The sequence below is a fragment of the Victivallis lenta genome (assembly GCF_009695545.1).
GTDB classification, from domain to species: domain Bacteria; phylum Verrucomicrobiota; class Lentisphaeria; order Victivallales; family Victivallaceae; genus Victivallis; species Victivallis lenta.
In genome coordinates this window covers 1-55,969 of record NZ_VUNS01000016.1, presented here as the reverse complement: position 1 = coordinate 55,969, position 55,969 = coordinate 1, and the positions used below count along the sequence as shown (strand labels likewise).

Below are 55,969 nucleotides of genomic sequence, written 5' to 3'. Positions count from 1 at the left end.
TCGACCATGCCGCCGTTCGGATTGAGCTTGCTCTTCTTGATCGTCTTCTTGCCGATCGCGCGATCCTTGTTGGACGTAAACGAGAGAACAACACGGTCCTTCGCGGTGAGAATCGCGGCAATCGTCGCTTCCTCGCCCTTGAAGTTGCCGGAGTTCACCACAACTTTGTCGCCCTTCTTGACGTGATATTTTTTCATTAAAGCACCTCCGGCGCGAGCGAGATGATCTTCATGAAATCCTTTTCCCGCAATTCACGCGCCACCGGCCCGAAAATACGGGTTCCGACGGGGTTTTTGTCCTTGTCGATGAGCACGGCGGCGTTCTTGTCGAACTTCAGGTACGAACCGTCCGGACGGCGAATCTTCGCCGCAGTGCGGACGACGACCGCCTTCACCACCTGCCCCTTCTTCACCGAACCGTCCGGAAGCGCCTCCTGCACCGCGCCGGTAATGATATCGCCGACTCCGGCGATCGTCCGGGCCTGGCCCAGAACCGACATGGTCAGAATCGACTTCGCGCCGGAATTGTCGGCGACCTCCAGAACTGACTGCATCTGAATCATTGCATGATCTCCTGAAGGTTATTCCTGTTCCGGACGGCTGATGACAGCCGCCAGGCGCCAGCACTTGTTCTTGCTCATCGGGCGGGTCTCGACGATACGCACGGTATCGCCCTTCTTCGCCTCGTTCTTCTCGTCATGGGCCGTGAATTTCTTGCTGACCTTCACGATCTTCTGATACAGCGGATGCGGCGTGCGGCGGTCAACCTTCACGACGATGGTCTTATCCTGAACATCGCTGACGACCACGCCGACGCGCTCTTTCCGGTTGCCCCGGACTTCAACTACAGCTTCACTCATTTTATCCCTCACTGGACTTTCGCCGCACGGGCGGTCTGTTCGGTGTAAATGCGCGCGATGTCGCGGCGGATCTGCCGGACACGGGCGGTCTTCTCCAACTGACCGGTACGGGACTGGATCTTGAGGTTCAACTTCTCCCGCTGCAGGTCGGCGATCTTGCTCACCAGCTCCGCATCCGAAAGCTCACGGATTTCTTTGGTTTTCATCTGTCTGACCTCATTAATCTTCCCGAGCCAGGAACTTGCAGCGCAAGCAGAGCTTGTTCGCCGCACGGCTCATCGCTTCCTTCGCCACGGACTCGCTGCAGCCGGACACTTCGAAAAGCACCCGGCCCGGAAGCACCGGAGCGACCCAGCCTTCGACCGCGCCTTTTCCCTTGCCCATACGGACTTCCAGCGGCTTCTTCGTGAAGGAGCGGAACGGGAACAGACGGATCCACACTTTGCCGCGGCGCTTCAAATGACGGTTGATCGCAACACGCGCGGCTTCAATCTGATTATTGGTAACGTACCCGCGGGTCAGCGCCTGCAGCGCGAAATCGCCGAAGTCCAACTTGTTGTTGGTCGTGGCGAGTCCGGCGTTACTTCCGCGCTGAACCTTTCTGTACTTTACTCTTTTTGGCATTAACGGCATAATCTTGCTCCTCAATCGAGTCTTTGTGACAAATCCAAACCTTGACGCCGATCTTTCCGGCCGTGGTATTCGCTTCGGTGAAACCGTAGTCGATGTTGGCCTTCAGCGTGTGCAGCGGGACACGGCCCTCTTTGTACTGCTCTTCACGCGCCAACTCGGCACCGCCCAGACGGCCGGCGCAGTTGATCTTGATTCCATCGACGCCCATCTCCATCGCAGTCTGGATGGAGCGCTTCATCGCGCGGCGGAAACCGATCCGACGTTCCAGCTGCTGCGCGATGCTTTCGGCGACCAGCTGCGCGTTCGTTTCCGCGCGGCGGATTTCGACGATCTCGGTGAAGACTTCCTTGCCCGCAACGAGCTTGGAGATCTCCGCACGGAGCGCGTCGAGCTCGGCGCCCTTCTTGCCGATCAGAAGCCCCGGACGCGCCGAGGAGATAATGACCCGCACCCGGTTCGCGAACCGCTCGATCTGGATTCTCGCAATCGCCGCGGCGGCGAACTTCTCCTTGATGAACTTGCGGATCGCAAGGTCCTCATGGAGCCACTCGCCAAACAGATTCTTGCCGCCGAACGCCTTGCTCGGAAACCAACGGGATTCCCAATTTTTGGTGAGGGCTGTTCTCAATCCGATAGGATTAACTTTTTGTCCCACGATTCAATCCCCTATACTCTAGTTATCCGTCAAAATAATTTCCAGATGGCTGGTCCGCTTGCGGATCCGGCCCGCCGAGCCGCGCGCCTTCGCACGGAAACGCTTGATGATCGGACCGGGGGAGACCAGCGCCGCCTTGACGGTCAGCTCCTTCCGGTTCACATCCAGGTTGTTCTCAGCATTGGCCACGGCGGAGCGCAGGGTGTCGCCGAGCAGACCGGCCGCTTTGCGCGGGCTCAGTTCGACGATCGCGAGCGCCTCAACTGCGGACTTTCCCTGGATCAGGCGGGACACGTGCCGCGCCTTTTCCGGACTGATCCGCACATTCCTTGTCAAAGCTCTTACTTCCATAATCTGGTTCTCGAGTTTTCCGGAACGGACGGCTTGCGCCGCTTCGTCCCTTATTGTCATTAGTTTTCTGCGAGCGGCCGGAACTCACCTTCCCGATTCGTCCGGCCCTCTCTCTTCTCCCGCCGCAGCCTCCATGCCCGGAGACAGGTTTTCGATACTGCCCCGCACAAGAACAGCCGCCGCGACGGATGGTCGTACACTGACCAGTTTCAACTGCTCCTGCCGGTCTTTGCCGACATGGTAGATCATTCCGGCGAATGCGCCTTTGATCGACCCTACGGACAGTATCGCGACGCGCAGCTCCCGGTCCACAGCGAGGATTCGACACGTTCGCAGCGCCTCGACCCCTTTCGCCGGATCAGCGGAAATCTCCGCCATCGCAATCAACCGGCGCGACTTCCGCACGAGATCATCCAGCTGAAGCTGGACTTCCGCCTGCCGAACCTTCCCGATCGGCAGTTCCCGCAGCAGAAGCTGCACCTGGTTGCAGAAAGCAACGGTGTCGAGGGCGAGCCCGACTCCGTTTTCCGAAAGCTTCCCGATCGCCTGCAGCATCTGCTCTTCCCGCTCACCGTCTTTTCGCACTGTCCCCTCTGCCCGGACACCGGCGAGCCACAGCTGCTGCTGGCGAAACCTTTCGCTTTCTGTCTGAAATTTTGTTTTCTGTTCAATCAGCTCGGCCTCGAGCCGGCCGGCCGTCCGTTTCGACGTCTCCAGCTCCAGCTCCAGCCTCTTAATCCTCTCCGCGTCCCGCAGCGCCTGTTCACGCAGCCGGTTCAGCTCCCCCAGCCGTTCAGCATCGTTCGACCGGATCGTAACCACCGCGCCGGCAGCGCCGCCGCCGGAGACCGTCCCGTCCGCGCAGGCATTCTCAGCACTACACACCACGAGAATGCTTAAAATAAACCCGAAAGTGCATTTTCGCAAGCGTAAATCGTTAAAAAAGCGATATTTTCTCATTTTTTTCACTTTTTACCACCTCTTTTTGTGCGATAATGGCCGTTTATCATGCCGAATCTCCGATTTTTGCGCCGTTTTTTCCGGTAGGATTCACGGTAAACGGCATCCAACGCAGTTTCCGCATCGTTTTCGGGGCTCTCTTCCGCCACCGCCGCAGCCGTTCTCTCCGGCACGGCAGAGCGGGCAGGCGGCGGTTCTTCCGGCGGCGGATTCCGCGGACTGCACCGGGCGGCGACGAGCAGCGCCGCCTCGAACAGCAGCCAGGTCGGCACACCGAGCAGAAGCTGGCTTACGACGTCCGGCGGCGTCAGGAGGGCTGCAAGAATAAAAATGACGGTGACCGCCAGCGGCCGGCTTCTTTTGAGCGTGCCGACTTCAACCACGCCGCACCGGACCAGCAGAACCATGACGACCGGCAGCTGAAACATGACGCCGAAACTCAGGGCGAGCAGTCCGACCAGATTCACGAAGCTGCCGATTCCGATCACGGGAGCCAGCGACTCCGAAGCGTAGGCCGCGGAGAATTTCATCATCAGAGGCACCACAAGGAACAATCCGACCGCAGCGCCGGCGAGAAACAGCAAGGTCGCCGCAGCGACCGCCCTTCCGGCCGCGCGGCGCTCGTGCTCGTACAGCGCAGGCGCCACAAAGCGGGCCGCCTGCCGGAGGATCACCGGCATCGCCGCGACGACCGCCAGAAACAGTCCGAGCTTGAGCTGCACGATCAGCGGCTCCATCGGGGTGAAATAGTTGAGCTTGAAATCCGGCGGACAGGTGAACCTGACGAGAAAGCCGAGCACCTCCGGCGCCGCGAAGAAGCCCGGAACCAGGAGCACGCCGACCGCCGCGACGCTCCGCCAGAGCACCTGCCGGAGCGCCTCGAGATGGGTCAGGAAGCCTGCATCGGAAGCGTTCATTTTTCTTTCTGACCGGAGTCCGGCAACTGCCGCTCCGAAACGGTCCGTCCGTCCTGTTTCTCCGGCTCGGCGATGCTCTCTTTCACTTCATCCACGACCGAATCGCGCGCGTTCTTGAACTCGCGTGAAGCCCTGCCGAGCGCACGTGCAACTTCCGGAATCCGTTTCGAGCCGAAAAAGAGCAGCACCACGCAGAAAATCACAATCAGTTCCGTCCAGCCCATGCTCATGTCCAGTCTCCTTTACCGTATATAGCTTCTGAAACACTTCCACAAATCGAACTCGAACTTCCCTTCCGGGCGAATTTCCGGATCGAACGATTCGAGCAGCCGGGCGATCCCGGCAACCTCCATTTCATATTCGTGCGGAATCACGGCCGGATTTTCCGGTGCCGGTTCCACGGCGAGCCGGAACAACGCCTCGGCCAGGGTATCGACGGCAATCAGCTTCACGCTGCCCGCGCCCGGATGCACCTCAAGCGGACGCCCCTCGGCCCGCAGCTTGCAGAAGGTCGAGACCACAGAATTGTAAAAGGGGCGGCCGCCGGGCCCGAACGCATTCGGCATCAGAACCCCGACCGACTCGATGCCGAGCTCCGCGGCGAGCGCGTCGAACCGCGCCCGCCCTTCCCGCTTCGATGCATGATACGGACTCTCCTTCGCCTCATGCGTGGTGGAGCCGAAGAGCACGCGCCGGATTCCGGGCGTTTTCCGAACAGCCGCCGCGACCTGCTCCGTCAGGGCCAGGTTGGTCCGGAACAACGCCTCCGGATCGGTGCTCCGGCTCTCTCCCGCCAGGTGGACGACCGCTTCGCAGCCGGCCAGCTTTTCCGGCAGGAGACCGCGGCTGAAATCGTCGCGGACGATCCGCACCGCACCAAATCCGGCTTCACGGTCGATCCGCAGCGCCAGCGCACCGCCGATGAAACCGCCTGCGCCGGTGACTGCTATGCGGCGCATCATTTTTTCCCCGGCTCCTTCTTCTCCCGCACCGGGATGAACTCGATGAAATCGACTTCCGCCCGGCTGTTCGAGCCGGAATACTGGCTGTTGGCGCCGACGCTGATGATGAAATACGAATCCGGCATCTTGCCGTACGCCTTGCGGTAATCCTCAACCACGTTGCGCTCTTCGACCACCCACTCGCCCGCGGGGGTCGTCCCGTTGCGGACCGTCCGGTGGCTGACGGTCATCATGCCGGCGGCATATTTCCGAAGTCCGCTGGACTCAAGCGGCGTATCGACTTCCCAGCGGTAACCGACGCAGCGCTGTTTCAGCAGCGTGCCGTCGCCGAAGTAAAGGACGACCGCCTGGTCGTCCGGCTCGGTCTCCCCGGGCTTGATCACGATCGGCTTCAGGACTCGCCAGCGCCAGCGCATGACCGGGGTTTTCTCAAGGTCCACCTTCGATGGAGCCGCCAGCATGACGCCGGTCGACTTGTTCGCCTCCACCACCATGACCTTGCCCTGCGACGCGGTCGGCTCGGAGCCGATATAAAATTTGGTCCGCGGCACCAGAAAACGGCTGCCGTCGAACTTCCAATCCCTCTTCAGGGTGACCGGATCGTCAAAGTCGTTGCGCCACGACGCATCCGGCGACGGCTTCTGCTCTTCCGCAACAGCTTTGATTCCGGCGCCGGCGGCCGGAGCCGTCTCCGCCGCGGGCAGCACTGCCGCGGCTGCGGCCAGCACGAACCCGAAAACAACGCGTTTCATCTCTCTTTCCTCCTTGAAAAGCCGCGCGGCAGACGTTCCGTCTACTGCTGCCGGCGCTCCTCTTCCAGATAGTTCCGGTAACGTTCCATGATCTTCGTCACATAACGCTTCGTGCTCGCAATCCGAATCCGGTCGATCACGTCGCCGTCGAACTTCGCCGGCTTCCATTTATCCGCCCGGCTCTCCCCGGCGTTATAACGGGCCAGCGCCAGCTCGGCGCCCTGCCGGTACTTCGCGTACCGCCGCATTCCGCGGGCCAGGTACCAGCAGCCGATCTTCAGGTTCGTCTCCGGATTCAGAAGTTCCGTGACGTCCGGCGCCGGTTTCCCGTTGACCCGGGCCCATTCGGCCGCGGCCCCGGAGGGCAGCACCTGCATAAGCCCCACCTCTCCGGCCCGGCCCCGCGCAAACGGATCGAAGCGGCTCTCCTGAAAAATCACCGAGCGGACCAGAAGCGGGTCGAGCCCGTTCCGCCGCGCCGCCGCCGCGATCTCCGGCGCAAACCGCGTATCGTCGACGACGCAATCCCGCAGCTCCTCGCGGAACCAGAACGCCGCCAGCACCAAAGCCAGCAGCACGATACCGGTCCAGCGGAGAAGCAGAATCGTTCCGCGCCGCTTCAAGCGCATCACTTCCCGCCCGGCCCGACTGCCGGCCCGACACCCGGCGGAACCGGGTCCGGCGGAGCGATCCGCTTTTTCGCCTGGGACTCCAGAAAACCGCCGAGACGGTCCGCCAGAGATTTCGGGACATTCAATTCGAGAATCACCCGGTCATTGTCCGGAATGATTTTCACCTGCTGCAGAAATTCACGCCCGAGCGCCGGATCGTCCGCAAAAAGCAGCCCCGCGCCAAGCTGCAGGTAAGTGGGCAGGAGCATCGCAATCTGCTGGGCGCTCGCGGCGTTCGCGCAGAGCGCACTGCCGTCCAGCCGCCACCCTGAGCCGTCGCCGGCGACATTCAGTTCGAGATAAGCGGTCCGCATCCCTTTGAGAAACATCAAGGACAGATCGTTCTTTTTCTTCTTTCCTCCCGTCAGCGCCTCGACACGGAGGAAGCTCCAGGCCAGCGGTCTCCCTTTCGGCGCCGTGACCAGCGCGCGCCGCGCCTCCGCCGGGGCGGCGAGGCCGGTGAAAAACGGGGCGATATACTCCCGTTCCGTGGCAAGCACGACCTGCGGCTCAAGATAGGTCAGCGCGATCGTGATCCGGCTGGAGACGATCGAATCGGCGGAGAGCAGACAGTAAAGCTTCCGCCCCCCCTCGCCGGAGATCAAGAAACGGTCCCCGAACTTCCGCAGACGGCTTGCGAGGGCCTGCTCCGAAAGCCGCGTTTCGGCCAGCATGCCGCGCAGGCGCCTGCCGCCGCCGACAAAAAGCAGCTCCGAACAGTCCTCGAGCCGGATGTTGTAATCCCGCTCGAAATCCTCCAGAAACGTCTTCGCGTCGGAATTCGTGCTGAGCTCCTTGAAAAACGACAGCTTCCGCAGCGCATCCGCATCGACGGAAACCGCATATTCGGTTCCGGCCGGAATGTATTTCAGCAGCGCGTCTCCCGCCGCCGCGGTTACTGCCGCAAATGCGAGAAGAAGCAATCCGAACCGGAATCGAACTGTATGCATCGGTCACCCCTGCGGCGTTTCTCCGGCGGCCTTTTCCTGCCGCTTCGGAAGTTTGACTTCGATATGGAGCTCGCGGAGCTGCTTGACCGACACTTCGGCCGGAGCATTCATCATGAGGTCCTGCGCCTGCTGGTTGAACGGGAACGCAATGACCTCGCGGATGTTCGGCGAACCGGTCAGCAGCATGACCATGCGGTCCACGCCCGGGGCGATGCCGCCGTGCGGGGGCGCCCCGAGCTTGAAGGCGTTGATCATGCCGCCGAATTTCTCATCGACCACGCTGCGGTCGTAGCCGGCGATCTCGAACGCCTTGTACATGATGTCCGGACGGTGGTTCCGGATCGCGCCGGACGACAGCTCGATGCCGTTGCAGACGATGTCGTACTGGTAGGCGAGGATATCGAGCGGATTCCTGTTCAACAGCGCATCCATGCCGCCCTGCGGCATCGAGAACGGGTTGTGCGAGAAGATGATCTGCCCGGTCTCCTCGTCCTCCTCGAACATCGGGAAGTCGACGATCCAGCAGAATTTGAACACATTCGGATCGATGAGCCCGAGCTGCCGCCCGAGCTCCGGGATGACCGCCCCGCCGATCTTCTGCACCGTCTTCTTCGTATCGGCCAGGAAGAAAAGCGCGTCGCCGGACTCGACCTTGCCGGCCTGCTTCAGCGCCGCAACGATCTCCGGCGTCAGGAACTTCACGATCGGGCTCTTCTCGCCCTCCTCGGTCCAGATGATGTAGGCCATGCCCTTTGCGCCGTTCTCCTGCGCGAACTTGATGAGATCGTCGAAGAACTTGCGCGGCTTGCCGGCCACCTTCGGGGCCTTGATCGCGCGGACCACGCCGCCCTTTTCGACGGTTCCGGCGAACGCCTGGAAGCCGCAGCCGCGGAAGTGTTCGGTCACGTCGATCATCTCGAGCGGGTTGCGCAGATCCGGCTTGTCCGAACCGAACCGGTCCATCGCCTCGCGGTACGGCAGACGCACGAACGGCGGCTTCGAGAACTCGTTCGCGCTGAACTTGCCGAACACATCGTCAAGCAGCCCCTCGATTACGGCGAAGATGTCGTCCTGCTCGACAAAGCTCATTTCGACGTCGAGCTGGTAGAACTCCCCGGGGCTGCGGTCGGCACGGGCGTCCTCGTCGCGGAAACACGGCGCGATCTGGAAGTAACGGTCGAACCCGGCCACCATCAGCAGCTGCTTGAACTGCTGCGGCGCCTGCGGCAGCGCGTAGAACTTGCCGGGATGCAGCCGCGACGGCACCAGATAGTCGCGCGCGCCCTCCGGACTGCTCGCGGTCAGGATCGGAGTCTGGAACTCGTTGAAGCCGTGCTCGGTCATATAGCGGCGAATCTCGGCGATGACCTGACTGCGCAGGATGATGTTTTTATGCAGGTCGTCGCGGCGGAGGTCGAGGAAACGGTATTTGAGCCGCATCGCCTCCGGCGCCTGGTCGTCCTTGGCGACCTGGAACGGAATCACGTCGGCTTCGCCGAGAATCTCCATATCGGTCGCCCGGACCTCGATTTCACCGGTGGCCAGTTTCGGATTGACCGTCTCGGCCGAGCGGGCGACGACCCTGCCGTCGAAACGGACGACGGTTTCGACCCGCCAGCGGTCCAGAGCCTGATAGAACGCGCACTCCGGATCGATGACGACCTGCGTGATGCCGTAGTGGTCGCGCAGGTCGATGAAAATGACGCCGCCATGGTCGCGGACGCTGTGAATCCACCCCGAGATCCGGACCTCTTTGCCGACCTCAGTCTTGCGAAGCTCCCCGCAGGTGTGGGTGCGATAGATGCTCATCTCTTTTCAGTTCCTTGAATCGTTTGAATTTTGGTGTATACTCTCTGATGAAGACTAATATAGCACGGTTTTATCAATTTAAAAGCGGGGTTTCCGATCATGCGCCGGAATCGTGTCGTAAAAATCATCTCGACTCTCATCATGCTGTTTTTCCTGGCAAACGCGGTTTACGCCCTGCTGCTATGGGGCCGTTCGACCGGTGTTGCCGGAGCGATTTTCAATCTGCTGACGGTCGTCTCCTGCGGCGCGATCGCCTGCTGCATGTTCGCGTGGCTCTATCTGCCCGGCCTCATCGACAGCCTGTTCCTCATGCGCCCGACACGGAGCAGGCCCGCTCCGCTGCTCTCTCCGGTCGAGGTGCTGATCAGGCAGACGCGCTACGGCGAGGCGCTGGAGCGTCTCAACCTGCTGATCGAGGCCGGCCCGGAATTTCCCACCGCGTGGATCATGCGTTTCGACCTGCTGCGCGGCCCGCTCGGGCAGCAGGAGGAGGCCCTGAAAAGCGTGGAAAAGTATTTCATCCGCCCGAAACGGCTCCGCTCCGAAGGGAATGCGAAGCTCGCGCTGCGTTATGCGGAGCTGGCCGGAGAGCTCGGCAGGCAGGATGAAGCAATCCGGCTCCTCACCGCTGAACTGCACCGGCTCGGCACCGGATACTCGAAGACCGAGCGCCGGTACCTCGGCAGCATGCTCGCCCACCTGCGCGACGAAAGCAGAACAGGGCGGCCGGAAACGCGCGGAGGAGCCGATGTGGCTTGACCGCCTGAAACAATATCTCGGACTCGGCTGCCTGGTTTTCCTCGCCGTCATGACATTCCGCTCCTTCGGGATGACGGCGGCCGCCATGCAGCGCAACGACCGGCTCGGGGCCGTCCTCGCCCTGCTGGCCGCGCTGCTCTGGGCCGCCGCGGCCGGCGTGACGTTCGTTCTGCTCTATCTGCGCGGCATCGCGGAGGATATGATCGATACGCTGCTGGCCCCGCGCCGGTTCCGGGAACGGCCCGCGCCCCTGATCACGCCGGTCGAAGTCATGATTCGTGAAGAACGGTTCGAGGCCGCGCGGGAACGGCTCGAAGCCATGCTCGAAGCAGACCCGGACGTGCCTCTTCTGTGGCTCATGCGTTTCGATCTGCTGCGCGGCCCGCTCCACTCTCCGGAGGAAGCGATGCGGACGGCGGAACGCTATTTCGTCCGCCCCGACCGGCTCCGTTCCGACGACAATGCGAAGCTCGCGCTGCGCTACGCGGAGCTGGCCCGCGAACTCGGGCGGCAGAACGAAGCGATCCGGTTTCTCACGGCCGAGCTGCGCCGCCGCGGCACCCGCTGCTCCCGGGCAGAACGCGCCCTGCTGGCCAACATGCTCGAGGCGCTGAAAAAAAACGATTTACGCCGCATGCATCTTGAGTGAAGTTCAATGGAGAAGCCCCGCCTCCGGCGCGCGCGGGCGGCTTCCCGCCCGGGGAGCTTCAAGATCGCGGAGGGCAAACCGCCCGTTATGGCGGCACAGCACGGATTTTCCAATCCCGCCGAACTGCTGCCATTGATCCGTCAGGTCTCCTGCCGGAGCAGGGCCTCGGCCACTTTCAGGCCGTCAACCGCGGCGGACATGATGCCGCCGGCGCAGCCGACTCCCTCGCCGCACGGATACAGTCCGGACAGATTCGACATCAAAGAGTCCGGTTCCCGGTGGAAGCGCAGCGGACTCGACACGCAGGTCTCAAGCCCCACGAATTTGCCGTAACGGATAAACCCCGGATTTCCCCGGTCGAAGTGCCGCAGCGCGGCCCGCAGCGCCGTCGCCAGCTCCGGCGGGATCAGCCGGTCGAGCCGCCCCGGCACGATGCCGGTCGCACAGCCGGTCCGGGCCAGGGAAAGCCCGTTCCGCCCGGACAGAAAGGCGGCGGCATCCTGCGCAGGAAACGCGTAATCGCCCCCGCCCGATTCAAAGATGCGGCGCTCGAATCCGGCCAGGAATTCGTACGCCTCCGCCGAACTGCCGAATTTCTCCGCCGGCAGCGTGGCAATCAGGCAGCCGTTCGCAAATTCGCCGTTCCGCGCATAATCGCTCATGCCGTTCGACACGGAGTGGCCGCGCCACGCCGTCGCATTCAGGATCTCCCCGCCCGGACACATGCAGAACGAGCTGACGCCCGGCACTCCGTTCCCGGGACGGGAAACCAGATGGTATTCGGCCGCGCCGAGCGCCGCCGGGCGGCTGTCGAGATGATACATCGCACGGTCGATGAAGCTCTGCGGATGCTCGATGCGGCAGCCGATCTGGAACGGTTTCAGGAGCGCGCCCGCTCCCTGCCGGGCCATGCGCTGCACGAGTTCCCGCCCCCCGAGACCCGGCGCCATGATTACCGCCGGAGCTTCGATCCGGTCACCGGCGGCGGTTTCGACGCCGATGCAGCGGCCGTTTTTCAGCAGGAGGCCGGTGACCTCGGTCCCGAACCGGAATTCGCCGCCGAGCCCGATGATGCGCTTCCGCAGGTTCGCGGCAACGGCGCGCAGCTTGTCCGAACCGATGTGCGGACGCTTCAGATAGCGGATTTCCGGCGGCGCACCCGCCCGGGCCAGCGTATCCAGCACGAAAGCGGCGCGGATGTCGCGGGTGCCGGTATAGAGCTTGCCGTCCGAAAATGTACCGGCCCCGCCTTCCCCGAGCAGCAGGTTGCTCGATTCGTCGAGTTCGCGGCTTTCGAGAAAGCGCCGGTAGTCGGCATAACGCTCCTCGACCCGGCGCCCGCGGTCGAGGATCAGCGGCTTCGCCCCGGCCAGCGCCAGCGCCAGCGCGGCGAAAATACCGGCGGGGCCGGTGCCGACCACGACCGGATGCAGAAGCGCCGTCCGTTCCGGCAGGTCGAGGCGGAGCGGCAGATGGAACTCAGCCGGAGAATCCTGTTCGTCCACATCGAGCTCAAGGTTGTAGAGCAGCACCGGAACACCGCGCCGGGCGTCGATGCTCTTGCCTGTGATGCGGAAATCCCGCAGCTGCACGACAGGAATGCCTTCCGCCCGCGCAGCCATGCCGCCGATCCGGTCGTCAATGTCGGCCGGAGCCTTCGTCGAATCGACCCGGAAACCCGTGATTTTCCGGATCACTTGTTCATTTCCTGATCCCGCTGCTCCTTCTGCTCCTTCACATTCTGGAGCATGCCGGGCTTCTCCTCCGCCGGGGGAGGCGGGGGCAGCGGTTCGCCGTTCTTCATCGCCTCGTACTGCGCGCGCTTCGCCTTCAGCTCCACAGCCGCCGCGTCGGCGGAGGCGAGCAGCTCCCCGAGCCGTTCCCGGCAGGCCGTATTGCGGCCGGACTGCCCCGAGAAGAAATTGACGCCGCGGGTCACCGCCATGACGCCCCGGACCGAAGCGGCCTCGACCGATTCGGTCCTGAGCCCGAACGGCAGCTCCGTCTTGAGCGGAGTAAGGCAGGCGGCGATGCCGAGAAAGCTGACCACGGCGACACCGGTCAGGAAGCCGAACAGCGCACCGCCCGCGCGGTCGACCGCCGGCGGAAACGCATAGTGGTTATTCTGCGGATTCAGGGAGTTGAACACGATCAGCAGCACAACCCAGACCACAATCGCCACCGCATAGATCGCGACCACCGGCTGCATCGACTCCGCGCCGGAGGGCAGGAAGCCGAAAATCGGCGATACGAGCTTTTCGCTCCACATGCCGAGATAAACAGCGAAGGTGAAACAGATGAATTTCGTGAACATGCGGTAAAACATCCGCTGAAAGCCGATGAGCGCGCAAATGACCGGGATTCCCCAGAAAATCAGCAGTTCCATTTCTATTCTCCCTTTCTCGCAATCGTCTTCACCACCCGCGCGGCCTCATCCCGTGTAATCGTGCCGTCGTTGACGAGGATATCGAGTTCTTCCATCAGCCCGGTGCCGTCGCCGCCCTTGCCGATGGCCTGACGGACCATGTCGATGGTCACGCCTTTGGTTTCGAGCGCGCTGTCGAGCGCGCTGCGGTCAGGCAGGTCGAACACGGCCGCATAACCGCCCCCCGTCTTCCGGGCCAGCGCCTGGCTCAGAAGGCACAGCGGCATGCCGCCGAGCATGCGCGGCGTGATCTCCCATTTCTCGAACCGGGCGAACGCCTCCAGCGGCGTCGCGCAGTCGAGCACGGCGACGGATAACTTGCCGTTCCGGGCGAAATTCACGGTGAGCCGCGCACTCTCCGCATCGTTCAGATTCCCGACCGCCAGCGTATCGGCGCCGTCGTTGATCGCATTGCCGAGCAGTTTCAGCAGCGTATTGCCGCGATGCGGATCGACTTCGTTCTGCATGACATTGTCGAGCTTGAATTCGACCGGGCTTTCAAAAGAGGCGATCCGGCGCTCCGCCAGCTCCGGCGACTGCAGGATTGAATACATCGTCGTCGTGAGGCCGCTGCCGGGACGGCCGAGCAGCAGAACCAGCCCGCTGCCGCCGCCGAGCAGCTCACGCAGCTCGGCCAGGCCGCCGGCCGGAATGCCGAGCCCCTCCAGCGGCGGAACCGCTTCGATCGTTCCGAGCCGGACCACGATCTGCTCGCCGCCGCCGGAGCGCGAACTCTGGGCCGGGCAGTTGAGCGGCGCCTTGCCGGTCTGCAGGAAGAAGCCGCCGGACTGGCTGCTGCGCCGCTCGCTCGTCGACATTCCGGCCGCGTGCTTGAAGGCGGAGACCAGACTGCCGCCCTGCAACGCACCGAGAGAGGAGATGTTCTCCTCCGCGCCGTCGATCCGGAACCGGACATGATATTCCCCTTCCAGGTCGGGCTGCACGATGACCCGGGTGGCTTTGCGTTCGACCGCCTCCTGCATAAGTTGATAGACCGTCTCCATCGCCTCGACGGCGGGCGGGCGGTTGTCGAGCGGCGTCACCGGATTCCCGGCGCGGTCGGTCAGCAGCGCGACCGGAGCGCCGCGCTTCCCCTTGCCGCGCACGACGACCGGAACGGACGCCCCCTCCTCGCCGCTCTCCTCCTTCCTGAAAGCGGATGACGCCCAGACGCCGAGCAGGACGAACGGCCCGAAGAAGACGGCGGCCAGATTCAGCCACTTCCTTCCCCGGGCATTCTCGCCGATCTTCCCGCTGATAGAATCGAGGGCGTAAACGCCGGAAAAAATCCAGCCCAGCAGAATCAACACCGCAAACAGATTGTAAAGCACGACGCATTCCTTTCCGGCGCGTTTCGTCTTTCCGGCCGCGCCTGGCCTGTTTTCTAGAAAAATACCGCGTTGCGCTCTTTTTTTCAACCGCGCGGGACCAAATTTCCCGTGAATAACCCGTAATCTGCCGCCGCGGACCCGGTATTTCCGTAAAAAAACGGCAAAAACAGCAAAAAAATCGCATTTTTTTCGTTTCGGAGTGAGCAATTTTTCAAAAGCGGGTTAAATTACAGTGATTATGTACAGGAAACGTACAAACTCAAACAAATGAGAGAGAATCATGGGCAACCTGAAAAAGAAACGGCGTAAGAAGATCGCCAAGCACAAGCGGAAGAAGCAGCTGAAACTGCTGCGGCACAAGAAGAAATAATCTCTTCGGTATGCCAGCTGCGCCCGATTCCGGTTGTCTTCGTCCTGCGATCGACTGGAGTTGGGCGTGTGTTTTTTCCGGGAACAGAGTTTTTCACTCCCCGTCCGGGGGTCAATCCGAAAGCATAGACACGCCATGAAAATTTCAGCCAAGCTTACGCTTCTTTGCGCCCTGGTCGGGAGCATCTCCCTTTCAGGCGCCGAAATCACCGCAGACAACCTCGCGGAAACGCCGGCCGCGCCGGCCGCGGCACCGAAGTTTTCCGCCGCCGCCGAAGCACGGGTCCGCGCGCTCGAGAATTTCATGACGGCGACCAAGAGCCGCAACCGTGACGAGCGGTTCTCGCTCTTCCTCGAAGTGCTGCGCGACGATCCGGCGGCAATCCCGCCGCGCAACTACATCCGCGGCATGGTCGACACCCGGGCCGACGCCCGCAAAATCGCCCGGCCCCTGCTCGAAATCTCGCGCGCCAATCCGAACGTGCCCGGGCTGGCGGCGCTGGCCGGCCAGATGTGTTACGCGGCCAATCTGCCGCCGGCGGAATATCTGGACGATATCCGCGGCATCCTCGACGGCGTCTCCGAACCGGACAAGCTTCCGGATGATGAGAAAAACGAGTATTACAACATCATCGGCGCCTACTCCTCGGCTTTGAAGCAGGTCCGCGATTACCGGACCGGCACGCATTATTTCGAATCGGAACTCGACCGCGAGGCTTCGGCGTACCGTTCGATGCTGCTCCGTTTCGCCGTGGATTTCGAGCACTTCTTTTCCCGTTACGGCAAGCGCGACTCCCGCTGGTTCGGCCTTGCCGACAGCGACCGCCGGGCGGCGGAAAAACGGTTCGAACAACTGTTCACCGAGCTGGAATCGCTTGAAAAGGACGCTTCCCCGGAGGAGCTTGAGCGCAACATCGATTTCTATTTGTCGGTCGGCAAGCCCGAAGCGGCGCTCCGGGCGGCGGAACGGCTCGTGAAAGCGTCGCAGCAGCCTTCGAACGAAACCCGCTACGCTTACGTCGCCATCGAAGCGAAACAGTTCGACAAAATTCCGCCGATCGTCGAAAAGCTCAGCAAGATCGACGGCTGGAAGGGCGTGTCGCAGCTGATCAGCATCAACAGCCTGATCGCGCAGGGCAAATACGACGAGGCGCAGAAGGAGATCGGACAGCTCAAAGTGCCGATCGCACGGGACGAGTTCACGCTGAAAGTCCTCGAAGCGAAGAAGGACTACAAGGCGATGCGGGACGAGCTCAATGCGATGGAGAAGCGTCTCTCCCCCGGAGTCGACGTCGATCTTGCGAATGCGCTCCGCCAGCTGATCGTCGCCGAAAAGCTCCGGGACGTCGAACTCCTGAACCGGGTCTGGAAGCTGCTGGCCGACACGAAGCAGATCGAATCTCCCGACGCGGCAAATTCGGTCGGTTATGTGGCGGCTGAACTCAATGTGCGCCTCGACGAAGCCGCGAAGCTGATCGAAGAGGCAGTCAAGGGCGAGCCGGACAACTACGCCTACCTCGACAGCATGGCGTGGGTCCTTTACCGCCAGGGCAGATACGACGAGGCTCAGAAGTACATTGATCTCGCCCTGCGCGCCTCCGAGCAGGAGCTGGCCCGCGGCGTCATTTACGAACATCTCGGCGACATCCTGCTGGCCCGCGGCAAGAAGGCCGAAGCGCTCGCCGCTTACCGCGAAGCGCTCGACTATGCGGCGGACGACGATTTCGATCCGGCCCGGGTCGAAGCGAAATGCAAAAAACTGGAGTAGCCCTTTGAGTGTCGAAGTTCCGAAGAAGCCGTTTCTGGCCGGTTCGCTGCGCGAAGAGCTTGCCGCCTGGTGCGTGAAGGAGTGCATGGCGAAATTCCGGGCCAACCAGATCGCGGAGTGGCTCTACAAACACGGCGTAATCGACCCGGCGGAAATGAAAAACCTGCCGCTGCCGCTGCGCGGAATGCTCGATTCCCGGTTTTACGCGCCAGGCAGCCGCGTCACCGAGACGGCCGGAACGCCGGGAGGCACAGAGAAGCTTCTCCTGGAGCTGTTCGATGGGGAAACCATCGAGATGGTGCTGATTCCGGGGCGCGAGGAGCGGCTGACCTTCTGCCTCTCGACGCAGGTCGGCTGCCCGGTGCAGTGCCTGTTCTGTGCAAGCGGCCGGGGCGGACTGGTCCGCAATCTCTCTGCGGGAGAGATGGTCGAAGAGTTTCTGCTCGGCTCCCGCCGGGCCGGCCGGCGGCCCGACAATATCGTGTTCATGGGGATCGGCGAAGGACTGTTGAATTTCGACGAGCTCCAGAAGACGCTTCATATCCTGAGCGCGCCGGAGTATTTCGGCATGTCGCCGCGGCGGATCACCGTCTCGACCAGCGGCTACGTTCCCGGGATGCTGAAGTTCGCGGAGCTCGGGAAGGAGTATACGCTTGCAATTTCGCTGCACGCTCCGGATGACGAAACACGCGCGAAAATCATTCCGGGAAAGGTGCGCTACCCGATCTCCGAAATCATGGCGGCGGCGGACCGCTACCTCGAAAAAGCCGGCCGCATGGTGACGCTCGAATACACGCTCCTCGACGGCATCAACGATTCGCCCGCAGCGGCGCAGAAGATGGCCCGGCTGGCGCGCGAACACCATGCGAAGATCAATCTGATTCCGTATAATGCAACCGACTCGAAATTCCGGCGTCCTTCGCCGAAAGCGATCGCGGAATTCGAAAAGATGATTTCCGATGCGGGCGCGCATGTAACGGTGCGGACGGAGCGGGGCAGCGAGAATGCCGCGGCCTGCGGCCAGCTGCGGGCGCGGCACGGCAAACACCGTGCGGAGAAAAATTGATCACTTTGCACAGAGCGGCAACGGAGGAGCCGCCCTCAAGGCTGACTCGCGCACTCGCGCCGAAAGCGGAGTTTTCCCAATAAATCCCGCCGGGGATACTTGTACGCGGCGTCAAAAGTTCAAGCAGGTCAATGAAGCACAATGCAGCCCTTGCGGAATTCAGGGACCGTCCCTTCAGGAGGAGCGGGAGGCCGGCGCCCGCTTTACGGCTGCCGGCGCGGTTCGAGTTCGCGCCTGTTCGCGTCTGATTGCCCCGAACCGATCCGGAACAATTCATCCGCAAGCGGCGGATTCCATTCGACCTTCTCGACTTTGAACGGCTCACCGTCGATCAGAAGTCCTTCTGGAATATTGCGCCCTTCCGAAACGAAAAAGCCGGTCGGCGAAATCCGCCGGGTAGAACCGTCATGCAAAACCGATAGCGACTCCCAAAGTCCCGTCTCCCGGTTTACCGCGATCAGCGCCGTGGTCAGGTAACGATCGCGCCGCCCGAGCAGCGTACAGGTGTCTCCATCCGGCTCCGGGAACAGTTTCAAATTTCCGAACAGCTCCGGAACCGGGCGTAGCGCAAACAGGAACTGAAAAATCCAGGTCGCGTCGTTGCCGCCGATCGTGCCGTTGCTCCAGCAGCGGCGGCCGTCGTAAAGAATCGTAACTTTGCCGTCCTCACGCAGCAGACTCCGGTTTCCCTTGCGCAGATATTCGATCTTCAGTTTCCCCGACAGCACAATGCGGACCGATTCAACCGGCTTCGCCTCCCGACGGTGTGTGGCGGCATAGAGCTTCGCGAGAATTTCATTCCGCGTCGGCGGCGTTTTGGCGGCACCCCATAAAAACGGCGGAAACATCAGGAGAATAAAGATGATCCGCCAGTTTTTCATGATACAGCAACTTATTGTATGACAGTGAAATCCGCACCGATATTCTGAAAATCACGGATAAAGTCCGGATAAGTGACGGACGCGGCCTCCGCCCCGTCAATCACGGTTTCTCCGTCGGCCGCCAGCCCGGCGACCGCCAGTGCCATCGCGATGCGATGGTCGGCAAAGCTCGACACCTCAGCGCCATGAAGCCGGCCGCCCCGGATGATCATACCGTCCGGCAGCTCCTCGATATCGGCCCCCATTTTTCCGAGCTCCGAGGCCATGACTGCGATCCGGTCGGTCTCCTTGACCCGCGCCTGCGGCACATTCAGCAGCCGGGTTTCCCCTTCGGCCAGCGCCGCCGCAACCGCCATGGCCGGGAGCGCATCCGGCGTTTCGTTCATGTCGATCGAGCATCCCCGGAGCCGGCCGCCGGTCGGACCGACCGTCAGTTCCGCGCCGTGCCCGATCTTCGCGCCCATCTGCTCGAAATAGGAGAATACCTTTTTATCCCCCTGGGCATCCGTGAAGTCGAGATTGCGGATCACGACGCCGTCGCCCGCCAGCGCCGCCGCGAGAAGCGGAAACGCCGCCGTCGAAAAATCGGCAGGAATGACCTTGCGGAACGCCGGAATCGACTGCCCGCCCGGAATCCGCCAGTGCAGCATGTCGTCACTCTTCTCATAGCGGATGCCGAACGAATCAAGCCACGCGAGCGTAATGCCGATATACGGCTTTTCATTCAGGAAATCGAGGTCAACCGTCGAATCCTCCGCCAGCGTCGGCAGCAGAAAAAGCAGCGAAGTCAGAAACTGCGACGTCGTGCCGTCCACCCGGGTCGCCCCGCCGGAGAGCGGCCCTTCGACCGTGAACGGACATTTGCCGTCGGCCGATTCAATCCGGCATCCGAGCGGAGCGAGCGCATCGAAAAGTCCGGCCATCAGCCGGGTCCGCAAGCTCTCGTCGCCATCGAAGCGGATCGGAAAGCTCTGCTTCGCGCAAAGCCCGGTCAGCATCCGCATGCCGGTGCCGGAGTTGCCGAGGTCGAGCGTCCGCCCCGGATCGGTAAAGACGCCGCCGGTTCCGGTGATCTCCCAGACATCGTCGTGTTCGCGGACCTTCGCGCCAAGCAGCCTGGCGGCCTCGAGGGTCGAGCGCGTGTCGGCCGACTCGAGCGGCGCGACGAGCACGCTTGTGCCGTTCGCGGCCAGCGCCGCCGCAATGCCGCGGATCGTGTGGGACTTAGAGCCGGTCACCGCGATTTCGCCGCGGAGGCGAGAGGGCCTGACCAGAAGCTTCATCTTCCCCTCACTCCATGATGATCGAAGTGTAATCGCCGCCCGGCGGAATCATCGGCAGCACGTGTTCGTCATAGCCGGTGTAGACGTCCAGCAGGAACGGGCCGTCGCAGGCCAGCATCTCTTCGATGGCCGGCTCGAGCTCCTCGCGGGTGAACACCCGCCGCCCCGGAATCCCGTACCCCGAAGCGATCGTAACGAAGTCCGGGTACGGGAGGCCGGTGCAGATCGTGCCGTCACAGCCGTCGCAATGCTTGCCCGCTCCCTTGCCGTTGGCCCCCTTGCAGCGGCCGAGCACGGTGTTGCCGCGATTGTAGTTGTAGAACCGGTCCTCCCACTGAGCAACCATGCCTAAATGCTGGTTGTTGAGGATGATCATCTTGACATCGATCTCCTCGACGAAGAGCGTGCCGAGCTCCTGGATGTTCATCTGGAAGCTGCCGTCGCCGTCGATGTTGATGACGGTTTTATCGGGACAGGCGACCTTAGCCCCCATCGCCGCCGGGAGCCCGAACCCCATCGCGCCGAGTCCGCCCGAAGTCAGCAGCTGGCGCGGGAAACTGTAATCGTAGTACTGCGCCGCCCACATCTGATGCTGCCCGACGCCCGGCACGATGACCGCGTTGCCGCCGGTCAGGCGCGACAGCGTCTGTATGACGAACTGCGGCTGCACGTGGTTCAGCTTGGTCTTGTAACTGTTGTACGGATATTTCGCTTTCCACTCCGCAATGCGGGCGAACCAGTCGGCGTACTCCCGGCGCATCGGCTTCTCATTGAGAGCGGTCAGCACATCCTTGATATTCGCGACAATGCCGAGGTCGGCCGGTTTGTTCTTGTTGATTTCGGAATCGTCGACATCGACATGAACGATCTTCGCCCGGGTCGCGAATTTCTGCGGATTGCCTGTCACCCGGTCGTCAAACCGGGCGCCGAAGGCGAGCAGGAGGTCGCATTCGTTCGCGGCGTAATTGCCGTAGACCGAACCGTGCATGCCGAGCCAGCGCAGCGAAAGCGGATGTTTCTCCGGAATCGCGCCGATTCCCATCAGCGTGGTCACGACCGGAATATTGTAGCTTTCGGCGAACTTCACCAGTTCGGCGGAAGCTCCGGCCGAAATGATGCCGCCGCCCGCATAGATGCAGGGACGCTTCGAAGCCGCGATCATCGCGCGAATGCGGTCCGCGTCCGCCGGATCGAACACCGGGTCCGGGTGATAATAATTCAGCGACATCGGCACGTCGAAGTTGAATTCGACGCGCTGCTGCTGGATATTCTTCGGGATATCGACCACGACCGGACCGGGCCGGCCGGAGGCCGCGAGGTAGAACGCCTCTTTCATGACCTGCGGAATATCTTTCGCGTCGAGCACGAGAAAGCTGTGCTTGACGATCGGCCGGGTCACGCCGATGATGTCGGTCTCCTGAAAGACGTTTTTACCGATCATCGAGCTCGGCACCTGCCCGGTGATGAAAACGGTCGGAATCGAATCCATATATGCGTCGGCGATGCCGGAGACGAGGTTCGTCGCGCCGGGTCCGCTGGTCGCCATGCAGACTCCGACCTTCCCGGAAATCCGGGCATAGCCGCCTGCCGCGAACGCGCCGCCCTGCTCATGCCGCGGCAGAACCACGCGCATTTTCGACTTCGAGAGCGCCTGATGCAGCTCAATCGCCTGCCCGCCCGGATACGCAAATACGACTTCAACCCCAAGGAGCTCCAAGCATTTGATGGTGATTTCGCTGCCTTTCATGAGGTTGGTCGTCTGTGTATCCATGGTTTTTATTTCCTTAAACTGTAAAGATTTTCCCGGTTTTCTGCGAATGAGGAAGCGCAGGCCGGGGTCATTTTCAATTCCGGTCCGGATTCAGTCAAGCGATAAATATACCGCTCTTTCCGGTAAAAATCAAATTATCTCATTGAAAAACAGGGATGTTGCACTATATTAATTCCTGTTTCGCTGTCATGTTAATCAACCGGAAGGGTGAAAATCAGGTATGGCCAGGATCGATTACGAATTCGATCATGCAGGGGAGGGAAAGAGCCGGACAGGTATTTACGTTCGTCTCATCGTCATCTTCCTCGTGGTCGCCGGACTGACCGCCGGGCTGATCTATTACCTGATTCCGAAATCGGATGACGGCTCTGCCGTCTCCGACCCGGCGGCGCACGAAACGCAACTCCCCTCCGCCGGGGGGGAAACGGAACCGCCGAGTGAAGCCGGGGAAACGCCGGCGCCCGGCAATCGGCCGCCGGACGGGAGCGGAGAAACGCAGCTGCCCGGCGAAGCAGAGGCCGAAACTCCGATCGAAAACACCGGCACGGCGGAGGAGGAGCCGAAAGTGGAGGAGCCGCTGCCGGTTCCCGCCGATGCCACGCAGACCCCGGAAAAGGGAAAGCCGTGGGTCGGAGACCCGATCATCGACCGCCCGGATGTGCCGCAGACCGAAATTCCGGCTGACGTGAGACCGTCGCTGGACGCTGATTTCAACCGTGCCGAAAAGAGCCTTGCGGAGAAGAATTACCCCGATGCCGCCGCCGCTGCCGGAAACATCCTCTCCAGCCCTTCCGTGATTCCGTTCTCCACGGAATGGCGGCAGGCGGCCGCGCTGCTCACCGAAGCGAATCTGGCCTCGTTCGACGCCCGTGAGAACATTGAAAAATACATGCTGGTCCATCCGGTGAAACCGGGCGAAAGTTACAGCGCCCTCGCCGCAAAGTACGGGACGACCATCGAAGCGATCAAACGCCTGAACGGGATTCCCGCCGACAATAACGTGCTGCGGCTCGGCCGGCGGCTGCTGATTTATCCGGGGCCGTGGAGAATCGTGGTCCGCAAAGGACCGCGGCTGCTCGAACTTTACAACTGCAGCCGGCAGGCCGGACAGAGTTCCGACCGGCTCTACGCCGTTTTCGACGTCGGCCTCGGGCGGCTCGGCAAAACGCCGGCCGCGAGTTTCGTCATTTCGAGCAAACTCCGGAATCCGGACTGGTACTCGCCGGAGGGCGGCGTAATCAAGTACGGAGACCCGGAGAATCCGCTCGGCAACTATTTCCTGAAACTCGCCCCCACCGGCTCGCCGGACCGGCCGCTGCTCGGTTACGGAATCCACGGCACGCAGGATGATTCGGATATCACGCGCTCCCTCAGCAACGGATGCATCCGCATGCGCAACGCCGATGTGGAGACGCTTTACACCATCGTACCGGGCAGAACTCCGGTCGAAATCGTCGAATAGGCATTACCACTTCAAGGGAGTTAACAATTATGCCGGAAACCCATCTGGAATTCGAGAAACCGATCGTAGAGCTGCGCAAAAAGCTGCAGGAATTGCAGGAGCTCTCCGAAAACAACCAGCTCGACCTTTCCAACGAGATCAATTCGCTGACCGAGCGCATGAATCAGACCATGAAGGAGATTTACAGCAAGCTGACGCCGTGGCAGCGGGTTCAGCTCGCCCGCCACCCGGAACGCCCGTACACGCTCGACTACATCGACCATCTCTTCACGAATTTCATCGAGCTCTCCGGCGACCGCCGTTTCCGCGACGACAAAGCGATCGTCGGCGGTTTCGCGAAGTTCCAGGGCAAACCGGTCATGGTCATCGGCACCCAGAAGGGGCGCGACATGAAATCGAACGTCTACCGCAACTTCGGCTGGCCGAGCCCCGAGGGCTACCGCAAGGCGATGCGCCTGATGCAGCTGGCCGACAAGGCCGATGTGCCGATCATCACGCTGATCGACACTCCGGGAGCCTTCCCGGGCATCTCCAGCGAGGAGCGGCACATCGCCGAAGCGATCGCGGTCAATCTGCGCGACATGTTCGCGCTGCGGGTGCCGGTCATTTCGGTCATCATCGGCGAGGGCGGTTCCGGCGGCGCAATCGGCATCGGCGTCGGCAATCGGGTCCTCATCATGGAGAACGCCTATTATTCGGTCATCACGCCGGAAGGATGCGCGGCGATTCTCTGGAAGGACCGCAAATTTGCGCCGCAGGCAGCCGATGCGCTGCAGCTGACCGCCGAGAAGCTTCTTGAGCTCGGCATTGCGGACGCCATCATCCCGGAGCCGTTCGGGGGAGCCCAGCGCGACCATGAACAGGCAGCGAAGCTGCTCGGCGAGGTTCTTGCGAAGCAGCTTTCGGAGCTGCGCAAGCTTTCGGGCAGCAAACTGCGCGAACAACGATACGAGAAATTCCGGTCCATGGGCAGATTCATCGAAGGAGCGCTTCCGGCTCCGGGAGAGCAGGAATCCCCGGAAGCGGCTGCGCCGGAAGGAGACGCCGCGAAAGAGGCGGTCGAGTGAAAAACCTTCTGACGGTCCGTGAAGCGACGGAAGCCGATGTAAAAAAGATCCATGAACTGCTGGTCATCTATTCGAAAAAAGCGATTGTGCTGGCCCGCAGCGAGGAGGATATCCGTTTCTACCTCGGCAACTTTCTGGTGGCAGAGGTCGGCGGAACGGTTCGCGGCTGCGCGGCAGCGCGCGATTTCGGGAACGGCCTGCTCGAAGTGCGTTCGATGGTGGTTGAACCGGAGTTTCAGGGCAAGGGAATCGGCCGGGCGATGATCGAGGCGCTGATCGCGGGTCTCCGCGTGAAACGCAAGCAATTCCGGTTGTTTGCCCTGACCTATCAGGTCGAATTCTTCAAGGCGCTGGGTTTTCAGGTGGTGGACCGCAGCTTGTTTCCGGAAAAGATCTGGAGCGACTGCGCAAAATGCCCGAAGAACGATTGCTGCGACGAGACCGCCATGCTGATCGAATTTTCCGCGGAATAGTGCGAAAAAACGCTGCCGGGAGATAATGAAATCAAAGTCAAGGCGGCGGAGCCGCCGTCGGCACCGGCACCCTGCCGGTCTGGGGTCCGGGGGCGAAGCGCCCCGGCCGCCGGAGGCTACCTGCGGGCGGAACGACCAGCTCACAAACCGAATCGGAGATTCGGACGGGGAGCACGCACGGTCTGTTGCGCGAATGCGCAGTAAGACCGCGCCCCGGAAGGGGCGCGCTTCCCCCTGTCTGCTACATTGACAGCTCGCATTTTAACAAGGTTTGCAGCTCCGGTCAATCGTTGTTGACCGGAACTGCAAGGCGGCAGAGCCGCCGTCGGCACCGGCACCCTGCCGGTCTGGGGTCCGGGGGCGAAGCGCCCCGGCCGCCGGAGGCTACCTGCGGGCGGAACGACCAGCTCACAAACCGAATCGAAGATTCGGACGGGGAGCACGCACGGTCTGCTGCGCGAACGCGCAGAAAGACCGCGCCCCGAAAGGGGCGCGCTTCCCCCTGTCTGCTACATTGACGGTTCGCATTTTAACAATGTTCGCGGCTCCGGTCAATCATTGTTAGTCGGGATTGCAACGCGATAACCCCTTTGACCGCTCCGCGGCATTCGCCGCGTCGCTCACACCGGGCGAAGCACCGCAATTTCATTACGGTCTTCTAAGCTGGGGCTTCGCACGGGTCTGCTTGAGGCGTTGCCTCAAACTCCACTTAAGGACTGCACGTCCTTAAGAATCCGCGCCAGGGCCGAAAGGCCCTGAACCCGGTCGCTTCGCTCCCCACAGGCGTGTTGTAACATCAGGGGGAGCGCATTCAAACAAGGTTCGCGGCTCCGGTCAATCATGGTTGACCGGAATCGCAACGCGGCAGACCCTTTGACCGCTCCGCGGCATTCGCCGCGTCGCTCACACCGGGCGAAGCACCGCAACTCCGTTGCGGATTTTTGCGCTGGGGCTTTGCCCGGGTCAGCCTGAGGCGCCGCCTCAGACTCCGCCAAGGGGCTCCGCGCCCCTTGGTACCCCGCCAGGGCCGAAAGGCCCTGAACCCGGTCGCTTCGCTCCCCACAGGCGTGTTGTAACATCAGAGGGAGCGCATTCAAACAAGGTTCGCGGCTCCGGTCAATCATGGTTGACCGGAATCGCAACGCGGCAGACCCTTTGACCGCTCCGCGGCATTCGCCGCGTCGCTCACACCGGGCAAAGCACCGCAACTTTGTTGCGGATTTTTGCACTGGGGCTTCGCCGGGTCAGCCTGAGGCGCCGCCTCAGACTCCGCCAAGGGGCTCCGCGCCCCTTGGTACCCCGCCAGGGCCGAAAGGCCCTGAACCCGGTCGCTTCGCTCCCCACAGGCGTGTTGTGACATCAGGGACGCGCATTCAAACAATGTTCGCGGCTCCGGTCAATCATGGTTGACCGGAATTGCAACGCGGCAGACCCTTTGACCGCTCCGCGGCATTCGCCGCGTCGCTCACACCGGGCGAAGCACCGCAATTTCATTGCGGTCTTCTAAGCTGGGGCTTCGCACGGGTCTGCTTGAGGCGTTGCCTCAAACTCCACTTAAGGACTACGCGTCCTTAAGAATCCGCGTCAGGGCCGAATGGCCCTGAACCCGGTCGCTTCGCTCCCCTTACGGTTGTCAGGCATGCTCGTGACTGCTTTTCGGCTCCTCCGCAACCTCCCAGATGCAGTTCCAGATCGTCCTGACCAAAAGCGACAATTCACTGCTCTCGATAATCATTGCGTAGTTCTCCTTCAGCGCCGAAATGACCGCAACCCGGTCATCATACAGATACAGCCCGGCCGAATTCTCAAGAATCGGCTTCGGCAGGTAGCGCACACGCCGCAGGTGCTGTTCCCCGTTCTGCATATAATCCAGATCGTCCTCTTCCCCCCGGATCCGGATCGCATTCGACCAGATGCCGCGCTCGAGCCGCTTGCGGTAATAATCGCTCAAATGCTCCTCACTCGAATTCTGGATCATCTCCCGCACCCCGCCGAAATAAAAGTACTCCCCGCTCTTGACCGCCAGCAGCTCCTCGTCAACCGCCTCCATCCCTTCCGGTCCGACATAAACACGCACCCTGGGGCGGCGGCTGCCGCCGCGGTACAGCGCCTGCAGATCCGGCAGCAGCCCCTCCAGCGTCCGGCGCCGTTCGTCTTCGGCCAGCCGCAGCCGGTTCGGGTCCTCGGCGGAAAAAAGCTTGCGGCCGCCTTCAAAAGTCTCCGTGACCAGCGCCCGTTCCTTCAGCACGTCAAGCACATCGTATACCGTCGGATGTTTGAAGCGGGTCGCCTTCGCAATGTCAATGGCGGTTCCCGTGCCCAGCTGCAGAAGCGCAAGATAAACTTTGGCCTGACGGCCGTTCAGACCGAGCTTTTCGAGCTGATCGATGATGTTCATTGCCGTGTCCTCCCGATATGTCGTAAAAAATCGACATCTTTTATTTGTCGAATCCGGGTTGAAATAAGCATTACGGAATAATATAATATCCGCAATGTTCGATTACAACCGACATCAGAATCAAACATCCGTTCTTGGCAGAGGAAAGTAAAATGAACCAGAGCGTCCAGTACTTCGATGTGTCTCCCCTCACCGTCCGGGCCGATGAAATTTCGGAGGTCCGTATCCGCCCGCGCTATGAACAGGCGGCTTTCCCGCCAGCCGAAAGAGTCCGGGTCGCCGTGGTTCCGGGACTCGGCGCAATGCCGGACGGACGACAGCTCGATTTCTCCTGGGAGAAGACCTCCGATCCGTTCGAACTCGTCGATTGGAAACTGCACGAAGACGGTTCGCTGTTCGTGCGCGCCCGTTTTGCAGGGGAACAGGAGCACATCATCATCGTGGAAGACACGGACGGCAATCTCCTCCGGGAATTCAGCGTCTACTCGCTGCTGCCGGACTGGTACGGCCTGCTCCCGTTCAAAGGGGATTTTCATGTCCACACCCTCCGCTCGGACGGAAAAGAGTCGCCCGCCTATGTCGCGGCGCGTTACCGCGAAGCCGGTTTCGATTTCCTTGCAATCAGCGACCACCACCGCTACGAACCGTCGCTCGAGGCGATTGATTACTGGAGGCGGCATCCGACCGGCCTGGCGCTTCTTCCGGGCGAAGAGGTCCATCCGCCGGAGTGCCCGGTCCACATGCTGAATTTCGGCGGCCGCTTCAGCGTCAATGCGCTTTTCCGCGAAGATGAAGCGAAGTTCCGGCGCGAAGTCGAAGCACGCATCCCGTCGCTCGGGCCGGTGGCGCCGGGCGTGAATCCGTTCGCCGTCGCCGCAACGGAATGGGTGTTCGACAAGGTGCGCGAAGCCGGAGGGCTCGCCGTCTTCTGCCACCCGTACTGGGACGTCCGCCGCCGCAACGTGCTCTCCGGAGCGCTGGTCGATGAAGTGTTCAAACGCCGAAAATTCGATGCGCTCGAACTCATCGGCGGCTTCTGGAAGCACCAGTCCGAGTCGAACGCGCTGCAGGTCGCCCGCTGGATGGAGGAGCGCGCGGCCGGGGCGGATTATCCGGTCGTCGGGCTCAGCGACTCGCACGGCACCGACGTCGGCGGCCTGTTCGGCTGGTACTATACGGTCGTTCTGGCCCGCTCGGCATCGTTCGACGATCTCGCCGCCGGCATCCGGGCCGGGAACTCCGCCGCCGTCGACGCGCCGGAGAACGAGCGTCCGCACTGCCACGGCAGCTGCCGCCTTTCGCGTTATATGCACTTCCTGCTGCGCGAATATTTTCCGCGCCACGAAGCGCTCTGCCGGACCGAAGGCGAACTCATGCTCGCCATTCTCGGCGGGGAACCCGGCCTGAGCCCGGTGCTCGAACTGCTTGCGAAGCGTCCGGCTGCTTTCCGCGAACGCGTTCTCGGCGGAGCGGAAGGGAAATAACGCCATGACTCTCGTTGCGTTCCTGCTCGTTCTCGTTTCGGTATTCCTGCATGCCGGCTGGAATTTCCTGAGTAAAAAGCAGATTCCGTCGCTCAGCTTTTACAGCCTGACGAGTACCACCGCGGCGCTGCTGTGGCTGCCGTGCTTTCTGCTGTCGGATCTGCGGCTCGGAAACCTGCCGGCCATGTTCTGGCCGATTCTGGCCGGGAGTCTGGTCAGCGAATTCATCTATATCTACGGCCTCGCCAACGCCTACCGGAAGGACGACATCTGTCTGGTTTACCCGCTGACGCGGGCGCTGCCGGTGCTGCTGACCGCCGCCGTCACGCTGCTGGCCGGAATCGGCGCGCCGCCCGGACCGGTGACGCTGGCGGGCATGGTGATTTTAAGCTCGGGCTGCTTGCTGATGCCGCTCATGCGCTGGAATCAGTTCCGGCCGGCCAGCTACCGTTCCGGCGCCCTGAAGTTCATCGTGATCGCGGCGGCCGGCACGACCGGCTACACGATCTTCGACAGCATGGCGATCCGCCTCGTCCGCGCCAGTGTGGAACAGACGGGACTCCTCAGCTCGATGGCCTACCTGTTTCTGATCGAAGCCGGGCTCGCCCTCATGCTGCTCTTTGCGGTTTCGTGCAGCATATCCGAGCGGCAGGAGTTCCGGAAACTGTTCCTGAAGACGAAAACCCCGGTGATCTCCGGAATCTTCTCGTCGACCGCCTATATCCTGATCCTGATCGCCATGACCCACGTCACGAACGTCAGCTACATTCAGGCGTTCCGCCAGATGAGCCTCCCGATCGGCGTCCTGGCCGGAATCTTCCTGCTGCATGAAAAGCCCGGCCGCCCGCGGCTGGCCGGGATTGCGCTGGTCATCACCGGACTGGTCGTCGTCGCCGTCGGCTCCTGATGAAAACACAAAGAGCGGAAACGGCCTCAACGCCGTTCCCGCCCACTCAAAGAACTTTCCCTTACTTCACCCGGATGGTTCCGGCGCGGCCGTGCGCGGCCAGGCTCTCCATCTCGCCGAAGCATTCGACGATGCCCGCTTCGCGCCGCAGCGCCGCCTCGTCGTACTTCACGAGGCTTGTCCGGCGGAAAAAGCTGACCGTCTCCAGCCCGTTGAAGTAGTGCGCGCTCGATGCGGTCGGCAGAACATGCGACGGACCGGCGCAGAAATCGCCGATCGCCTCCGGCGTCCAGGCCCCGAGAAAGATTGCGCCGGCCGCCGTGATCTTCGCCGCGACCGCCTCCGGATTCGCCGTCTGGATTTCGAGGTGCTCCGGCGCGTAGGCGCTCGCCACGCGGGCGGCCTGTTCGAGGTCCGCGACGTGGATCAGGAAAATGCCGCGGGCTTCGACCCGTTCGACCGTGGCGAGCTTCGGCAGCGTCGCCTTCTGGCGCTGGAACGCGGCCTCCACCCGGTCGATCATCGCGCGGTCGGTCGTGACCAGCACCGCCTGCTCAAGTCCGGAGCCGTGTTCGGCCTGGCTCAGCAGGTCGGCCGCGATGAATTCAGGATTCGCTTCCGCATCCGCGATGACGAGGATTTCCGACGGCCCCGCCACCATATCGATCGCGACCTTGCCGTAAAGCAGTTTCTTGGCCGCCGTCACATATGCGTTGCCGGGGCCGACCAGCTTCTCAACCTTGCGGATCGACTCCGTGCCGAGCGCAAGCGCCGCGACACCATATACGCCGCCGAGCCGGTAGATTTCAGTCACGCCCGCCTTGCGCATCGCATAGAGCACGGCCGGATGAACCTTCCCCTCCCGGTTGGCCGGAGTCGCCGCGACGATTTCGCGGACTCCCGCCGCACCGGCAATCCCGGCCGTATGCAGCACGGTCGAAACCAGCGGAGCCGTGCCGCCCGGGATATAGACGCCGACCCGGTCCATCGGAGTGAATTTCTCCCCGAGCATGACCCCGGCACGCGGGGATGCGGACCAGGCGCGCGGCACCGTCGCCAGCGCAAAATCGCGCACCTGCGACAAAGCCGTGTCGATCGCTTTTTTCTCGCGCTCCGAAAGCAGGGCCGCAGCGGCGTCGATCTCCTCGTCCGTCACCCGGAACCGGGCCGGATCGAGTTCGACCCGGTCAAACTTCGCGGCATACTTCACAAGAGCCGCATTCCCCTCGCGGCGGACGTCATCGATGATCGCCGCAACCTGCGGCTCGATCTCCGGCGGATAGCCGGGCCGGTCCGCCAGAGCGCGGAGCTCGTTTTCAAAGCCGGGAGAGTCGTAATAGAGTTTCTTCATTGCTTCACCCAGACCAGTGTATTGTCGATCAGGCGCGTGTTGCCGAAATAGACGGCGAGCGCGACCAGAAGGTCCGCCGTCTTCGCATTCGGCGTCTCAAGCGTCGATGCGTCGAGCGCTTCGACATAATCAATCCGCCCGCCGGCTTTTTCAATTTCATGTTTCATGACCTCAAGCACGGCCGGAATCGCCTCGACCCCGCCGGCGATCAGCGCCGGGCGCGCCGCATCGAGCACGCGCGACAGAATCACCGCGCGCTCCTTCTCATCGGCCGTCAGATAGGCATTGCGCGACGAAAGCGCCAGCCCGCTGTGCTCGCGGATCAGCGGAGCCGCCACGATTTCAACCGGAAAATTCAGATCACGCACCATCCGCCTGATGACCAGCAGCTGCTGGGCGTCCTTCATGCCGAACACCGCGTAATCCGGCAGCGCCAGATTGAAAAGCTTCGCAACCACCGTCGTCACGCCGCGGAAGTGGCCCGGGCGCCGGGCGCCGCAAAGCGGGCGCGACAGCTTCTGCTCCTCGACCACGGTCGACGCGTCGGGCGCATACATCACGCCCGGCTCCGGCGCGAACACCGCATCGGCGCCGTGCTCGGTGCAGAGCTTCGCATCATGCTCGAAATCGCGCGGATACTTGTCGAGATCCTCGGACGGCCCGAACTGAATCGGGTTCACGAAGATCGAGACGATCACGAGATCGGCCTTCTGCCGGGCGATGTCGATCAGCGAACAGTGCCCGGCATGCAGATACCCCATGGTCGGCACGAGCGCGATCGTGCGGCCGGCGCGCTTGTTCGACAGCGCGTAAGCCTGAAGCTCGGCCGGCGTCCTGAAGATTTCCATGATCAGATCTCCGTCAGCCAGCCGTGCCGGTCCGGACGTTCGCCGACCTGAACGCCGGTCATCTCGTCATACAGTTTCTTCAGCTGCGGTCCGATTTCGGTGAAATGGTAGTCGATCACCTCGTCGCCGTTGAAAATGCGTCCCACCGGAGTCAGCACCACGGCGGTGCCGCAGGCCGCGACCTCCGCGAAATCGGCAAGCTCCGACGCGCGGATCTTGCGCCGCTCGACCGGCATGCCGAGGTCGGCGGCCAGCGTCATGAGCGAGTTGTTCGTGATCGAAGCGAGGATCGAATCCGATTCGCTCGTGACGTATTTGCCGTCCTTCGTGATTGCGAGGAAGTTGCTCGTGCCGAACTCGTCGATGAACGTGTGCGTGGCCGGGTCGAGGAACAGTGCGACCGCGCAGCCGCGCTCCTTCGCCTGCTTGCTCGAGATCAGGCTGGCCGCATAGTTGCCGGCCGCCTTGATATGCCCGGTGCCGTGCGGGGCGGCGCGGTCGTAGTCGCGCGAAATCATCGCGTCGACCGGCTTGATGCCGCCCTTGTAATAGGCGCCGACCGGCACGACCATGATGATCAGCTCATATTCGAGGCTCGCGCCGACGCCGATCTGCGGCGTGGTGCCGAACATGACCGGACGGATGTAGAGCGCGCCGCCGGTGCCGTAGGGCGGCACGAAGTCGGCATTGTCGCGCACGACGGTCTTCACCGCCTCGACGAATTTGTCGACCGGAAACTCCGGCATCAGCAGGTGGCTCGCGGAACGGTTCAGCCGCCTGCCGTTCTCTTCCGGGCGGAAGATGCGGACTTTGCCGTCCTTGCAGCGGAACGCCTTGCCGCCTTCGAAAATCGCCTGGCCGTAATGGAATGCGTTGGCCGCGACGCTTACGGTGATGTCATAGGAGCCGGTAAGCGTACCGTCATCCCACTTCCCGTCCGCGTAATGGAACCGGATGTTGCTCCGGGCCGGCATGAATTTGAATCCGAGATTTTCCCAGTCGATGTCCATGATCAGATGCCCTCCAGACTGCATGTTTCACGTATCAGAGGAAAATATAGCAGAGTTCAGGCGTAATATCAAGATTTTTTTTATGCATAAACCCGCGCGGGAGAAAGAATCGCAAAAAAAACATCTTTATTGTCGGAAAAAGATTGGAATTTTCATATTTCAAGTCTATTTTAAATGGCAAAACGAATTTGCCACAGTCCACAGGATTGCATTTCAGGAGGGAAACGAATTATGATGAAGCATTTCTTGAGTTCAGCCGTCATCGTCGCACTGCTCGGCCTCGGCGGAGCCGGCTGCAGTCTGTTCAGCAACGATACGCCGGAAGAAAATACCACGATGGTGGAAGAAGCGTTCGATGATCCGGCCGGCGGCTTCAACCAGACCGGCCTCGGCGGCACCCCGGGTGATCCGTTCGGACCCGGAGCGGCCTCCGGATGGTCCGACGGAGCCAATGACGGAATCAACGCCGGCAAGACCGATCCGGACGGCTGGACCGAAGCCGACCCGACCGGCAACCGCCTCAATATGCCGATCATCTATTTCGCGTATGATTCGGACGTGCTCGTGCCGTCCGAACAGAACAACCTCGACCGCATCGCCGATTACCTGAAGCAGAATCCGACGCTCGGGCTCCTGATCGAAGGCCACTGCGACCAGCGCGGCACCGAAGAGTACAACCGCGCGCTCGGCGAACGCCGCGCGAATGCGATCCGCGCCTACCTGGCCGGCCGCGGGCTGGCCGACCACCGGATGAAGACGCTCAGCTACGGCAAGGACAAGCCGGCCGTCGAAGGCTCGGGCGAAGCCGTCTGGGGCCAGAACCGCCGCGGCGTTCCGGTCCCGATGCGGATGCCGCAGCGCTGATCAGCCTCCGCAAGATGCGTTTTTCCAGCAGCTTTTAAGCCCGCAGAAGCCCGCTCGTCCGGTTGTTCATCCGACCGGCCGGGCGTTTTGCGTTATCACGAAACAATATGAAAAACCACTCAATATCAGGAGTTAATCTAGAATGAGCAAGATCCATACCGATCACGTCTTCACCTCCGAGTCCGTTTCCGAAGGACATCCGGACAAGGTCTGTGACCAGATTTCCGATGCGATTCTCGACGCCTGTCTCATGCAGGACCCGGACAGCCGCGTCGCCTGCGAGACGCTGACCACCACGAACCTCGTCGTCATCTCCGGTGAAATCACCACCAAGGCGAAGATCAACTGGCAGGAGATCGCGCTCGACGCGGTCCGCAAAATCGGCTACAACGACCCGAACGTCGGCTTCTGCGCCGACGAGGCGAAGGTCATGGTCTGTGTCCACAAGCAGTCCCCGGACATCTCCCAGGGGGTGACCGAAGGTCAGGGCATGTTCACCGAGCAGGGCGCCGGCGACCAGGGCATGATGTTCGGTTATGCGTCGAACGAGACTCCGGCCCTCATGCCGGCCCCGATCTACTACGCGCACAAGATCGTCGAAGAGCTAGCGCGCCTCCGCCACACCGAGCCTGAAAAGTACCGTTACCTGCGTCCGGATTCGAAGAGTCAGGTTTCGATCCGCTACTCCCAGGGCAAGCCGGTCGCTGTGACCGCCGTGGTGGTTTCGCACCAGCACACGCCGGATATGGAGCACAGCTGGCTCGAAGCTCTCGTCAAAGAGGTCGTCAGGAAGGTCGTTCCGGCCGAGCTGCTGAACGACGACATCGTCTATTACGTGAATCCGACCGGCCGCTTTGAGATCGGCGGCCCGCACGGCGATACCGGCCTCACCGGCCGCAAGATCATCGTCGACACCTACGGCGGCGTCGGCAGCCACGGCGGCGGCGCGTTCTCCGGCAAGGACCCCTCGAAGGTCGACCGGTCGGCCGCCTACATGTGCCGCTACATCGCGAAGAACATCGTCGCGGCGGGGCTGGCCGACAAGTGCGAGGTTCAGGTCGCCTACGCGATCGGCGTGGCCGAACCGCTGTCGATCAACGTCGACACCTACGGCACCGGCAAGCTCAAGAGCGACCAGGATCTCGAGAAAGTCATCCGCAAGGTGTTCAGCCTGAAGCCGGCCGCGATCGTCAAGGCGCTCGGGCTCAAGAACCCCGGCAAGGGGTGGAGCTATGCGGACACGGCGGCCTACGGCCATTTCGGCCGTCCGCAGTTCCCGTGGGAGAAGACCGACAAGGTCGAAGAGATCAAAGCCGCGGCGGCGGAATATCTGAAGTAATCAAATGAGTATTCTGCACGGGCGCAACTCCGAACAGGGAGGCGCATTTCAACTGCTCGGCGTCGGTTCGCCGCTTCTGGACATTCTCGTTCAGGTGGACGATGCGTTTCTCGGCACCATCCCCGGAGAAAAAGGCGGGATGGTCATGGTCGATGCGGAGTTCCAGCGGTCGGTGCTCGACCGGCTGCCGGTTGAACCGCGGCTGGTTCCGGGCGGTTCGACCGGCAACACCGTGTTCGGCCTGGCGCGCCTCGGCGTGCCGGCCGCGATGCTCGGCAAGCTCGGCGACGACGAGCACGGCCGGTTCTACCGCCGGAAGCTGCGCGAACTCGGCGGCTCCGACGAGGCGTTCATCGCCACAGCCGAGATGCCGACCGGCACCTGCCTCTCGATGATCACGCCCGATGCGGAGAGGACCATGCGCACGGCCCTGGGCGCGTCGCTGCTGCTGCGGACCGACGAAGCCGAAGCCGTCGATTTCACGAAGTACGATTTCGTCTATATCGAGGGGTACATGTTCTATTCGGCGATCATGCCGACCGTGCTCCGGAAGGCGAAGGAGGCGGGCTGCCGGATCGGTGTCGACCTCGCAAGCTTCGAGGTCGTCCGCGACTTCAGGGAGAGTTTGCCGTCGATCCTCCGGGAGTACGTCGACGTGATCATGGCGAACGAAGAGGAAGCGGCCATGCTGCTCGGCGACATCCCGGTCGCGGAGCAGCTCGACACGCTCGCTTCGTGGTGCGAAGTCGCGGCGATCAAGCTCGGCAGACAGGGCGCGGTCGTGAAGTCCGGCAACGAAACGGCGCGGGTTCCCGCGCAGCTGGTTGCCGATCCGGCCGACACGACGGCGGCGGGCGACCTCTGGGCGACCGGGTTTCTGTACGGATTGTACGAGGGGAAAAATCTGGCCGAGTCCGCCTTCTACGGCGCGCTGGTCAGTTCCGAAGTCGTCAAGGTGGTCGGCTCCGAAATTCCGGAGGAGCGCTGGCGCGAAATCAAACGCAGGATGAATGAAGGAAACTGAAGAGTATGGATTACAAGGTGAAAGACATCGGCCTGGCCGATTTCGGCCGGAAGGAAATTGAAATCGCCGAGCAGGAGATGCCGGGCCTCATGGCCACGCGGGCCAAATACGGCCCCAGCCGGCCGCTGAAGGGGGTCAAGATCATGGGCAGCCTCCACATGACCATTCAGACCGCCGTGTTGATCGAGACGCTGAAAGCGCTCGGTGCGGACGTCCGCTGGGCGAGCTGCAACATTTTTTCGACGCAGGACCACGCTGCCGCGGCCATCGCGGCGGCCGGCGTTCCGGTCTTCGCCTGGAAGGGCGAGACGCTTGAGGAGTACTGGGAGTGCACCTACCGGGCGCTGACCTGGCCGGACGGCTCCGGCCCGGACCAGATCGTCGACGACGGCGGCGACGCGACGCTGTTGATCCATCGCGGCTTCGCGGCCGAAAACGATGCATCGATCCTCGACACGCCGACCGATGTGGCCGAGCTGAAAATCATCAATGCGCTGCTGAAGAAGGTTCTCGCGGAGGACCCGACCCACTGGCACCGGGTCGCCGCGAACGTGAAGGGCGTTTCGGAAGAGACCACCACCGGAGTCCATCGCCTGATCCAGATGCAGGCGAAGGGCGAGCTGCTTTTCCCGGCGATCAACGTGAACGATTCGGTCACCAAAAGCAAATTCGACAATATCTACGGCTGCCGCCACAGCCTGACCGACGGCATCAAGCGCGCGCTCGACGTCATGCTTTCCGGCAAGACGGTCATGGTCTGCGGCTACGGCGACGTCGGCAAGGGGTGCTCCGAGGCGATGCGCAACGAGCGCGCCCGCGTGATGGTCAGCGAAATCGACCCGATCTGCGCGCTGCAGGCGTGCATGGCCGGATTCCAGGTCTGCACGGTCGAAGACGTGCTGCCGTACGCGGATCTCTACGTCACGACCACCGGCAACTGCCGGATCATCACGGCCGAGCACATGTCGAAGATGAAAGACCAGGCGATCGTCTGCAACATCGGCCACTTCGACGACGAAATCGAGGTTGCGAAACTCGAGAGCTGGCCGGGAATCAGGAAGACCGTCATCAAAGGCAGCGAATGCCCGGTCAGCCGCTTCACCTTCCCGGACGGGCACTGCATCTACCTGCTGGCCGAAGGGCGGCTCGTGAACCTCGGCTGCGCGACCGGCCACCCGTCGTTCGTGATGTCGAACAGCTTCACGAACCAGACGCTCGCGCAGATCGACATCGCCCGCAACGCCGGGCGCGAGGTCGGCGTCTACCTGATCGAGAAGAAACTCGACGAAGAGGTCGCCCGGCTCCACCTCGAAAAACTCGGTGCGAAGCTGACGAAGCTCACCCCGGAACAGGCCGGCTACATCGGTGTGCCGGTCGAGGGACCGTACAAGCCGGAGAGCTACCGTTACTGACCGTCCGCCCGGACCGGCGGACGTTGACGATAAGGTGTCATGATGAACAGAAAGTTGAAATCAACCGAGAGAGGATTCCCCCGCGTCACCGACGCGGGCGTGACCGGGCGCGGAAATCGCACCGTGTTTGATTCCGTACTGATCGATTGATTGACTGAAGGACTTTAAAAATGAGCAACTACCCGTTGGATACGATCCGCCACAGCGCGGCCCATGTGATGGCCGCGGCGGTCCAGAAACTTTATCCGGATGCGAAGTTCGACATCGGCCCCGCGACCGAAAACGGCTTCTACTACGACTTCGACATGGAGCATCGCCTGGTCAATGAGGACCTGAAGGAGATCGAGAAGCAGATGAAGAAGCTGATCGGCCGCAAGCTGCCGTTCGAGCACTTCGAGCTCCCGCGCGCCGAAGCCGAAAAGATGCTGAAGGAGGCCGGACAGCCCTACAAGCTCGAGCGGCTCGCCGATATTCCGGAAGGCGAGAAGATCGGTTTTTACAAGACCGGCGACTTTGTCGACCTCTGCCGCGGCCCGCACGTCGCGAACAGCGGCGACATCGGCGCCGTGAAGCTGCTGTCGATCGCCGGAAGCTACTTCCGCGGCGACGAGAAAAACAAAATGCTGCAGCGCATCTACGGCACCGCCTTCGCAAGCGAGGAGGAGCTCAAAGAGCACATCCGCATGCAGGAGGAAGCGGCCAAGCGCGACCACCGCAAGCTCGGACAGGAGCTCGACCTCTTCAGCTTTTCGGAAAACGTCGGGCCGGGCCTCGTGCTCTGGCATCCGAAGGGGGCGTTCATCCGCCACACCTTCGAAACGTTCTGGAAGGAAGAGCATTACAGGAACGGCTACCAGCTGCTCTACACGCCGCACATCGGCCAGAGCATTCTGTGGGAGACGAGCGGACACCTCGATTTCTACCGTGAAGGCATGTATTCCTCGATGCAGATCGATGAAAAGGATTACTATGTCAAGCCGATGAACTGTCCGTTCCACATCGAGGTCTACCAGTCGCGGCTGCGCTCCTACCGCGAGCTGCCGTTGCGCTGGGCCGAGCTCGGCACGGTCTACCGTTACGAGAAGTCCGGCGCGCTGCACGGGCTGCTGCGCGTCCGCGGCTTCACGCAGGACGACTCGCACATCATCTGCACTCCGGAGCAGATCGAGGATGAAATCGCCGAAGTGCTGCGCTTCAGCCTCTACATCTGGAAATGCTTCGGTTTTACCGAAATCAAGCCGTATCTCTCGACCCGCCCGGCCAAGGCGGTCGGCGAACCGGAGCGCTGGGAAAAAGCGATCACCTCGCTGCAGAAAGCGGTCGACAAGCTCGGGCTCGACTGCGAAGTCGACGAGGGCGGCGGCGCTTTCTACGGCCCGAAGATCGACCTGAAAGTCAAAGACGCGATCGGCCGCGAATGGCAGACCGCGACGATCCAGTTCGACTTCAATCTGCCGGAGCGGTTCGACATGACCTACATCGGCGAGGACGGCAAGAAGCATCGGCCGTACATGGTGCACCGCGCCCTGATGGGCTCGCTCGAGCGGTTCTTCGGAATCCTGATCGAGCAGTATGCGGGGGCGTTCCCGATGTGGCTTGCGCCGGAACAGGCCCGGCTGCTGCCGGTGTCGGAGAAGCAGCTCGACTACGCGAAGCAGGTCGAACTTGAGCTGCGCCGGAAGGGGTTCCGGGTCGAAACCGATGTCCGGGCCTCGAGCCTCGGGGCGAAGATCAAGGATGCCCGCAACGCGCGCATTCCGTATCTGCTCGTCGTCGGCGAACGCGAAGCGGAGGAGGGCGCGGTTGCCGCCCGCAGCCGCCGCGAAGGGGAACTCGGAACGCTTTCGATCGAACAACTTGCGGAAAAAATGCGTTTCGAGGTTGAAAATAAGATTGTTTAAAGTATTGTATTGAATACGACAAGCCGCGCCGGTGTGATTCCGGCGCGGAAGCATAGCAGATGACAAGCTGTTTGGAAGGAGGGTATCGCTATTGCTAAGTTGTTGAAACCCAATGATCGTACATTCACTGCGGATCAAGTCCGTCTGATCGGGCCGGAAGGCGAACAGATGGATGTGGTGCCGCTGGCGAAGGCGCGTGAGCTGGCGCAGGGTGCCGGCCTGGACCTGGTTCTGGTATCGGACCGTTCCACGCCGCCGGTGGTCCGCATCATGAATTTCGGCAAGCTTCAGTATGAGCAGAAGAAAAATCTGAAGACGCAGCGCAAGAATTCCGCTGCCCAGAAACTGAAGGAAGTCAAATTTCACGTCAACATCGACAGTCACGATTATGAGACAAAGATCAAGCATGCGCTTGACTTTTTGGGAAAAGGGTGTAGATTAAAAGTCACTCTGGCACTTCGCGGCCGCGAAATGGCCCATCAGGATCTGGCTTACCAGCTGATGGATCAGGTCATGGCCGAGCTGGCTCCGCATGCGGACGCCGACGGGAAACCGAAGATGCTCGGGAGAAATATTTCCGTGAATTTCGCTCCCAAATAAGGGGAGGAGCGAACCGCCGCAGCCGGTGGCGCATTGACCGGCTCGGCGGAGAACAATCCTTGATTATCAGGAAGGAACCGAACAATGCCGAAGCTGAAGACCAGAAAATGTGCCGCCAAGCGGCTCAAGCAGACCGGAACCGGCAAGTTCCGGCACCACAAGGCGGGCGCCCGACATCTGAAGTCGTCGAAGAACGCCAAGCGCCGTCGTCGTCTCCGTCAGGACGGAGCCGTGAAGTCGACCGAAATGAGCCGGATCAAGGCCGCGCTCCCGTACGGTCTCTAATCAACAACGACGGAGGAATTCAGAAATGTCGAGAGTCACTTATGCCGTGCCGTCGCGCAAGCGCCGCAAGCGTACGCTGGAACGCGCCAAGGGTTTCTACGGGAACGCGAGCAAGAACATCCGCACCGTTTACGATGCGGTCGACAAGGCGGGCGTTCACTCGTACAAGGGCCGCAAGCAGAAGAAGCAGCAGTACCGCGGTCTCTGGATCGTGCGCATCAATGCGGCCTGCCGCGCGCTCGATGTGAACTACAGCAAGTTCATGAACGGGCTCAAGAAGGCGAACATCGAGCTGAACCGCAAGGTTCTGGCCGATCTCGCGGTCAACGAACCCGCGGAGTTTAAGGCCCTGGTGGAAAAAGTCACCCAGGCCTGAGGCTCGTAATACATGCTGATACAGCTTGAAGGTGGTGACTTTTTTCACCGGCTTCAAGCTGTTTTTGCTTTTCATGCAGGGCCGATTTCAACAGGGAACGGGAACATGCCGTACGGAACAAAGCGATTTAGCTGCCGCCGCCTGATGCACCGAGGGCGCCCCGCCGGGGCGAATTCGGGTCATCCGGCGGCGGGAAGATTTGCCGGAACTCGGAATTGAGCCGCCGCAGGCGGCATGATGGATATACTTCAGGAACAGAAAATCTTATGAATGCGATTATCGAAAAAATCAACCGGGCGCTGAGCGAAGCGTCGGCGCAGGCCGCCGCCGCGGGAGACGCCGCCGCCGTCGAACAGATCCGGATCGACTATCTCGGACGGAACGGGCTGTTCCCGGCCCTGTCGAAGGAGATGGGGAGCGTCGCGCCCGAAGAACGCAAGGAGACCGGTCGCGCCTTCAACGAAGGCCGCAACAAGATCCAGGCCATGATCGACGAGGCGACGGCCCGGCTCGCCGCCGCGCCGGAGACGGCGGCGGATGCGATCGACCTTTCCCTGCCCGGACGGCGCTGGAGCTGCGGGCACAAGCACCCGGTCACAATCGTCGCGGACGAGTGCGCGAACCTTTTCCGCCGCATGGGCTTCATCGTTTCGGAGGGGCCCGAGATCGAGGACATCTTCCACAACTTCGATGCGCTGAATACGCCAATGGATCACCCGTCGCGCGATCCGCAGGACACGTTCTATTTCGACGACGGCCGCATCCTGCGCACGCAGACCAGCCCGGTGCAGATCCGCACGATGGAGTCGCACGAGCCGCCGGTCCGCATCGTCGCGCCGGGGCGCGTGTTCCGCCGCGATACGCCGGACGCGACCCACGGCATGAACTTCCACCAGATCGAAGGGCTCTACATCGACCGGAACGTTTCGATGGCCGACCTCAAGAGCGTGCTGCGCACCTTTGCGACCGAGATGTACGGGCCGAAGGTGAAGATCCGGCTGCGGCCGCACTTCTTCCCGTTCACCGAACCATCGGTCGAATATGATTTTTCCTGCATCATGTGCGGCGGCAAGGGCTGCCCGGTCTGCAAGAACTCGGGCTGGATCGAAATCGCCGGAGCCGGCATGGTCGATCCGAACGTGCTCAAGAACGTCGGTTACGACCCCGAAATCTGGAGCGGCTACGCGTTCGGCCTCGGAATCGAACGGCTCGCGATGCTGCGCTACCGGATTCCGGACCTGCGGTATCTGTATGAAAACGACGTCCGTTTCCTCGAACAATTCTGAACCGACATGAGGACCCACTCAAAATGAATATTTCGCGCAACTGGCTGGCCAAATACGTCACGATCGACTGCGACCTCGCGACTCTCTGCGACAAGCTGACGATGGCCGGAATCGAAGTCGAAGCCGTCGAAACGGCCGGAACCGTTCCGGCCGGCGTGGTCGTCGGCAAAATCCTGACCCGGGCGCCGCACCCCGATTCGGACCATATGTCGGTCTGTACGGTCGATACCGGCAGCAGCACGCTGCAGATCGTCTGCGGCGCGCCGAACTGCGACCCCGGCAATGTCGTTCCGGTCGCCACGATCGGAACCGTCTTCCATACGCCGGAGGGCGATTTCAAAATCAAGAAGTCGAAGCTCCGCGGCATCGAGTCGCAGGGGATGATGTGCAGCGAGAAGGAGCTCGGGCTCTCCGACAATCACGACGGCCTCATGCTGCTTGCCGCCGATACCGAGCTCGGGCTGCCGGTCGAAACGCTGTTTCCGGGGGACACCCGGATTGAGATCGAAGTCACGCCGAACCGTCCCGACTGGCTTTCGATGTGGGGCGTCGCGCGCGATGTCTCCTGCCTGCTCGGCACCGAGGCGAAGCTGCCGGAGGTGAAGGTGCCGCCGTGCACGATTCCGGCTCCGGGCCTGGTCACGGTCGAAGCGCCGGACCTCTGCCGCCGCTACACCGGGCGGCTGATCCGCAACGTGAAGGTCGGCCCGTCTCCGGAGTGGCTGCAGAAGGCGCTCGAGAGCGTCGGGCTGCGCCCGATCAACAATGTGGTCGACGTGACGAACTACGTCATGATGGAGCTCGGCCAGCCGCTGCATGCGTTCGACCGCTCAAAGCTCAGGGAGGGGCGCGTCGTCGCCCGCCGCGCAAAGTCCGGGGAGACGATCACCACGCTCGACGGCAAGACCCTGACGCTCGAACCGCGCCACCTCGTGATCGCCGACGCCGAAAAGCCGATGGCGCTCGCCGGCGTGATGGGCGGCGAGTTCTCCGGCGTGACCGAGGCGACGACTGATGTGCTGCTGGAGAGCGCGGTTTTCTTCTCGTCGAACATCCGCGCAACGAGCCGCGAGCTCGGCATCTCGAGCGACTCGAGCTACCGTTATGAACGCGGCGTCGACTGGGATATGGCGGAATTCGCCTCGAACCGCGCGGCGCAGCTGATCCTCGAAACCGCGGGCGGAGAGCTCGGCAGCGAACTCGTCGACGTGAATGCTGGGCGGCCGGAGGAGAAAGTGATTCCTTGCCGGTTCGACCGGGTCCGCGCGCTGATCGGCACACAGGTGTCGAACGAACGCATCGTCGAAATCTTCCGGGCGCTGCATCTGAAGGTCGATGAGGTGACCGATACCGGCTGTACCGTCACGGCGCCGCTCTTCCGACTCGATCTCGAACGCGAGGCGGACCTGATCGAAGAGGTCGCCCGCATCGACGGGCTCGACAAAATTCCGGAGATTCCGGTCACCGGCAAACTCTGCGCCTCAATCCGCGAAGACGCCTACCTGCCGCTCGAAACCATGCGGAACAAAATCATCGCGACCGGCTTCTGCGAGTGTCTGCATTACAGCACCGTGAACCGTGAATCGGCGCTTTCGGACAGCCGGTTCGGCGAAGCGGACCTGATCCGTCTCTCGAACCCGATCAGCCTTGAGCTTGCCATCATGCGCCCGAGCCTGCTCGGCGAAATGCTCGGCACGCTCGAGCGGAACATCTCGCGGCGAAACCTGACCCAGAAACTGTTCGAAATCGGCAAGGCGTTCTGCCGGAATCCGGAACTGTTCCCGGAAGAGCGGTTTGAGCTCTGCATGGCGCTGACCGGGCTGAAGCATCCGGAGCGCTATTCGGACGAACAGAAGCTCCAGTATGATTTCTACGACCTCAAGGGCGCGCTCGAATCCATTTTCGAGCTCATGAACATCAAGCGGTACCGGTTTGTGCCGGCCGACGATGCGCGGTTCCGGAAGGGACATGCCGCCGAAGTCCAGATCGAAGGGAAGAAGGCCGGCATGTTCGGCGAGCTTTCGCGCAATCTCACGAAGGGATGGCGGACGACCTATCCGGTCTTCGCCGCCCAGCTCGACGCGGCGGTGCTGCTCGGAGCCGATCACGGCGCCGGCTACTATGTGCCGTTCTCGCTGTTCCCGGCGACGAGCCGCGATGTGGCGTTCGTCGCTCCGGCCGGCCTGACCCATGCGGACGTGCTGGAATTCATCCGCAGAGCGAAACCGGCCGACCTCGAATCGGTCCGGCTCTTCGACATCTTCGAAAAGGACGGCCGGAAAAGCATGGCCTACCAGCTGACCTTCCGCAACGGCGAACGGACGCTGACTGACGCGGAGGTGAACGCGCGCTTCGAAAAGCTGCGCGAAAAACTGAAGAACGAGCTCAAGGTGGAATTGAGATAACAGTCGCGCCGCCGCGGGAGAAACCGGCGGCGGCGCAATGCCACGGCGGCGGCGCCGGGTTGATTGATAACGACAACAGCAATCTGAAAGGTGTTACGGATGAGCAACAGCAAAAGTGCCGGAACGGTTTTTGAAGGGAATCTCGACGCGAAGGGCCTCAAGTTCGGGATCGTCTGCGCCCGGTTCAACGATTTCTTTGTAAGCAAGCTGCTGGACGGCGCGATGGATGCGATCGTCCGCCACGGCGGAGACGCGGCGGATGTGGCCGTGGCCTATGTTCCGGGATCGTACGAGATCCCGTTCGCGGTGAAGAAGCTGCTTCAGACCGGAAAATTCGATGCGGTTCTCGCGCTCGGCGTGGTTATCCAGGGCGCAACGCCGCACGCGGGCTACATCAACTCCGAAGTCGCCAAGTGCCTCGCGCAGCTCGGGCTCGAATCCGGCACGCCGGTCACCTACGGCATGATCACGGCCGAGAATCTCGAGCAGGCGATCGAGCGCAGCGGAACCAAGGCCGGCAACAAGGGCGTCGATGCCGCTGTTGCCGCGATTGAAATGGCGAACCTCAGCAAGGCGATCCGGTGATGTTCGACGACGACTGCAGTGAAAAACCCGGTCCGGTTCCCCACGCGAAGCGGATCGGCCGCGAGCTGGCCATGCAGTATCTGTTCCGCTGCGACATGCGGCACGAACTGCCGGACGCCGTGACTTTCGGCCTTTTCTTCGACCAGATCAGGGCGGAACACGACCTGAAGGAGAACCGGCTCGGCCGCAAGGCGAGGGAGTATGCGGAAAAGCTCTACCTCACCGTCGCGCTGAACGGCGAAGAGATCGATGCGACGATCCGGAAACGCACCGAGAACTGGGACCTCGAGCGGATTTCGCTCGTCGACCGCAATATCATGCGCATCGCGGTCGCGGAAATGCTCTATATGGAGGATGTCCCGCCGGTGGTCAGCATCGACGAAGCGGTCGGCATCGCGCGCGACTATTCGGGGGAAGAGGCCGGCAACTTCATCAACGGCGTCCTGAACGGCGTCAAGGACACCCTGAAGCGGAATCCGCGCGGCGACAGGCAACCGAAAGGCGGGCAGGAATGAAATCGATCTTCTCGATCTTCAAACGGGGACTCGAAAAAACCACCACCAAAGTAGCCCGGACGATCGGCTCGATCTTCACCGGCGTCAAGGCGCACAGCGCCGAAAGCTTCGACGAGCTCGAAGAGCTGCTGATCGCGGCGGATTTCGGTGTGCCCGCATCGCTCCGCATCGTCGGCGAAATCCGGGACCGGTATGAACGCGGCGCCATCGCGACCAACGCCGATCTCGCCCGGATCGCCTCCGAAACCGTCAAGGACATCCTGCGCCAGCGTGCAAGAGCGATCCATACCGGGGAGCCCGGCAAACCGACCGTGATCCTGATGGTCGGCGTGAACGGCAGCGGCAAGACCACGACCATCGGCAAGCTTGCGGCACGGTTCCGTGCCGACGGCAGGCGCGTGGTCCTTGCGGCCTGCGACACGTTCCGCGCCGCGGCGGTCGAGCAGCTCCAGCTCTGGGGAGAGCGGACCGATTCGCAGGTCGTTTCCGCCAAGCACGGCGCCGATCCGGCCAGCGTCGCCTATGACGCGACCCAGGCCGCTCTCGCCCGCAATGCGGACTATCTGCTGATCGACACGGCCGGGCGCCAGCACAACCAGAAGGGGCTGATGGACGAACTCGCGAAGATCCGCCGTTCGATCGAAAAGGTTTACCCGGGCGCGCCGCACGAAGTCTGGCTGACCGTCGACGCGAGCCTCGGCGGCAATGTGCTGAACCAGGCGCGCGAATTTTCGAAAACCACCGGCGTGACCGGGCTCGTGCTGACCAAGCTGGACGGAACCGGCAAGGGCGGCATGGTCGTCGCGCTGCACCAGGAGTTCGAGCTGCCGACGTTTTTCATCGGGCTCGGCGAGCAGCCGGAGGACCTGCAGCCGTTCAGTCCCGAATATTACGCCGACGCCCTGTTCGGCGAAGAGGCCCCGCGCGAAGAGTGAGGAGAAGAAGCAAGCGATGAGTGAAGACAGTACCGATCGATTATTCATGCAGGAGGCGCTCGGCCTCGCCCGGATGGGCTGGGGGCTGACCAGCCCGAATCCGATGGTCGGCGCCGTCGTCGTGCGCGACGGCGTCATCATCGGCCGCGGTTACCATTTCAAGGCCGGGGAGGCCCATGCCGAGGTCAACGCGTTCGCTGACGTGGCCCGCCACGGCTTCGACGCGAAGGGAGCGACGCTCTATGTGACGCTCGAGCCATGCTGTACGACCGGGCGGACGCCGCCGTGTACCGATGCGATTCTGGCCAGCGGCGTCAAACGGGTCGTCATCGGTTCGTCCGACCCGAATCCGCACCACGCCGGGCGCGGCATCGAGCTTCTGCGGGCGGCCGGCATCGAAGTCACGGTCGGCGTCGAGCAGAGCGCCTGCAGCGAGCTGAACCGGCCGTTCTTCAAGTGGATCGCAACCGGAAAACCGTTCGTAATTCTGAAAATGGCGATGACGCTCGACGGCAAGATCGCGACCGCCTCCGGCGAATCGAAATGGATCACGGGGCCGGAAGCGCGGCGGCGGGTTCAGGCGCTGCGCCGCCTCAGTGACGCAATCATGGTCGGCGGCGAAACCGTGCGGCAGGACCGGCCGCAGCTGACGGTGCGCGAGCCGGATTCGTGGCCGCGGCAGCCGCTCCGGATCATCGCAAGCCGCAGCATGGATGACGAAGAGGTCGCGTTCTTTTTTCCGGACGGCAATGCCGAACGCGTCGAACTCGAGACGAACGAGGAGTGGCACAGCCTGATGGTCCGCCTCGGCGCGCGCAACATCACCTGCCTCCTGATCGAAGGCGGCGGCGAGCTCGCGGCGGCGGCGATCGACGCGGGCGTGGTCGATACGGTCGAATTCCATATCGCGCCGAAGCTGCTGGGCGGCCGCGACAGCCGCCCTGTGCTCGGCGGGAACAACCCCGAGTCGATGGAGTTCGCGCGCAAGCTGCACAATGTAAAAGTGACTCATTACGGCGAGGATATCGCCATATCCGGAGATCTGGAGGAATAACGATGTTTACCGGCCTGGTGGAAATGACCGGCGTCCTGGTCAATCTGCATGGGGAGCACCTGACGCTGCGCCCGTCGAAACCGTTTGCGGATCCGCAGTACGGCGAGAGCGTCGCGGTCAACGGCTGCTGCCTGACGCTTGAGCGCGAGCTGCCGGGCGGCACGCTCGAATTCTTCACCCTGGCCGAAACCCAGCGGCGGACGAATCTCGGCAGGCTCAAGCCGGGATCGCTGCTGAACATCGAACGCGCGCTCCGCGTCGGCGACCGGCTCGGCGGGCACATCGTCTCCGGCCACATCGACGCCGCCGCCCCCGTGCTGGATTACCGGAAGATGCCGGACGGCGACTTTGAGCTCCGCGTCGCGCTGCCGGAGCTGCTTGCGCCGGAACTCGTCGAAAAGGGGAGCATCGCAATCGACGGCGTGTCGCTGACCGTGATCGAGGTCGGCGGCGATTTCTTCACGGTGCGGCTGATCCCGGTCACCCGCAGCGACACGGCCCTCGTCGAACGGACGCCGGGCTCCCTCGTCAATCTCGAAGGGGATGTCATCGGCAAATATGTGCGCCGCCAGTTCGAACTGCGTTCCGGCCGGGCGCCGGAGCCGAAGTCCGACATCACGATGGACACTTTGCGGGAAGCGGGGTTCCTATGAATCCGCCGGTCGAATTCGGCGTGGTCTTCTCCAGCGAGGACGGCTTCGCCCGGATGCCGGAACCGTACCCGAAAGGGCTCGCCTTCCTCGCCGTGCCGGGCGGTGCGTTCGACAGCGCCGAACTGCGCATGAAGCTGCACAGGATCGCTTCCGGCAAGGTCGCGATCGTTCCGCGCGAACTCGTCGCCTACGAAATCGCCGCGCTGCTGCCGGAGCAGAACACGGCGCTCAGGATCGAATTCGCCCGTTTTTTCCGGGCGCGCTGCAAGCGTGCGCTCGAACTGCGGTGCTCCGAGGTCGGGCTCCGTTTCGACTGGGAACGCATGTTCCGGGAGCCGGCCTACCGCGACGCCCTGGTCCTGCTGTTGCACGGCAGTTTCGGCATTCTCGACGAATACCGCCTGAAGCTGCGCCTCGGCGTCCGGCTGCCGGGAAATGCGGACTCTTATGTGCGGCTGCTCCGCGACCTGCTGTATCCCGGCATCTCGCTTTCGCTCGAATGTACGCCGGGAGCACCGGACAGGGAGGCGCTTCACCGTCTCCGCTTTTACAGTGACTTTTTCGCGCTTCACCCCGAGCCCGAAACCGGGAGCGGATGGAGCGCTGACGATATCAGAACCCTCGTCGAAGCGGCGGGCGGCCTTGCGGCCCGCCCCCGCCGCATCGGGATCGTGACCGACGACATCCAGTCCGCCGCGGCGCTCGCCGCGGGGTACAACCGTCCGGCCGCAGCTGAAACTGCGCAAATAGAAGGAGAATCATCATGCTGAAGCTCGGAGTGAACATCGACCATATCGCCACCGTGCGGCAGGCGCGCAAAGCCGCCGCCCCGCGGCCGCTCGAAGGCGCCCTCCTCGCGGAGAAGGCTGGAGCCTGGGGCATCACCGCGCACCTGCGCGAGGACCGCCGCCATATCCAGGACGCCGACATCCGCGAACTCGCCGCCCATGTGAAGAATCTGAATATGGAGATGGCGGTCACCGGCGAGATGGTCCGCATCGCCTGCGAGGTCAGGCCGCACAGCAGCTGCCTCGTGCCGGAGAAACGCCAGGAGCTGACCACTGAAGGCGGCCTCGATGTCGCCGGGCAGCTCGAAAAGGTCGCGGCGGCGGTGGAGAAGCTTCATGCGGCCGGCATTGTCGTCAGCCTTTTCATCGATCCGGAATTCGACCAGCTTGATGCAGCCGCGAAAGCCGGCGCGGACTATGTCGAGCTTCATACCGGCACCTATTCGAACGCCGCCGGCGCGGAGCGGCGAAAGGAGCTCGACCGCCTGATCGCAGCCGCGGAACATGCGCACAAGCTCGGACTCTCGGTCAATGCCGGACACGGCATCGACTACGAAAACATCGCCGGAATCCTCGAAATCCCGCACCTTTCGGAGCTGAACATCGGCCATTCGATCGTCGGCCGCGCCATCATGACCGGCATGGAGCAGGCCGTCCGCGAAATGCTCGACGCCATGAAACCCTACGCGAAGTGACATGAACACAGGCGGCGGACACGGCATCCTCAAAAGCTCGCTCGGCGTATCGGCCGCGACGCTTCTGTCGCGCGTGCTCGGGCTCGTGCGCGTCATGCTTGAAGCGCGCGTGCTCGGCGGCGACGCGATTGCGAGCGCCTGGGGGCTTGCGTTCGCGATTCCGAACACGTTCCGCCGGCTGCTCGGCGAAGGGGCGCTCGGAACCGCCCTGATTCCGCTCATCTCCGAAACCGATGCAAAATCCGGGCCGGAGCAGGTCCGCCGCGAGCTCGGCATCGTCTTTTCGGTGCTTTCGCTGATTCTCGCCCTCGTGGTGGCGGTCGTCGCCGGAGGAGCGCTCGGGCTGCGCCGCCTTGCCCTCACCGGCTCCGTGCAGGAGTTCCTGCCGGTACTGGCCAGCGAACGCGTCCAACTGGCGCTCATGATCCTGCCGCTGCTGATGCCGTATGCGTTCTTCATCTGCCTTGTCGGCGCGATCGGCGCGGTGCTGAACACGCGGAAGATCTTCGTGCTGCCCGCGCTCGGCGCACTGCTGCTGAATTTTTTCCTGATCGGCGGCCTCTACGCGGCTTTCCGCCGCGGCCTGGCCGGAACTGAGCTGGTCGGTTTCCTCGAGTTCCTTTCGGTCCTCGTCCTCATCTCCGGCGCAATTCAGCTTGCGCTCATGCTGCTGCTGCTCTGGAAAGCCGGACGGTTTCCGGCCATGTCGCGCAAAGCCTTCCGCGAAAGCGGCATTCTCGGGCGGCTCTGGCGGCTTGTGCTGCCCGGCATGATCGGTGGAGCCGCGCTGCAGATCAGCTTCCTCGTCGACCGCGCGCTGGCGATCTGCCTCGGCCCTAAAGCGGTTCCGGCGCTCAACTACGTGGACCGCATCATCGACCTGCCGATCGGCATCTACGCCATCGCGCTCGGCTCGGTGCTGACCGCGACGATGTCGCGGGCCGCCGCGCGCGGCAATCTCGACGAAATTTCGCACGACCTCACCTTCAGTTTGCGGCACGTCTATTTCCTCTGCGTTCCCATGGCGGTCGGAGTCATCTTTTTCTGGGAACCGATGATCCGCATCCTCTGCCTCGGCGGAAACTATACCGAAGAGGACCTCATGGCCGCCCGCATGGTCGCGATCTTCTACGGCGCCGGAATTCCGGCCTTCTGTTCGATCAAGGTGCTTCTCGCACCGTTCAACGCCCGCAAGATGATGATGACCACGCTGCGTTATTCGCTGATCGCCATCGGCTGCAACATCGTGCTGAATTTGATCCTGATGTGGCACCTGAAGCAGGGGGGCATCGCGCTCTCCACCGTGCTCGCCTCGATGCTGAACAACACGCTCCTGCTGCGCCACCTGCAGAAGGAGGGGATTCCGCTCGGCAGCCGCAGCATCATCCGGACCTTCGCCCGCTCGCTCGGCGTCGCGCTTGCCGCCGGGACGCTGCTTTACTGGCTCTACCCGCTGCTCCGCATCCGGTTGACCTTCCGCCACGTCGGGGAGTTTCCGGCCTTCGCGGTGCTCGGCGTGCTGTTCCTCGTCCTCTACTTCGGCGGAAGCCTGCTCTGCCGTGCGCCGGAGCTCCCGGAACTCTTCAGCGTCATGCGGCGCGGCAAGCATTCCGCATAGACCGCGTGTCCGCTCCGCGCCCCGGCGGGAACGGCGGCGACAATGCGGCTCCTGCTGTTATCCCGCGTTTCCGCCCGGAGAAAAACGTATTGAAGTTTTTCCTTCCGCCGTCTCCCGATACCGCGCCATAAACGGCGCGGCCTTTCATCTTCTGGTATTTTTTTCGACGCAATAAATTGATTTTCAAGTCGATGCGACACAATATACTATTACCCATAAGCATACCATAATATCGATAAAATAGCATGTTCGGGGTATTGACATCCGCCTTGCATTCCGGTATAATAATTAATACCGAAACAGCCGTCAATTAAATAAATGGTTTGCCAGATGATCGAAAAAAGATACATGCCGACGATCAAACTCAACCGCGGCGGCGCGGAACCGCTTCATCTGCAACTGAGCCGCGGAATCGTCGAAGACATTTTCCGAAGCCGCCCGCTGCCGGGACGCCCTTTTGTTTCGGAACGGCAGCTGGCGGAATCGCTGATGCTGAACCGCAACACGGTTCACCGTGCCTATGAACAGCTTATCAGCGATGGAATTCTGCATTTGCCGGACGGGCGCAGAACGATCTGCATCGCTCCGCATGCACTTACCCGGGTCATTCCGCCTTTCCCCTCGATCGGCATCATTCTGCCCCGGCAATTCTCGGTGTTCGCGGGCGGAGACACCCCAACACCGCTGAAATACCTGAGCGGAATTTTCGACCGGGCGGCTGAACTCGGATACGCCCCGATGCCGTTGCTGCTGCCCCCTCCGGAAACACCGGATGCCGAAGTGCGCGAATGGCTGAAAAATATGCTGTCGCGCCTGACGGCGATGATCCACCTCGGCGATCGCGGATTCACACCCGACCGTCCGCTCGAGCTGACTCTGACGGAGAATTTTCTGCCGCAGATCTTCATCTCCGGCTATTCGCACGATGTGCGGATCGCCTCGGTGGTCTGCGATCTTGAAGGCGCATTCGCCGCCCTGACCGGATACCTGAAGGAGAATGGCCACCACCGCATCGGAGTCATCGGCGAATGTTTCGAGCCGAATCCTTATTTCAACTACACTTACCGCAGCCGCACCGCCCGCTCCATCGACGCCCTCCGCCGGAACGGGATGGAACTGCGCGATGAATGGATTCTGCGGATTCCGCAGCTCTCCTCCCCCCTGGAACCGCTGAGGGACATGCTTCAAGCCTGCGGAAAAGAGCTGCCGGGCGTCTTCTTCTGCAGCAACGACGCCACCGCCGAACGGACGTTCACGGCATTGCGGGAGCTGGGACGCAAGGTTCCCGGCGAATTCTCCCTGGTCGGCGCCGACGATACCGGCATTGCGGAAAAAATGCCGGTTCCCCTGACCACGCTGAAAGTGCCGATGTACGCGATCGGCCGCACCTCGGTCGACCTGGCGCTCGAACGCTTCTACAACGGGCCTGCCGAAGAAACACGGCTCAGAAAGATCCCGTCGACGCTTGTCCTCCGGTCATCGGTCAAACCGCAGGGAGAGCATTCCGCATTCCCCGAACGCTTACCATAAACAACTCACCATCGAACGGAGGGAAATCATGAATCCAAAGCGTTTCACACTGATCGAATTGCTGGTCGTGATCGCGATCATCGCAATTCTGGCGGCGATGCTGCTGCCGGCCCTGCAGCAGGCAAGGGAGAGCGCGCGGTCAACCTCATGCAAAAATAACCTCAAACAGCTCGGACTGGCATTGGACTCCTATTCGAACGACTACAACGACCTCGTCTGCCCGATGCGAAACCGTCAGCGCTGGGCGGGCGACGTATGGGCCGGGATGCTCTGGGATGCAAAATATGTCGGCACCTATAAGCTCTTCCTCTGCCCGAGCCATACCGCACCGGCGGCGCCGGCCGATCCGGCCTCTCCGACCGCCGATGAATTCTACCTGCAGACCAGCTACGGGCTCAACGGCGACACGTTCGGCAACGGCAGCGAGGATACGAATTACTGGGGAGGCTTCTGCCGGCAGGGAATCAAGCGGACCGCCATTGCAAGCTTTCGGGAACGCTCCCCCGATCTCCTCTGGGTGCATGACAGTCGCGCGGCACTCGGCGGCGCCGCCGACATGGGCTCCTACATGCGTTATCGCCACAACGGAAACAGAGTCTGCAATATGCTGGCTTTCGGCGGGCATGTCACGACGATCCGGAATCCGCGCCCCGGAATCGAAGAGGGCATCAACTCTTCGATTCCGATCGCCCGCTACCGCCGCCCGGCCTGGGTCAGCCAGGGCGGAGGACGCGGTGCATTTTCCCGGATCGGAGATTAACCCGAACATCCAACTGCAGGAGCGTGGAAACCATCATGAAATTTCGCAATCTTCTGAAAATTCTGTCACTGGCAGCCGCCATAGGCGCGGCAGCGGCGGACGGCGGCGGCAACCTGATCAGGAACGGCACGTTTTCCAAACCGTGCCGGCTCCCCGGCATCCCGCATGAATGGGAGGTCCAGCGCCCGAACCCAAAGGGCGGAGAGACCGAGACGAAGCTCGACGGCGGAGGCTTCCTGCTCTATTTCACGGGCCCCGAATATGTCGACCAGATTCGAATCAAACAGTCGCTGAAGCTCGAACCGGGCAAAGTCTACGAATTCCAATATGATTACCGTTCACGGCTCGACGCCGGCCTGAAGGCGGACGCAACCTTCTGGGGAACCGGCGTATTCATGCGTTCCTGGTGGCAGGTTCCGAGCGAGAAGTGGACCACTGTCCGCGGTTTGTTCGCAATGGCGGACAACGTCGACGGGAACGTGATCCTGACTTTGCAGAACCGCTCCCGGATCAAGCTCTGGTACCGCAACATCATCCTCAAGCCGACGGAGCTGGCGAAAGAGGACATTCCGAAGCTGATTCCGGAATTCAAAGTCCACTCAGTCGAAAGCGATGATGTCTTCATCCTGCCGGATACGAAAAAGAAGAGCGCAGATTTCATCGTCAATGGATTTTCGGACGAAAATTTAAAAAAGTTCCGTATCGAAGCCGACTATTACCCGACGCCGGAACGCATGGTCCGCTGCCGGGTGGCGGGACGGAACATCTTCGTTCCGATGTCCGCTGTTCCGGACGGCGAATCGACCTTGATCGGCAAGCTTTACAGCAAAGCCGACAACGCGCTCATCGCTACCGCGCAGGTCAGGCTGCAGCGTGTCATGAAGCTGCCGGCCGGAGTTGATTTTTCAACCCCCGCCGAAGTCAGGCTGGAGGACGGACGCAAATTCTTCCCGGTCGGCATCTATGCCGGAAACGGCTGGAATTTTTCGCCCGCGGAACTGGTCAAAAACGGTTTCAATGTGATCCACACCTATGCGACCAACCGCCGCGATGTGGACAAAGGCGATGAAGAGGGACGCGCCAGAAACCTGAAGCTGCTGGACGACGCCCGGAAACTCGGCGCCCGCGTCATGGTTCAGCTTCCGCATGACTACACGGAAAAAGCCGGAGAATCCGCCAGGCTGCCGCACTGGCTCGACGTCTACAAAGACCATCCCGCGCTTTTCGGTTATTACGTCGACGAAACCCGTTCGATCAAGAACACGCCGTACCCGGTCATCAAGGCGGCCTATGATGCGGTCAGGCGCCATGATCCCGCCCATAAATGGTTCTCCTACGAAGGGCCTGACCCGAACCTGCGCGACAGCATGGATGCGATCATTTACGGAGTCACCGGTCCCGAAGCGGTCAAGCTCTGCATGCTGAACCTCGGACCCGACAAACCGGTCATCCATTGTTACGGCCAGAAGGATTTCATGGCGCAATCCGCAACATCGCTCGACTACAACCAGTCCAATTTCGTCATGCCGGTGATCTGGGGCGCACGGGGAATTTTCTATTTCACTTATTCCAATTTGCGCGACAGGAAAGTCAATCCCCGATGCGCAGAACTGAAACCGCGCGTCCTCGATACGGCCCGCCGCTTCGGGGAAATCTCGCAATCCATCGTCGCCGGTGATCCGCTGCCGAAATGGAGCGACACCGTGAAGACCACCGGGAAACTGGAATACAAAGCTTTCGCGGATCAGGGCGCATGCTATATTTTCTGCGGCGTCGCCGCAGACAAGGAGACGGGCGGGACGCTGACTTTCACGCCTCCGGCCGGAAAACGGCTCCGCGATGTACTGAACGACAGGCCGTATCCGAATACCGGGGAACTCAAGCTGGAGCTTTCCCCCGGACAAGCGCGGATCATTGAAGTCAAATGAGGAAGCGGTTCGCCATAATCGCGCTCCTGCTCGGGCTCGCGTCGGCGTACACCGCGCTGACGCCGGGGGAGAGGGAGGCGCGGCCGTCGATCTCCTGGACGGCGGGACTTTCGCAGGACCGGGTCGAACAGGTCGCGGCGTTTCACGAGTGGATGAAGAAAACCGGGCGCGTGGACGAAAACGGCGAACCGCTCTTCACCGTGAAGCTCGAGACTGCCGACAACCAGAGCACGCTGATCCAGGCGGTCTCCGGCATGGCGGGCGACCTGATCGACCATGTTCCCGTAAAGCGGTTCGCGCCGATGGGCGTGCTTGAGGACATCACGGAATTCGCCCGCGAAAACGGCCTCGACCCCGGCAGCAACTACGGCGCGGCGGGCGATCTGCTGATGTACGGCGGCAGACAGTACGCCTACGCCTGCAACCTCGCGGCCCCCGCCCTCCTCTGCAACGCGGATCTGTTCCGCAAATACGGCATGGAGCCGCCGCCGGAGGAGTGGACGCCGGAAGAGTTTGAATCGATCGGTCTCGAATTCATCCGGCGCGCGAACGAAGGGCGCCCCCGGCAGGAGGTGTTCTTCGCCGGAGCCATGCC

General features: G+C 62.1%; 55 protein-coding genes and 2 pseudogenes (1 of these 57 cut by a window edge). 32 read left to right on the top strand and 25 right to left on the bottom strand.

The features are described from left to right. The 15 genes from FYJ85_RS14255 to aspS form a co-directional block, all read right to left on the bottom strand. On the bottom strand, positions 1-197 hold the 5' portion of the coding sequence (locus FYJ85_RS14255) for a KOW motif-containing protein (RefSeq protein WP_106053739.1). 61 nt of this gene lie to the left of the window's left edge; 197 of the gene's 258 nt are visible here — the first part of the coding sequence; its start codon is at positions 195-197; its stop codon lies off the left edge, out of view. Beyond that, the gene (gene rplN, locus FYJ85_RS14250; RefSeq protein WP_106053740.1) at positions 197-562 is read right to left on the bottom strand and encodes a 50S ribosomal protein L14; all 366 of its coding nucleotides are present in this window, start codon (positions 560-562) and stop codon (positions 197-199) included. Before rplN ends, FYJ85_RS14255 begins: the two co-directional genes overlap by 1 nt. An 18-nt stretch (positions 563-580) precedes the next feature. Continuing rightward, positions 581-859, bottom strand: coding sequence for a 30S ribosomal protein S17 (gene rpsQ / locus FYJ85_RS14245; protein ID WP_106053741.1), 279 nt, complete (start codon positions 857-859; stop codon positions 581-583). A gap of 8 nt (positions 860-867) precedes the next feature. Next, positions 868-1,065, bottom strand: coding sequence for a 50S ribosomal protein L29 (rpmC, locus tag FYJ85_RS14240; RefSeq protein WP_106053742.1), 198 nt, complete (start codon positions 1,063-1,065; stop codon positions 868-870). Positions 1,066-1,078: 13 nt separating this feature from the next. Next, positions 1,079-1,492, bottom strand: coding sequence for a 50S ribosomal protein L16 (gene rplP, locus FYJ85_RS14235; protein WP_106053743.1), 414 nt, complete (start codon positions 1,490-1,492; stop codon positions 1,079-1,081). Next, entirely contained in the window at positions 1,440-2,147 is a 708-nt protein-coding gene (gene rpsC, locus FYJ85_RS14230; RefSeq protein ID WP_106053744.1) for a 30S ribosomal protein S3, read from the bottom strand. Before rpsC ends, rplP begins: the two co-directional genes overlap by 53 nt. Positions 2,148-2,165: 18 nt before the next feature. After that, complete coding sequence (gene rplV, locus FYJ85_RS14225) at positions 2,166-2,483, bottom strand: 50S ribosomal protein L22 (RefSeq protein ID WP_206213204.1); 318 nt, start codon at positions 2,481-2,483, stop codon at positions 2,166-2,168. 99 nt (positions 2,484-2,582) lie between these two features. Further along, positions 2,583-3,386 (bottom strand): hypothetical protein, encoded by an 804-nt coding sequence (locus FYJ85_RS14220; RefSeq protein ID WP_154419296.1) that lies wholly within the window; start codon positions 3,384-3,386, stop codon positions 2,583-2,585. Between the two features lie 77 nt (positions 3,387-3,463). Further along, complete coding sequence (gene tatC / locus FYJ85_RS14215) at positions 3,464-4,375, bottom strand: twin-arginine translocase subunit TatC (RefSeq protein ID WP_154419295.1); 912 nt, start codon at positions 4,373-4,375, stop codon at positions 3,464-3,466. Beyond that, entirely contained in the window at positions 4,372-4,605 is a 234-nt protein-coding gene (locus tag FYJ85_RS14210) for a Sec-independent protein translocase subunit TatA/TatB (RefSeq protein WP_106053747.1), read from the bottom strand. The genes tatC and FYJ85_RS14210 overlap by 4 nt, the downstream gene beginning before the upstream one ends. A gap of 12 nt (positions 4,606-4,617) precedes the next feature. Next, a complete protein-coding gene (locus FYJ85_RS14205) occupies positions 4,618-5,337 on the bottom strand; it encodes an NAD-dependent epimerase/dehydratase family protein (RefSeq protein ID WP_154419294.1) in 720 nt (239 codons plus the stop codon). Continuing rightward, positions 5,334-6,089: a DUF3047 domain-containing protein gene (locus FYJ85_RS14200; RefSeq protein ID WP_177996301.1), complete on the bottom strand. Its 756-nt coding sequence runs from the start codon at positions 6,087-6,089 to the stop codon at positions 5,334-5,336. Before FYJ85_RS14200 ends, FYJ85_RS14205 begins: the two co-directional genes overlap by 4 nt. A 41-nt stretch (positions 6,090-6,130) precedes the next feature. Continuing rightward, entirely contained in the window at positions 6,131-6,712 is a 582-nt protein-coding gene (locus FYJ85_RS14195; RefSeq protein WP_158704051.1) for a lytic transglycosylase domain-containing protein, read from the bottom strand. A 5-nt stretch (positions 6,713-6,717) separates the two neighbouring features. Further along, positions 6,718-7,710 (bottom strand): hypothetical protein, encoded by a 993-nt coding sequence (locus tag FYJ85_RS14190; RefSeq protein ID WP_154419291.1) that lies wholly within the window; start codon positions 7,708-7,710, stop codon positions 6,718-6,720. 3 nt (positions 7,711-7,713) lie between these two features. Next, positions 7,714-9,519 carry an aspartate--tRNA ligase gene (gene aspS, locus FYJ85_RS14185; RefSeq protein ID WP_154419290.1) on the bottom strand — a complete coding sequence of 602 codons (1,806 nt, stop codon included), beginning with the start codon at positions 9,517-9,519 and terminating at the stop codon, positions 7,714-7,716. Between the two features lie 99 nt (positions 9,520-9,618). On the opposite strand from aspS, the gene FYJ85_RS14180 reads away from it, so the two are divergent. After that, positions 9,619-10,278 (top strand): tetratricopeptide repeat protein, encoded by a 660-nt coding sequence (locus FYJ85_RS14180; RefSeq protein WP_154419289.1) that lies wholly within the window; start codon positions 9,619-9,621, stop codon positions 10,276-10,278. After that, entirely contained in the window at positions 10,268-10,927 is a 660-nt protein-coding gene (locus FYJ85_RS14175; protein ID WP_106053754.1) for a hypothetical protein, read from the top strand. Before FYJ85_RS14180 ends, FYJ85_RS14175 begins: the two co-directional genes overlap by 11 nt. A gap of 140 nt (positions 10,928-11,067) precedes the next feature. Here the strand turns inward: FYJ85_RS14175 and FYJ85_RS14170 are convergent, their stop codons facing one another. Genes FYJ85_RS14170 through FYJ85_RS14160 form a run of 3 tightly spaced genes read right to left on the bottom strand, consistent with a single transcriptional unit; the run spans position 11,068 to position 14,683 of the window. Then, positions 11,068-12,624, bottom strand: coding sequence for an NAD(P)/FAD-dependent oxidoreductase (locus tag FYJ85_RS14170; RefSeq protein WP_154419288.1), 1,557 nt, complete (start codon positions 12,622-12,624; stop codon positions 11,068-11,070). Continuing rightward, complete coding sequence (locus FYJ85_RS14165; RefSeq protein WP_154419287.1) at positions 12,621-13,313, bottom strand: CvpA family protein; 693 nt, start codon at positions 13,311-13,313, stop codon at positions 12,621-12,623. Before FYJ85_RS14165 ends, FYJ85_RS14170 begins: the two co-directional genes overlap by 4 nt. Before the next feature lie 2 nt (positions 13,314-13,315). Then, entirely contained in the window at positions 13,316-14,683 is a 1,368-nt protein-coding gene (locus FYJ85_RS14160) for an ATPase, T2SS/T4P/T4SS family (RefSeq protein ID WP_106053757.1), read from the bottom strand. A 280-nt stretch (positions 14,684-14,963) separates the two neighbouring features. Here FYJ85_RS14160 and FYJ85_RS24460 point away from each other — a divergent pair, with 280 nt between their 5' ends. The 3 genes from FYJ85_RS24460 to rlmN all read left to right on the top strand — a co-directional run bounded on the left by FYJ85_RS24460 (position 14,964) and on the right by rlmN (position 17,886). Beyond that, a complete protein-coding gene (locus FYJ85_RS24460; RefSeq protein WP_106053758.1) occupies positions 14,964-15,053 on the top strand; it encodes an AURKAIP1/COX24 domain-containing protein in 90 nt (29 codons plus the stop codon). A gap of 135 nt (positions 15,054-15,188) precedes the next feature. Then, positions 15,189-16,820 carry a tetratricopeptide repeat protein gene (locus FYJ85_RS14150; RefSeq protein WP_106053759.1) on the top strand — a complete coding sequence of 544 codons (1,632 nt, stop codon included), beginning with the start codon at positions 15,189-15,191 and terminating at the stop codon, positions 16,818-16,820. A 4-nt stretch (positions 16,821-16,824) separates the two neighbouring features. Continuing rightward, positions 16,825-17,886: a dual-specificity RNA methyltransferase RlmN gene (rlmN, locus tag FYJ85_RS14145; RefSeq protein ID WP_206213203.1), complete on the top strand. Its 1,062-nt coding sequence runs from the start codon at positions 16,825-16,827 to the stop codon at positions 17,884-17,886. A 203-nt stretch (positions 17,887-18,089) separates the two neighbouring features. On the opposite strand, the gene FYJ85_RS14140 is transcribed toward rlmN, so the two are convergent. The 3 genes from FYJ85_RS14140 to ilvB are packed head-to-tail and all read right to left on the bottom strand — an operon-like array spanning position 18,090 to position 21,821. Continuing rightward, positions 18,090-18,767 carry a hypothetical protein gene (locus tag FYJ85_RS14140; RefSeq protein ID WP_154419285.1) on the bottom strand — a complete coding sequence of 226 codons (678 nt, stop codon included), beginning with the start codon at positions 18,765-18,767 and terminating at the stop codon, positions 18,090-18,092. Positions 18,768-18,778: 11 nt separating this feature from the next. Next, the gene (aroA, locus tag FYJ85_RS14135) at positions 18,779-20,050 is read right to left on the bottom strand and encodes a 3-phosphoshikimate 1-carboxyvinyltransferase (protein ID WP_154419284.1); all 1,272 of its coding nucleotides are present in this window, start codon (positions 20,048-20,050) and stop codon (positions 18,779-18,781) included. 7 nt (positions 20,051-20,057) lie between these two features. Beyond that, the gene (gene ilvB / locus FYJ85_RS14130; RefSeq protein ID WP_206213202.1) at positions 20,058-21,821 is read right to left on the bottom strand and encodes a biosynthetic-type acetolactate synthase large subunit; all 1,764 of its coding nucleotides are present in this window, start codon (positions 21,819-21,821) and stop codon (positions 20,058-20,060) included. Positions 21,822-22,041: 220 nt separating this feature from the next. Here ilvB and FYJ85_RS14125 point away from each other — a divergent pair, with 220 nt between their 5' ends. The 3 genes from FYJ85_RS14125 to FYJ85_RS14115 are packed head-to-tail and all read left to right on the top strand — an operon-like array spanning position 22,042 to position 24,823. Further along, complete coding sequence (locus tag FYJ85_RS14125) at positions 22,042-23,283, top strand: L,D-transpeptidase family protein (RefSeq protein WP_154419283.1); 1,242 nt, start codon at positions 22,042-22,044, stop codon at positions 23,281-23,283. A gap of 29 nt (positions 23,284-23,312) precedes the next feature. After that, positions 23,313-24,350 (top strand): acetyl-CoA carboxylase carboxyltransferase subunit alpha, encoded by a 1,038-nt coding sequence (locus FYJ85_RS14120; RefSeq protein WP_154419282.1) that lies wholly within the window; start codon positions 23,313-23,315, stop codon positions 24,348-24,350. Further along, positions 24,347-24,823, top strand: a complete 477-nt coding sequence (locus FYJ85_RS14115; RefSeq protein ID WP_206213201.1) for a GNAT family N-acetyltransferase — start codon at positions 24,347-24,349, stop codon at positions 24,821-24,823. Before FYJ85_RS14120 ends, FYJ85_RS14115 begins: the two co-directional genes overlap by 4 nt. A gap of 1,633 nt (positions 24,824-26,456) precedes the next feature. Here FYJ85_RS14115 and FYJ85_RS14110 read toward each other — a convergent pair. Then, complete coding sequence (locus FYJ85_RS14110; protein ID WP_106053765.1) at positions 26,457-27,221, bottom strand: TrmB family transcriptional regulator; 765 nt, start codon at positions 27,219-27,221, stop codon at positions 26,457-26,459. 152 nt (positions 27,222-27,373) lie between these two features. Here FYJ85_RS14110 and FYJ85_RS14105 point away from each other — a divergent pair, with 152 nt between their 5' ends. After that, positions 27,374-28,705 (top strand): PHP domain-containing protein, encoded by a 1,332-nt coding sequence (locus tag FYJ85_RS14105; protein WP_154419281.1) that lies wholly within the window; start codon positions 27,374-27,376, stop codon positions 28,703-28,705. Between the two features lie 4 nt (positions 28,706-28,709). Beyond that, complete coding sequence (locus tag FYJ85_RS14100; protein WP_154419280.1) at positions 28,710-29,612, top strand: EamA family transporter; 903 nt, start codon at positions 28,710-28,712, stop codon at positions 29,610-29,612. Between the two features lie 61 nt (positions 29,613-29,673). Here the strand turns inward: FYJ85_RS14100 and hisD are convergent, their stop codons facing one another. The 3 genes from hisD to FYJ85_RS14085 are packed head-to-tail and all read right to left on the bottom strand — an operon-like array spanning position 29,674 to position 32,821. Beyond that, positions 29,674-30,963 carry a histidinol dehydrogenase gene (gene hisD / locus FYJ85_RS14095; RefSeq protein ID WP_154419279.1) on the bottom strand — a complete coding sequence of 430 codons (1,290 nt, stop codon included), beginning with the start codon at positions 30,961-30,963 and terminating at the stop codon, positions 29,674-29,676. Continuing rightward, positions 30,960-31,811 carry a pantoate--beta-alanine ligase gene (gene panC / locus FYJ85_RS14090; protein WP_106053769.1) on the bottom strand — a complete coding sequence of 284 codons (852 nt, stop codon included), beginning with the start codon at positions 31,809-31,811 and terminating at the stop codon, positions 30,960-30,962. Before panC ends, hisD begins: the two co-directional genes overlap by 4 nt. Positions 31,812-31,813: 2 nt before the next feature. Further along, entirely contained in the window at positions 31,814-32,821 is a 1,008-nt protein-coding gene (locus FYJ85_RS14085; RefSeq protein ID WP_206213200.1) for a branched-chain amino acid aminotransferase, read from the bottom strand. 231 nt (positions 32,822-33,052) lie between these two features. Here FYJ85_RS14085 and FYJ85_RS23185 point away from each other — a divergent pair, with 231 nt between their 5' ends. The 22 genes and pseudogenes from FYJ85_RS23185 to FYJ85_RS13975 form a co-directional block, all read left to right on the top strand. After that, positions 33,053-33,685 (top strand): OmpA family protein, encoded by a 633-nt coding sequence (locus FYJ85_RS23185; RefSeq protein ID WP_206213199.1) that lies wholly within the window; start codon positions 33,053-33,055, stop codon positions 33,683-33,685. A gap of 142 nt (positions 33,686-33,827) precedes the next feature. Further along, entirely contained in the window at positions 33,828-35,024 is a 1,197-nt protein-coding gene (gene metK / locus FYJ85_RS14075) for a methionine adenosyltransferase (protein ID WP_106053771.1), read from the top strand. Between the two features lie 4 nt (positions 35,025-35,028). Beyond that, a complete protein-coding gene (locus FYJ85_RS14070; RefSeq protein WP_154419278.1) occupies positions 35,029-36,048 on the top strand; it encodes an adenosine kinase in 1,020 nt (339 codons plus the stop codon). A gap of 5 nt (positions 36,049-36,053) precedes the next feature. Continuing rightward, positions 36,054-37,460, top strand: coding sequence for an adenosylhomocysteinase (gene ahcY, locus FYJ85_RS14065; protein ID WP_154419277.1), 1,407 nt, complete (start codon positions 36,054-36,056; stop codon positions 37,458-37,460). 170 nt (positions 37,461-37,630) lie between these two features. Beyond that, positions 37,631-39,361, top strand: coding sequence for a threonine--tRNA ligase (gene thrS, locus FYJ85_RS14060; protein WP_154419276.1), 1,731 nt, complete (start codon positions 37,631-37,633; stop codon positions 39,359-39,361). Positions 39,362-39,460: 99 nt separating this feature from the next. Further along, positions 39,461-39,961 carry a translation initiation factor IF-3 gene (gene infC, locus FYJ85_RS14055; RefSeq protein WP_158704054.1) on the top strand — a complete coding sequence of 167 codons (501 nt, stop codon included), beginning with the start codon at positions 39,461-39,463 and terminating at the stop codon, positions 39,959-39,961. Between the two features lie 84 nt (positions 39,962-40,045). After that, a complete protein-coding gene (gene rpmI / locus FYJ85_RS14050; RefSeq protein WP_106053776.1) occupies positions 40,046-40,246 on the top strand; it encodes a 50S ribosomal protein L35 in 201 nt (66 codons plus the stop codon). 25 nt (positions 40,247-40,271) lie between these two features. Beyond that, positions 40,272-40,622, top strand: a complete 351-nt coding sequence (gene rplT / locus FYJ85_RS14045; RefSeq protein ID WP_106053777.1) for a 50S ribosomal protein L20 — start codon at positions 40,272-40,274, stop codon at positions 40,620-40,622. Positions 40,623-40,897: 275 nt separating this feature from the next. Continuing rightward, complete coding sequence (gene pheS, locus FYJ85_RS14040; RefSeq protein WP_418393268.1) at positions 40,898-41,908, top strand: phenylalanine--tRNA ligase subunit alpha; 1,011 nt, start codon at positions 40,898-40,900, stop codon at positions 41,906-41,908. Between the two features lie 23 nt (positions 41,909-41,931). Next, complete coding sequence (gene pheT, locus FYJ85_RS14035; protein WP_154419275.1) at positions 41,932-44,313, top strand: phenylalanine--tRNA ligase subunit beta; 2,382 nt, start codon at positions 41,932-41,934, stop codon at positions 44,311-44,313. Between the two features lie 99 nt (positions 44,314-44,412). Beyond that, positions 44,413-44,898, top strand: a complete 486-nt coding sequence (gene ribH / locus FYJ85_RS14030) for a 6,7-dimethyl-8-ribityllumazine synthase (protein ID WP_154419274.1) — start codon at positions 44,413-44,415, stop codon at positions 44,896-44,898. Next, positions 44,898-45,413 carry a transcription antitermination factor NusB gene (nusB, locus tag FYJ85_RS14025; RefSeq protein ID WP_106053781.1) on the top strand — a complete coding sequence of 172 codons (516 nt, stop codon included), beginning with the start codon at positions 44,898-44,900 and terminating at the stop codon, positions 45,411-45,413. Before ribH ends, nusB begins: the two co-directional genes overlap by 1 nt. Next, on the top strand, positions 45,410-46,348 hold the full coding sequence (gene ftsY / locus FYJ85_RS14020) for a signal recognition particle-docking protein FtsY (protein WP_154419273.1): 939 nt from the start codon (positions 45,410-45,412) through the stop codon (positions 46,346-46,348). Before nusB ends, ftsY begins: the two co-directional genes overlap by 4 nt. 16 nt (positions 46,349-46,364) lie before the next feature. Next, positions 46,365-47,402 (top strand): bifunctional diaminohydroxyphosphoribosylaminopyrimidine deaminase/5-amino-6-(5-phosphoribosylamino)uracil reductase RibD, encoded by a 1,038-nt coding sequence (ribD, locus tag FYJ85_RS14015; RefSeq protein ID WP_206213198.1) that lies wholly within the window; start codon positions 46,365-46,367, stop codon positions 47,400-47,402. Between the two features lie 2 nt (positions 47,403-47,404). Next, complete coding sequence (locus FYJ85_RS14010; RefSeq protein ID WP_106053784.1) at positions 47,405-48,055, top strand: riboflavin synthase; 651 nt, start codon at positions 47,405-47,407, stop codon at positions 48,053-48,055. After that, positions 48,052-48,825 (top strand): hypothetical protein, encoded by a 774-nt coding sequence (locus FYJ85_RS14005; RefSeq protein ID WP_154419272.1) that lies wholly within the window; start codon positions 48,052-48,054, stop codon positions 48,823-48,825. The genes FYJ85_RS14010 and FYJ85_RS14005 overlap by 4 nt, the downstream gene beginning before the upstream one ends. Further along, positions 48,813-49,538, top strand: coding sequence for a pyridoxine 5'-phosphate synthase (locus FYJ85_RS14000; RefSeq protein ID WP_177995244.1), 726 nt, complete (start codon positions 48,813-48,815; stop codon positions 49,536-49,538). Before FYJ85_RS14005 ends, FYJ85_RS14000 begins: the two co-directional genes overlap by 13 nt. Before the next feature lies 1 nt (position 49,539). After that, a complete protein-coding gene (gene murJ / locus FYJ85_RS13995) occupies positions 49,540-51,156 on the top strand; it encodes a murein biosynthesis integral membrane protein MurJ (RefSeq protein ID WP_106053787.1) in 1,617 nt (538 codons plus the stop codon). A 330-nt stretch (positions 51,157-51,486) separates the two neighbouring features. Beyond that, positions 51,487-52,686, top strand: coding sequence for a substrate-binding domain-containing protein (locus FYJ85_RS13990; RefSeq protein WP_206213197.1), 1,200 nt, complete (start codon positions 51,487-51,489; stop codon positions 52,684-52,686). 28 nt (positions 52,687-52,714) lie between these two features. After that, positions 52,715-52,891, top strand: a pseudogene (locus FYJ85_RS24455) (DUF1559 family PulG-like putative transporter); the annotation flags it as partial. 590 nt (positions 52,892-53,481) lie between these two features. Next, on the top strand, positions 53,482-55,374 hold the full coding sequence (locus FYJ85_RS13980) for a hypothetical protein (RefSeq protein ID WP_154419269.1): 1,893 nt from the start codon (positions 53,482-53,484) through the stop codon (positions 55,372-55,374). Beyond that, a pseudogene (locus FYJ85_RS13975) lies at positions 55,371-55,969 on the top strand (hypothetical protein); the annotation flags it as partial. The gene FYJ85_RS13980 and the pseudogene FYJ85_RS13975, both read left to right, overlap by 4 nt.

Excerpts from the sequence above, each read along its gene's own strand:
- FYJ85_RS14165 (WP_154419287.1), bottom strand. The coding sequence starts at position 13,313 with ATGGAACTGCTGATTTTCTGGGGAATCCCGGTCATTTGCGCGCTCATC.
- FYJ85_RS24460 (WP_106053758.1), top strand. The coding sequence starts at position 14,964 with ATGGGCAACCTGAAAAAGAAACGGCGTAAGAAGATCGCCAAGCACAAG.
- FYJ85_RS14140 (WP_154419285.1), bottom strand. The coding sequence starts at position 18,767 with ATGAAAAACTGGCGGATCATCTTTATTCTCCTGATGTTTCCGCCGTTT.
- tatC (WP_154419295.1), bottom strand. The coding sequence starts at position 4,375 with ATGAACGCTTCCGATGCAGGCTTCCTGACCCATCTCGAGGCGCTCCGG.
- FYJ85_RS14110 (WP_106053765.1), bottom strand. The coding sequence starts at position 27,221 with ATGAACATCATCGATCAGCTCGAAAAGCTCGGTCTGAACGGCCGTCAG.
- rpmI (WP_106053776.1), top strand. The coding sequence starts at position 40,046 with ATGCCGAAGCTGAAGACCAGAAAATGTGCCGCCAAGCGGCTCAAGCAG.
- FYJ85_RS14005 (WP_154419272.1), top strand. The coding sequence starts at position 48,052 with ATGAATCCGCCGGTCGAATTCGGCGTGGTCTTCTCCAGCGAGGACGGC.
- ribH (WP_154419274.1), top strand. The coding sequence starts at position 44,413 with ATGAGCAACAGCAAAAGTGCCGGAACGGTTTTTGAAGGGAATCTCGAC.
- FYJ85_RS14120 (WP_154419282.1), top strand. The coding sequence starts at position 23,313 with ATGCCGGAAACCCATCTGGAATTCGAGAAACCGATCGTAGAGCTGCGC.
- FYJ85_RS13980 (WP_154419269.1), top strand. The coding sequence starts at position 53,482 with ATGAAATTTCGCAATCTTCTGAAAATTCTGTCACTGGCAGCCGCCATA.
- panC (WP_106053769.1), bottom strand. The coding sequence starts at position 31,811 with ATGGAAATCTTCAGGACGCCGGCCGAGCTTCAGGCTTACGCGCTGTCG.
- rpmC (WP_106053742.1), bottom strand. The coding sequence starts at position 1,065 with ATGAAAACCAAAGAAATCCGTGAGCTTTCGGATGCGGAGCTGGTGAGC.
- FYJ85_RS14175 (WP_106053754.1), top strand. The coding sequence starts at position 10,268 with ATGTGGCTTGACCGCCTGAAACAATATCTCGGACTCGGCTGCCTGGTT.
- FYJ85_RS14180 (WP_154419289.1), top strand. The coding sequence starts at position 9,619 with ATGCGCCGGAATCGTGTCGTAAAAATCATCTCGACTCTCATCATGCTG.
- FYJ85_RS14105 (WP_154419281.1), top strand. The coding sequence starts at position 27,374 with ATGAACCAGAGCGTCCAGTACTTCGATGTGTCTCCCCTCACCGTCCGG.
- nusB (WP_106053781.1), top strand. The coding sequence starts at position 44,898 with ATGTTCGACGACGACTGCAGTGAAAAACCCGGTCCGGTTCCCCACGCG.
- rpsQ (WP_106053741.1), bottom strand. The coding sequence starts at position 859 with ATGAGTGAAGCTGTAGTTGAAGTCCGGGGCAACCGGAAAGAGCGCGTC.
- FYJ85_RS14150 (WP_106053759.1), top strand. The coding sequence starts at position 15,189 with ATGAAAATTTCAGCCAAGCTTACGCTTCTTTGCGCCCTGGTCGGGAGC.
- FYJ85_RS23185 (WP_206213199.1), top strand. The coding sequence starts at position 33,053 with ATGATGAAGCATTTCTTGAGTTCAGCCGTCATCGTCGCACTGCTCGGC.
- FYJ85_RS13990 (WP_206213197.1), top strand. The coding sequence starts at position 51,487 with ATGATCGAAAAAAGATACATGCCGACGATCAAACTCAACCGCGGCGGC.
- FYJ85_RS14125 (WP_154419283.1), top strand. The coding sequence starts at position 22,042 with ATGGCCAGGATCGATTACGAATTCGATCATGCAGGGGAGGGAAAGAGC.
- rplT (WP_106053777.1), top strand. The coding sequence starts at position 40,272 with ATGTCGAGAGTCACTTATGCCGTGCCGTCGCGCAAGCGCCGCAAGCGT.
- metK (WP_106053771.1), top strand. The coding sequence starts at position 33,828 with ATGAGCAAGATCCATACCGATCACGTCTTCACCTCCGAGTCCGTTTCC.
- FYJ85_RS14010 (WP_106053784.1), top strand. The coding sequence starts at position 47,405 with ATGTTTACCGGCCTGGTGGAAATGACCGGCGTCCTGGTCAATCTGCAT.
- hisD (WP_154419279.1), bottom strand. The coding sequence starts at position 30,963 with ATGAAGAAACTCTATTACGACTCTCCCGGCTTTGAAAACGAGCTCCGC.
- murJ (WP_106053787.1), top strand. The coding sequence starts at position 49,540 with ATGAACACAGGCGGCGGACACGGCATCCTCAAAAGCTCGCTCGGCGTA.
- ilvB (WP_206213202.1), bottom strand. The coding sequence starts at position 21,821 with ATGGATACACAGACGACCAACCTCATGAAAGGCAGCGAAATCACCATC.
- FYJ85_RS14200 (WP_177996301.1), bottom strand. The coding sequence starts at position 6,089 with ATGAAACGCGTTGTTTTCGGGTTCGTGCTGGCCGCAGCCGCGGCAGTG.
- FYJ85_RS14085 (WP_206213200.1), bottom strand. The coding sequence starts at position 32,821 with ATGGACATCGACTGGGAAAATCTCGGATTCAAATTCATGCCGGCCCGG.
- FYJ85_RS14205 (WP_154419294.1), bottom strand. The coding sequence starts at position 5,337 with ATGATGCGCCGCATAGCAGTCACCGGCGCAGGCGGTTTCATCGGCGGT.
- aroA (WP_154419284.1), bottom strand. The coding sequence starts at position 20,050 with ATGAAGCTTCTGGTCAGGCCCTCTCGCCTCCGCGGCGAAATCGCGGTG.
- FYJ85_RS14210 (WP_106053747.1), bottom strand. The coding sequence starts at position 4,605 with ATGAGCATGGGCTGGACGGAACTGATTGTGATTTTCTGCGTGGTGCTG.
- ahcY (WP_154419277.1), top strand. The coding sequence starts at position 36,054 with ATGGATTACAAGGTGAAAGACATCGGCCTGGCCGATTTCGGCCGGAAG.
- pheT (WP_154419275.1), top strand. The coding sequence starts at position 41,932 with ATGAATATTTCGCGCAACTGGCTGGCCAAATACGTCACGATCGACTGC.
- ftsY (WP_154419273.1), top strand. The coding sequence starts at position 45,410 with ATGAAATCGATCTTCTCGATCTTCAAACGGGGACTCGAAAAAACCACC.
- thrS (WP_154419276.1), top strand. The coding sequence starts at position 37,631 with ATGAGCAACTACCCGTTGGATACGATCCGCCACAGCGCGGCCCATGTG.
- aspS (WP_154419290.1), bottom strand. The coding sequence starts at position 9,519 with ATGAGCATCTATCGCACCCACACCTGCGGGGAGCTTCGCAAGACTGAG.
- rplN (WP_106053740.1), bottom strand. The coding sequence starts at position 562 with ATGATTCAGATGCAGTCAGTTCTGGAGGTCGCCGACAATTCCGGCGCG.
- rplP (WP_106053743.1), bottom strand. The coding sequence starts at position 1,492 with ATGCCGTTAATGCCAAAAAGAGTAAAGTACAGAAAGGTTCAGCGCGGA.
- FYJ85_RS14190 (WP_154419291.1), bottom strand. The coding sequence starts at position 7,710 with ATGCATACAGTTCGATTCCGGTTCGGATTGCTTCTTCTCGCATTTGCG.
- FYJ85_RS14070 (WP_154419278.1), top strand. The coding sequence starts at position 35,029 with ATGAGTATTCTGCACGGGCGCAACTCCGAACAGGGAGGCGCATTTCAA.
- FYJ85_RS14100 (WP_154419280.1), top strand. The coding sequence starts at position 28,710 with ATGACTCTCGTTGCGTTCCTGCTCGTTCTCGTTTCGGTATTCCTGCAT.
- ribD (WP_206213198.1), top strand. The coding sequence starts at position 46,365 with ATGAGTGAAGACAGTACCGATCGATTATTCATGCAGGAGGCGCTCGGC.